Raw genomic sequence first — 57451 nt, forward strand, 5'->3', positions numbered from 1 at the left:
ACGCCGGGGGGAACGGCTGACCCGAGGGCAACCCGGCCGATCTGCGAAAACCGGTCGAGTGAACTGAAGTATTCACATACTTAAGATCATTGACAAGGCCTGGTTTCGCCCGGATTTGCCGATCTTGGCAGGCCACAATGCCGCAACACCCCTGACACGCTGGTGAACAACCACCGTCACACCCGCATGGTTTCGCGCGCACGGTTGTCGATACCTTCCCGGGCACCGGATGCCGGGTGGGTGGGGGCGCCGCGCGTCAGGGCGTACGGCGGCGGGCGCCGGGGCCCGGGCGCGGCACCACATCGCGCGGCTGATCCACGTCGTGCCCCTCGGCGCAGCGCAGGTCCACACGAACCGGAGCGCCACAGTCGCGGTGAGCGACGCTGAGCGGCGGACCTTCCGGGCCAGCGAGGTACCGGTCGCCCCAGCCGAGCACGGCGACCAGCACCGGCCACAGGTCCAGGCCCTTCTCCGTCAGCCGGTACTCGTGGCGCAACCGGCTGCCCGGCTCCCGGTACGGCTCACGACTCAACACGCCCTGTTCGACCAGAGTGGCCAGCCGGTTGGTCAGCACCTGACGCGGGATGCCGGTGCGCACCCGCATGTCGTCGAAGCGGCGTACGCCGGTGAACACCTCGCGGAGCACCACCAGGGTCCACCGCTCACCGAGGATCTCCATCGCGCGGGCGATGGTGCAGTTGTCCACCGACCAGTCCAGTGCCGCGGGTCGCATCCGACCAGGCTAGGTCTCATTGACAGACTCAGCAACCTGCTGCCAGGCTGCGTCCATGACGCAGACGCAGGAACCGGCGCGCAGCCGGACCTTCAGCTGGGCGGACCCGGCGGCCAACGCCGCCCAGATCGGCCGACGCAGCGGCATCGACATGCTGCGGGCGATGATCGCCGGCGAGCTGGCCGCGCCGCCGGTGATGCACCTACTCGACATGAGCCGGATGGAGGCCGACGAGGGCCGGGTCAGCGTCGAGTTGACCCCGCAGGAGTTCCACTACAACCCGCTCGGCACCGTCCACGGTGGCGTTCTCTCGACGCTGCTGGACACCGCCGCCGGGTGCGCCGTGCACACCACCCTGCCCGCTGGCGTCGGCTACACCTCGCTGGACCTGAACGTGAAGTTCCTCCGCCCGGTCACTGTCGACAGCGGCACGCTGCGCTGCGAGGGCACGGTGCTGCAACGTGGCCGGCGTACGGCCCTGGCAGAGGCCCGCATCACCGACGCGGACGCCCGCCTGATAGCCCACGCCACCAGCACCTGCTTGATCCTCCCCCTCCCCTAACCCCACCTTCCCTTGAGTTGATCAAGAGATTTCGGTCAGGAAACGGGCTCACGGTGACCGAAAGCTCTTGATCAACCCGGTGGGGCGGGGGCAGGGGCAGGGGTGGGGGTTTAGCGGAGGGCCAGGCGGGCGGCTCGGGCGTCGCGCTTTTCCTCGAAGCGGCTCGCGGCGCGCTCCAGGTTGTCCAGCTGGCCGGCGAGCTGCTCGCGGGCGGCTTCGCCGTCGGCGTTGAGGCCGGTCACGTTGAAGACGTCCCACTGGCGCAGCACCGGCTGCAGCACATCGTCGCGGTGCTGGCGCAGGTCGTAGATGCCGGCCAGGGCGATCGCCACCGACTTGCGGGCGAAACCGTCGATGCCGCTGCCCGGCATCTGGAAGTCGGCCACCACGTCGGCGACGGCCCGCATGGCCTGACTCGGGGCCAGCTCGAACGCGGCGGCGAGCAGGTTGCGGTAGAACACCATGTGCAGGTTCTCGTCGGCCGCCACCCGGGCCAGCAGCGCCTCGCAGGCGGGGTCGCCGGTGGCCTTGCCGGTGTTGCGGTGCGAGATCCGGGTGGCCAGCTCCTGGAACGAGACGTACGCCAGCGAGTGCAGCACCTCGTCGCCGTGGGCGTTGGTGTAGCCCTCGGACATGTGCGTCATCCGGGCCCGCTCCAACGCCACCGGGTCCACGGCCCGGGTGACGGTCAGGTAGTCGCGGATCGCGACGCCGTGCCGGCCCTCCTCGGCGGTCCACCGGTGCACCCAGGTGCCCCACGCGCCGTCGCGGCCGAACAGGGTGGCGATCTCGTGGTGGTACGAGGGCAGGTTGTCCTCGGTCAGCAGGTTCACGATCAGCGCGGTGCGAGCCACGTCCGGGATGGTCGAGTCGGTCGGCGACCACGCCTCGCCGCCGAGCGGCCCGTCGAAGGTCCGCCCTTCGCTCCACGGCACGTACTCGTGCGGGAACCACTCCTTGGCGAGCGTGAGGTGGCGGTCGAGGTTGCGTGCGACCACCGGCTCCAACTCGACGAGGAGAGCGGTCTGACTGAGTGTGGTGCTGACGGTCACAAGAAACTCCCTACGGTGGCGTAACTTACGCTACCGTAGGTCCCCGCGGCCGTCAGCGCCAGTGGAGAGACTCACCCAACAGTCGGCTTGAGGTCCTCCAGAGGGGGCATCCACTCCTGCGCACCGGCCGTGACCTGCTCACCCGAGCGGATGTCCTTCACCTCGTCCGGCGCTCCGTCGACACCGGGGAACCAGACGTACGGGATGCCGCGTCGCTCGGCGTAGCGGATCTGCTTGCCGAACTTCGCCGCGCTCGGCGACACCTCGGTCGGCACCGCGCGCCGCCGCAGCGCCTCGGCCACCCGGTTGCTGGCCGTCCGCTGCTCCTCGCTGGTCACCGCGACGAGCACGGCGGTCGGCACCTCCCTGGACACCGACAGCTCCCCCGCGCCGAAGAGCAACCCGAGCAGCCGGGTCACCCCGATCGAGATCCCCACCCCGGGGTACGAGACGGCGCCGGCGGTGGCCAGGTTGTCGTACCGGCCGCCGGAGCAGATCGAGCCGAACCGCTCGTAGCCGCGCAGCTGGGTCTCGTAGACGGTGCCGGTGTAGTAATCCAGGCCACGGGCGATGCGCAGGTCCGCCACGCAGAGGCCGGGCGAGTGCTCGGCGGCGGTCTCCACCACCCGGACCAGTTCGTCGATGCCCTCGTCGAGCAGCGGATCGCTCACCCCGAGCGCGCGGACGGCGTCGGCGAACGAGGCGTCCGGGGCGGAGATCTCGGCCAGCGCCAGGCACGCCTTGGCCTGCGCCTCGCTCGCCCCGGCGGTCTGGGCCAGCAGGTCGGCCACCTTCGCCGGGCCGATCTTGTCGAGCTTGTCCACCGCGCGCAGCGCCGCCTCCGGGTCGGTCAGCCCGATGCCCCGGTAGAAGCCCTCGCAGATCTTGCGGTTGTTGACCTGGATCGTCACCGGCGGGATCGGCAACGAGCGCAGCGCGTCGCCGATGACGAGGGGCATCTCCGCCTCGTGGTGCGGGGCCAGGGTGTCCCGGTCAACGATGTCGATGTCGGCCTGCACGAACTCCCGGTAACGGCCCTCCTGCGGCCGCTCACCCCGCCACACCTTCTGGATCTGGTAGCGGCGGAACGGGAACGCCAGCTTGCCGGCGTTCTCCAGCACGTACCGGGCGAACGGCACGGTCAGGTCGAAGTGCAGGCCGAGCTGGTCGTCACCACCGGAACCCTCCGCGTCGGCGTGCAGCCGCCGGATCACGTAGACCTCCTTCGAGGTCTCGCCCTTGCGCAGCAGCTGGTCCAACGGCTCCACCGCGCGGGTCTCCAGCGGCGCGAAGCCGTACAGCTCGAAGGTGGCCCGGATCCGGTCGAGCACGAACTGCTCGATCATCCGCTGACCAGGGGTCCACTCCGGGAAACCGGAGATGGGCGTGGGCTTGCTCATCGGCGTACTCCTTGCGGTGCCGCGCCCGCGGCGCGGTGGTGTCGTGGGTCCGCGCGCGGCGCGGAGAAGGTCTAGAGGCCCCGGGTGGGCGCCGGTCGGCCGCCGCCGACCTGCGCCACCTCGATGAGGTACGGGTTGCTGGCGCGCTCGCGGCCGATGGTGGTGGCGGGGCCGTGGCCGGGCAGCACGACGGTGTCGTCGGCCAGCGGAAGGATCTTGTCGCGCAGGCTGGTGAGCATGGCCGGCATGCTCCCGCCCGGCAGGTCGGTGCGGCCGATCGACCCGGCGAAGAGGACGTCACCGGAGAGGCACAGCTCGTCGGCCTCCCAGTCCGACCCCGCGCCGGGCAGCCGGAACAGCACCGACCCTCCGGTATGGCCCGGGGCATGGTCGACGGCGATCTCCAGGCCGGCGAGCGTGAGGGTGGCGCCGTCGGTCAGCTCCGCCACGTCCTCCGGCTCGGTGTAGCTCAACCGACCGCCGAAGAGCGACGTCAGGTCGGCCGAGAGGCCCTTGGACGGGTCGGCCAGCATCTCCCGGTCGCCCGGGTGCACGTAGGCGGTGACGCCGCGCGCACCACAGACCGGCGCGACCGAGAAGGTGTGGTCGAGGTGGCCGTGGGTGAGCAGCACGGCGGCCGGATGCAGGCGGTGCTCGGCGAGCAGCGCGTCGAGCTGGTCGAGCACCCCGATCCCGGGGTCGACCACCACGCACTGCTCCCCCGGCGCGGTGGCAACCACGTAGCAGTTGGTGCCGAAGGCGTCCGCGGGAAAGCCGGCCACGAGCACAGGCCCTGTCCTTTCCGTCGAGCAGCTGTCGTCCTGCCAGCAGCCTAACGGGCGTGCCGAGCGACTTTGCCGCGTCCGCCCCTCGCGCCCCGTACGGCACAGTGACAACGCCCGATAAGCGCTGCTCGGGATGGGGTGGAACCTCGTACACCACATTCCCAGTCGCTAGCCGTACACTCTGGCGGGCGTGTGGCGCGACACACGTGACGCCCGGACGGGCCGGGACGCCCGGTCGCCGGCGACGACCAGGTAGAGGAAAGGGGAGCACGGGTGGCTTCCAGCAGGGACCGGCAGCGCAAACTGGCGCGGGAAAAGCTCGACCGGCAGTTGGCTCGCCGGGCTGCCGCGACGCGGCGCCGTCGGCAGATCCAGGCCGGTGTCGGTGCCGCCCTGATCCTCGTGTTGGTGGTGGCCGGCTCGGCCTGGGCACTCGGGGCGTTCGACTCCGACTCGAAGCAGAACACGGCCGCGGAGGACACCTGCCTCTGGACGCCGCAGGACGCCACGGCCAACACCAACCTGAAGGACGTCGGCACGCCGGCGACCAAGGATCTGCCCACCGACGGCACCCGGGCGATGACGGTGACGACCAACCAGGGCGCGCCGATCACCGCGGAGCTGAGCCTGACCAACTCACCGTGCGCGGCGGCGAGCATCGCCCACCTGGCGAGCCGGTCGTTCTACGACAACACCAAGTGCCACGAGATCACCACCGAGGGCGCGCTGCACTGCGGCGATCCCAGTGGCACCGGCCTCGGTGGGCCCACCTACTCGTTCTATGACGAGGAGGTGCCGACCGTGCCGTCGGCGTCCCCGTCGGCCAGCCCGGCCCCCGGCCAGCCGCCGACGTACCCGAAGGGCACCGTGGCGATGGTCTCCAACCCGCCGGGCAGCAACGGCAGCCAGTTCCTGATCTTCTTCAAGGACTTCACCACCGCCGACCCGAAGTACCCGGTGATCGGCAGGGTGACCGGCGGGCTGGACGTGGTGGAGAAGATCGGCGCCCTCCCGACCGTGGACAATGGGACCGGGGCCAAGGTCAAGCCCAGCACCGACGTGACGATCCAGAGCCTCACGGTCGGTGAGCCGGTCACCGGCGCCGCACCCTCGGCCTCCGGCGCCCCGGCCAGCAGCCCGAGCGCCGGCTGACCGGGCACCACCACCCACCCCAAGCGGCACTCAGCAGCAGACAGCCCAGGAGGATCCAGGCGTGACGTCCACCAGAGAGCGGCAGCGCGCGGCGGCACGCGCCCGGCTCGAGAAGGAGATGGCCGAGCGGTCGGCCAAGGCCCGCAAGCGCCGGCAGACGCAGGCGATCGTCAGCGCGGCTGCCGCGCTGGTACTCGTGGTCGCCGGCACGGTCTGGCTGGCGATGAGCCTCGGCGACGACGACGACAAGAACGACACCGCCGCGCCCGCGGCCGGGGCGTCCGAGTGCGTGTTCAACGCGCTGCCGGCCGAGCAGCGGCCCCCGCAGATCAAGGACGTCGGGGTGCCGAGCAACGAGCAGTACGCAAAGGGCGTGCAGACCATGACGATCGACACCAACCTCGGCCCGATCACGGCCAAGGTCGACCGGTCGCTGGTGCCGTGCACGGCGGGCAGCTTCACCTACCTGGCGGAGAAGAACTTCTTCGACAACACCAAGTGCCACCGCCTGGTGACCGAGGGCATCAAGGTGTTGCAGTGCGGTGACCCCAGCGCCACCGGCAACGGCTGGCGGGAGACCGACGGTCAGGGTGGCCCGAGCTACCGCCTGCCCGAGGAGAACCTGCCCACCGACAAGCGCCCGCCGTACCCGGAGGGTGTCATCGCGATGGCCAACTCCGGCCAGCCGGGCAGCACCGGCAGCCAGTTCTTCATCGTCTACGGCGACTCGCCGCTGGACCCGGCGTACACGGTGCTGGGCACCATCACCGGTGGCCTGGACATCGTCAAGGACGTGGCCAAGGCCGGCGACGACGGGGCTTTCGCCCAGCAGGCCGGCGGTGGCCACCCGAAGAAGGAGGTCGTCATCAAGGACCTCACCATGAGCAACCCGCAGGGCTGACCCCCGCGCGCACGACGAAGCGCCCGCCGGCTGAGCCGGCGGGCGCTGTCGTGTCCGGGGTACGCGTCAGGCGCCGGAGGTGACCCGGTACGCGTCGAAGACGCCGTCGACCTTGCGGACCGTGGCCAGCAGGTGGCCAAGGTGCTTCGGGTCGGCCATCTCGAAGCTGAACCGGCTCACCGCCACCCGGTCGCGGGTCGTGGTGACGGTGGCGGAGAGGATGTTGACCCGCTCGTCGGAGAGCACCCGGGTGACGTCGGCCAGCAGCTTGTGCCGGTCCAGTGCCTCGACCTGGATCGCGACCAGGAACGTCGAGGCGGAGGTGAGCTTCCAACTCACCTCGACCACGCGCTCGCTCTGCGCCCGCAGGTCCTCGGCGTTGGCGCAGTCGTCGCGGTGCACGCTCACCCCGCCCGAGCGGGTGACGAAGCCGAACACCGAGTCCGGTGGGACCGGGGTGCAGCAGCGGGCCAGCTTGATCCAGACGTCGCTGACGCCCCGCACCACCACACCCGGGTCGCTGCTGCTCTGCCGGCTGCGCGGTGGCCGGGTGGCGACGGCGGTCTCGGCGATGTCCTCCGCCGCGCCCTCCTCGCCGCCGTACGCGGCCATCAGCTTCTGCACCACCGACTGCGCGGAGACCTGGCTGTCGCCGACCGCCGCGTAGAGCGAGGCCACGTCGGCGAGGTGCAGGTCCCGGGCGATCGACATCAGCGCGTCGGAGGTGAGCATCCGCTGCAACGGCATGCCCTGCTTGCGCATCGCCTTGACGATCGCGTCCTTGCCGGCCTCGATCGCCTCCTCGCGCCGTTCCTTGTTGAAGTACTGCCGGATCTTCGTCCGGGCGCGGGGGCTCTTGACGAAGCCCAGCCAGTCCTGCGTGGGGCCGGCCGTCTCGGACTTCGACGTGAAGATCTCGATCACGTCGCCGTTGGACAGCGTCGACTCCAACGGCACCAGCTTGCCGTTGACCCGCGCCCCGATGCACTTGTGCCCGACCTCGGTGTGCACCGCGTACGCGAAGTCCACAGGCGTCGACCCGGTCGGCAGCGGGATGACGTCACCCTTCGGGGTGAAGACGTACACCTCCTGGCTGGACAGGTCGAAGCGCAGCGCGTCCAGGAACTCGCTCGGGTCGGCCGCCTCACGCTGCCAGTCGAGCAGCTGCCGCAGCCAGGTCATCTCGTCGATGTGCGCGGGCGGGCCGACGATCTGGGTGCCCTTGTGCTCCTTGTACTTCCAGTGCGCGGCGATGCCGAACTCCGCGGTGCGGTGCATCGCGTACGTGCGGATCTGCATCTCCACCGGCTTGCCGGTGGGCCCGATGACAGTCGTGTGCAACGACTGGTACATGTTGAACTTGGGCATCGCGATGTAGTCCTTGAAGCGGCCCGGCACCGGCTGCCAGTTGGCGTGGATGACACCCAGCGCCGCGTAGCAGTCCCGAACCGTGTCGACCAGGATCCGCACCCCGACCAGGTCGTAGATGTCGTTGAAGTCCCGACCCCGCACGATCATCTTCTGGTAGATCGAGTAGAGGTGCTTCGGCCGCCCGGTGGTCTCCGCCTTGATCTTGGCGGCCTTCAGGTCGGTGCCGACCTTCTGGGTGACCTGCCGCAGCAGAGTCTCGCGCTGCGGCTGGTGCTCCCCGATCAGCCGGTTGATCTCCTCGTAGCGCTTCGGGAACAACGTGCCGAAGGACAGGTCCTCCAGCTCCCACTTGATCGTGTTCATACCGAGCCGGTGCGCGAGAGGCGCCAGGATCTCCAGCGTCTCCTTGGCCTTCTGCTCCTGCTTGGGGCGGGGCAGGAAGGTCAGGGTGCGCATGTTGTGCAGCCGGTCGGCCAGCTTGATCACCAGCACCCGGGGGTCCTTGGCCATCGCCACGACCATCTTGCGGATCGTCTCGGCCTTGGCCGCGTCACCCAGCTTGACCTTGTCGAGCTTCGTGACGCCGTCGACCAGGAGGGCGACCTCGCCACCGAAGTCGGCGCGCATCTGGTCGAGGGTGTATTCGGTGTCCTCGATGGTGTCGTGCAGCAGGGCGGCGACCAGCGTGGTGGTGTCCATCCCCAGGTTGCCGAGGATGGTCGCCACCGCGAGCGGGTGGGTGATGTACGGGTCGCCGGACTTGCGGTACTGCCCGGAGTGCCACCGCGCGGCCGTGTCGAAGGCGCGCTGGAGCAGCCGGGCGTCGGCCTTGGGGTGGTTGTCCCGGTGGCTCGCGATGAGCGGCTCCAGCACCTCGCTGACCTGCGAGGTCTGCCAGGGCGCGTTGAACCGGGCCAGCCGGGCCCGCACGCGCCGGCCGGTGGGCGCGTTGGACAACCCGAAGCCACCGCTCGGCGACGGGTCAACGCCCGCGTCGGTCGGGAACGGCACCACAACCCCGTCGGCGCCGGGCGCGGCCTCGACGCTCGGCGGGCCGCTGATCGGGCGGACAGTGGTCTCGCCCGCAGCCTTGCCGGAGCCGTTGCCGGTGCCCGTCACCCGGGCCGGCGCGTCGCCTGTCCGGTCAGTCACCGAGCCGTCAGCGTCGCCTGTCGGGTGCACCGTGTCCTCCGCCGGAGGGACGACATCGTGGGACACCGGCCTCCTCACCGCTCGCCGGAAACACACCGACCGAACATCGGCCGGCCTGGTCTCGCCTCGCCGGACGTGTGCGGCCGGCGTCAGCAAAGGGCAATGCTACCCGCACCGGAGGCCCCCTGCCGCTCCGCCGGACGGTCGACGCCGGCAGTGTCCGCCGGATCTGGGATCAAACGGTCAGCCGCGTGTCTAACTGCTCAAACGGTCAGCAGGGCGTGCACCGGACGCTGCGCCAACCGCTCGCGCCCGCCCAGGAACCCGAGCTCCAGCAGGACCGTGAAGCCGGTGACGGTGCCGCCGGCCCGCTCGACCAGGTCCAGCGTCGCCTCGGCGGTGCCGCCCGTGGCCAGCACGTCGTCGACGACCAGGACCCGGTGCCCGGCGGTGAAGGCATCCTCGTGCACCTCCAGGGTGGCCTCGCCGTACTCCAGGGCGTAGGACACCGAGTGCGCCGGGCGGGGCAACTTGCCGGCCTTGCGCACCGGCACCACGCCCACCCCGGCCGCGTAGGCGACGGCCGCCGCGACGACGAAGCCGCGGGCCTCGATGCCGACGACAACGTCGAAGGCGTCCCGCCCGTGGTACGCGACGATCCCGTCGATCACCTCACGGAAGACCTTCCCGTCCGCGAACAGCGGCATCAGGTCCTTGAACAGGACGCCGGGCTTGGGGAAGTCGGGCACGTCCAGCACCCGGCTGGCGACCAGTCGGGCGGCCTCCGGGCCGCTGTCCCCGCGCGCCTCGGTGCTGTGGGTCTCCGTCACGGCTGTTCCGCTCTCCTTCAACGACGACGGCGTCCGGCAGTGCTGCTCACACAGCATGCCGGACGCCGTTCGGGTGTTTCCGTTCGGGTCAGCGCCGCTTGGCGCCACCCGGCCGGTTGCCGCCGCCACCCGGGCGACCGCCCCGGGCGCCGGTCGGCCGCTTGCCCGCCGGCCGGGCGCCCACCTTGGGGGCGGCACCCGCCAGCGCGGCGGCGTCCGGGTCGAGCGGCTCGTCGGTCGCGTCGGCCTGGGCCGGGCTCGCGGCCCCCTTCGGGGTGACCTCGCCGCGGGCGAGGGCGCCCCGCCGGGTCAGGACGCGCTTGTTGTGCGCCTGGATCCGCGGGTCGTAGTTCTTCAGCAGCGCCAGCAGCGGGGTGGCCACCAGGATGGAGGTCAGGAACGCCACCGCCATACCGACGAACAGCACCAGGCCGAGGTCCTTCAGCGTGCCGGCGCCGAGCAGGCCGGCACCGATGAAGAGCAGACCGCCGACCGGCAGCAGGGCGACCACCGAGGTGTTCAGCGACCGCATCAGGCTCTGGTTGACGGCCAGGTTGGCCGCCTCGGCGTACGTCTGGTTGTTGTTGGCGGTGATGCCCCGCGTGTTCTCCTGCACCTTGTCGAAGACCACCACCACGTCGTAGAGCGCGAAGCCCAGGATCGTGAGGAAGCCGATGATCGTCGACGGGGTGACCTCGAAGCCGACCAGCGAGTAGATGCCGGCGGTGAGGATCAGGTTCGTGATCAGCGAGGCGACCGCGGCGACCGCCATCCGCCACTCGAAGCGCAGGATCAGGTAGACCATGACCAGTGCGATGAAGATGACCAGACCGAGCACGGCCCGCTCGGTCACCTGGCTGCCCCACGCCTCGCTGACCTGGTTGCTGCTGATCTGAGCCGGGTCGATGCCGAGGTCCTCGGCGATCTGGGCCTTGACCGCAGTGGTCTGGTCGGCGTCGAGCTGTGCCGTACGCAGCTCGTAGGTGTCGCCGCCGGTGCCGCCGACCTTCTGCGCGGTGGCCACCGTGACGCCGGTGTTCTCCGTGGCGAGGGCCGAGTTGACCTCCCGCTCGGCGTCCTCCAGGGTGCCGACGCTGGCCGGCACCTGGAACGAGTTGCCACCGGCGAACTCGATGCCGAGGCTGAAGCCACGCAGCCCGAAGCTGAGGAGCGCGATCAGGATCAGGACCCCGGCGACGCCGAACCAGACCTTGCGCTTGCCGACGACGTTGAGACCGGCTTCGCCGTTGTAGAGGCGGCTCGCCAGACCGTTTTCAGCCATCTCAGGCCTCCTTGGCGCGCGGGTTGCGGGGCTGAGTCGGCTGGTTGCGGGCCGGAAGCGCCCGACCCAGACCGCTGACCCGCGGGGACAGGAACGCCCGGGTCCGGGCGAACATGGTCATGATCGGGTGGCGGAAGAGGAAGACCACGACCAGGTCCAGGACCGTGGCCAGGCCGAGGGCGAACGCGAAGCCCTTGACCGTGCCGACCGAGACCACGTAGAGCACCACCGCGGAGAGCAGGGTGATCGCGTTGGCCGAGATGATCGTCCGGCGGGCGCGGATCCAGGCACGGGGCACCGCGCTACGCGGGCTGCGCCCCTCCCGGATCTCGTCCTTCAACCGTTCGAAGTAGATGACGAACGAGTCCGCCGCGACACCCAACGACACGATCATGCCGGCGATGCCGGCGAGGGTGAGCGTGAAGCCGATCTGCCGGCCGAGCACCACCAGCGCGCCGAAGACGAGCAGCGCGGAGAGGATCAGGCTCAGGAAGATCACCGAGCCGAGCAGCCGGTAGTAGAAGAACGCGTAGATGATGACCAGCAGCATGCCGATGCCGGCCGCCAGCAGACCGGCGCGCAGGTGGCTGGCACCCAGCGTCGCGGTGACGTTCTGCGCCTCCTGCTGCTCGAAGGTCACCGGCAGCGCGCCGTAACGCAGCTGACCGGCCAGCGTGCTGGCGTCCTTCTGGTTGAAGTTGCCGGTGATCTGCGAGTTGCCGGTCAGCACGCCCTGGATCTCCGGGGAGGAGACGATCTCGTTGTCCAGCACGACGGCCACCCGGCACTTGCCGTCCTGACCCAGCGCGGTCGCGTCGCAGGCCTGACCCTCGTTGTTGAACGCCTCACGGGTCAGCGCCGTCCACTTGCCCTGGCCGTTGCCGGTGAAGTCGAGGCTGACCACCCAGGCGTTGGTCTGGTCGAGCACCGCGTCGGCGTCGGACACGTCGGTGCCCAGCACCTTGGCCTGGTCGAGCAGGTACTTCGAGGCGCCGTCCTCGCAGGAGACGACCTGCTGCTTCGCGTCCGAGATCGACGCCGGCGGGCGCGCGTCGAGCTGCGCGCAACCGATGGTCGGCACGTTGAACTGCATCTGCGCCGGCAGCACGGCGACCTCTTGCGGCGACAGGGTGCCGAACGGCTTGAGCTTGTCGGCCAGCGAGGGGTCGGACGCCAGGTCGGCGGGGGCCTGCAGACCGTTGGCGGCCTGCCACGACGCCGCGCCCACCTTCTGCTCGACGGCCTTGCGCTGCTGCTCGATGCTGGCCGGCACCGGCTCGGTGCTGGCGCTCGCCGTGGGGGCGGCGGCACTCGGCGAGGCGGACGCGGACGGGGTCGGCGTGGCGCTCGGCGACGCCGGCGCCATCCCGCCCTGACCGCCGCTGGGCGAGGAGGTTGCCTTCGGCGCGCCACTGCCCGACGGGGTCGGGACCGCGCTGCCGGACGGGGTCGGCACGGCGCTGCCGGACGGGGCCGGCGTGGCGGCCGGCGGCGGCACGGCGGCCGTCCCGCTGCCGTCGGCGGCCTTGAGGACCTTGCGGAAGCGCAGCTCGGCCGCTTCGCCGACGTCGTCGAGGTTGCGGTTCTCACCGGGCAGGGAGATGACGATGTTGCGGTTGCCCTCGGTGACCACCTCGGCCTCGGCCACGCCGAACGCGTTGACGCGGCTCTCGATGATCTGGCGGGCCTCCTCGAGGTTCTCCGCCGTCGGAGGCTTGCCGTCGACGCTGTTCGTCGCCTCCAGTGTCACCCGGGTCCCGCCGATGAGGTCCAGACCGAGCCGGGGCTCGAGCCGGTCCTTCAGGCTGCCGCTGGCACCCGAGAAGAACACCAAAAGGTAGAGGACGACGAAGATGAACCCGAGCACGGCGAGCTGCCGCCCGGGGCGCATCTGTCCCTGAGGTGGTGCCACGGCTGTCCTGTCTCCCTGTACGGTCGCGCCGCTGCGCGCAGCGGCGGCGGGTGTCGGGCCGGGGGTCCCGGCCGACGGGTCGGCCCTGGGCCGACGAGGTGCCGGCACGAGGACCGGTCACGCCGGCGTGGGGACGCCGACGGTCACGGGAACGTGCCGACGCCCGGCGTCGACCCAACTATCCAGTTTTCACGTCTCGTCCGCTGCCCCGTCGGGCGCGGCGGCCCGGAAGCCGGTCGACCGGCCGTACGCCGGACTCGCCACCCCCGGGAGGGAGGGTCACTCCTTGACGGTGTCCGCGTCCTCGGTGACCGGCTCGCTCGGCAGCTCCGCGCGGGTGACCACCCGGGCGATGGCCGGTCGGGCGTAGCGGGTCTGCACGCCCGGAGCAACCTCGATCAGGACGGTGTCGTCCTCGATGCCGGTGACCGTGCCGTAGAGCCCACCGATGGTCACGACCTCGTCGCCGGGGCCGAGGTTGGACTGCATCGCCTCTGCCTCTTTGCGGCGCTTCTGCTGGGGCCGGATCATCATGAAGTACATGACACCGAAGAGCAGGGCGATCATCAGGATCGGCGTGAAACCGCCGGCCCCGCCACCCGCTGCTGCCAAATGCACGGTTACTGACCTTCCCATTGGCCACCTGCCCGGCACCGGGGTGCCGGAGCGGAGGCGGATTCTCACGTCCTGTACAGACCGCGGCGAAGTCTAAACCCTGCACCTGAGAACGCCGAATGCGGCACAGATCACGTTCACATCACGGCTGATCGGTATCCAAGGAGAACAGATCGGGCGCGGGCGGACTATCCATACCAAATGTACCATTCGGCGGGGTACGTCCCAGATGCCGCCAAGCTCCCTCAGTCGCCACCCGGCCCCGAGGCGTACGGGCCAGCAGACCGGCACGGACCAGGAACGGCTCGCAGACCTCCTCGACCGTGTCCGGCTGCTCCCCCACCGCCACAGCGAGGGTGGACAGACCCACCGGGCCACCCCGGAACGAGTCGACCAGCGCGGTCAGCACCGCCCGGTCCAGCCGGTCCAGGCCGAGCGCGTCCACGTCGTACACGATCAGGGCCGCCCGGGCGGTGTCGAGATCGACCACCCCGTCGGCCCGCACCTCCGCGTAGTCGCGGACCCGGCGCAGCAGCCGGTTGGCGATCCGGGGCGTGCCCCGGGACCGACCGGCGATCTCGGTCGCGCCCTCCGGGGTGATCGGCACACCGAGAATCCGCGCCGAGCGGTGCAGCAGCGTCTCCAGATCCGCCGGGGCGTAGAAGTCGAGGTGCGCGACGAAACCGAACCGGTCCCGCATCGGCCCGGTCAACAGGCCCGAACGCGTCGTCGCCCCCACCAGGGTGAACGGCTCGACGTCCAGCGGGATCGCCGTCGCCCCCGGACCCTTGCCGACCACCACGTCGACCCGGAAGTCCTCCATCGCGCTGTAGAGCAGTTCCTCCGCCGGCCGCGCGATGCGGTGGATCTCGTCGATGAAGAGCACATCGCCCTCGGCGAGGCTGGTCAGGATGGCCGCCAGATCACCGGAACGCTCGATCGCCGGGCCGCTGGTCACCCGGATGCCCGCGCCCAGCTCGGCGGCGACGATGTTGGCCAGACTCGTCTTGCCCAGCCCCGGTGGGCCGGAGAGCAGGATGTGGTCCGGTGGTGACCCCCGCCGCATCGCGCCCTGCAACAACAGGTCGAGCTGATCGCGCACCCGGTCCTGGGCGATGAACTCGGCCAGCCGCTTCGGCCGTACCGTGGCCTCCGCGTCCCGTTCCGCGTCGCTCACGTACGCCGAGACAAGCCCGTCGATCTCGCTCATCGGGTGCGGCCCAGCAGGCGGATGGCCTGCTTGAGCAGGACCGGCACCGGCGGCGTCGGGCCGTCGATGGTCTCCGCCACGGCGGCCACCGCCTGATCGGCCTGACCGGCGGACCAGCCCAGCCCGACGAGCGCCTGCCGGACCTGGTCGGGCCAGGCACCAGCGGTCACCCCGCCCACGCCGTCGGCGCCGATCGGCACCGGGCCGATCCGGTCGCGCAGCTCCAGCACCAGGCGCTCGGCGCCCTTCTTGCCGATCCCGGGCACCCGGGTCAGCGCCGCCGTGTCGGCGTTGGCGATCGCCTTACGCACCGCGTCCGGGGTGTGCACGGCCAGGACCGCCTGGGCCAGTCGCGGACCCACCCCGCTGGCGGTCTGGAGCAGCTCGAACAGCGACTTGGCGTCGTCGTCGGCGAAGCCGTAGAGGGTCAGCGAGTCTTCCCGCACGATCAGGCTGGTCGCGAGGCGGGCGACCTGACCGACCCGCAGCTCGGCGAGCGTGCCGGGAGCGCAGTGCACGGCGAGACCGACACCGCCGACCTCGATCACGGCCTGGTCCGGACCCGTCGCGGTCACCGTGCCGCGCACGCTGGCGATCATCGTGCTCCTCCTCGTCGTACCCGGTCGGCCGCCGCGGCCAGCTTGGAGCGGGTGCCGCCGCGCCACACGTGGCAGATGGCCAGGGCCAGCGCGTCGGCGGCGTCGGCCGGCTTCGGTGGCTCGGCCAGCCGCAACAGCCGGGTCACCATGGCGGTCATCTGCGCCTTGTCGGCCTGACCGGACCCGGTCACGGCCGCCTTCACCTCGCTCGGCGTGTACGTCTGCACCGGCAGCCCTGCACGCGCCCCCGCCAGCACGGCGATGCCGCTGGCCTGCGCGGTGCCCATCACCGTGCGCACGTTGTGCTGGCTGAACACCCGCTCGACGGCGACGCTCTCCGGCTGGTGCTCGGCGACCAGCTTGGTCAGCGACTGATCCAGGTGCAGCAGGCGCAGCGACAGATCGTCGGCCGGGTCGGTGTAGACCACGTAGTAGGCGATGAGAGTGCAGGGCCGGCCCGGCACACCCTCGACCACGCCCACCCCACACCGGGTCAACCCCGGGTCCACACCGAGCACGCGCACGCCGCCCCCTTTCCAGCCGTCAGCAGTACGTGTGTTCGACACCCTAACCGGCGCCCTTCCCAGGAGCCCCACGGGACACGCCCTCCCCCGCCCGGCACCCCGGCACCCCGGCACCCCGGCACCCCGGCACCCCGGCACCCCGGCACCAAGATCTGCGCAACTTCCCGGATGTTGCTGTCTCCGACGCGCCGGGACACAGCAACATCCCTGATAGTGCGCGGATCTTGCCGAGCACGTCGACCCCGACGGACCGGGAGCGGGAGTGCCGGCGGCCGTCAAGATCATGCTCGAACCAGGATGCGGTGGTCGCGAAGGGCAACGAAGCCACGACATCCATGTTCGAGCGTGAGCCTGCCGCTCCCCGGGGCCACCCCGCCCCCTTTGCTCTGCACCTCAATACGCACCGATAGCGGAGAGTCACCGTCGCCGTCGTGGGTGCAAAGCAAAGGAGTTGACCGGGGTGGCCGGGAGGACACCGCAAGCACAACCGCAAGGGCGGCCGGGAGAGGCGTCCGCGAGGGCAGCCGCAAGGACAACCGCGAGGGCGGCAGTGACGGCAGGGGCCCCGGGGCCACACAGCTTTGCGCCGGAGTATGTGTCGCTGGCCCATGTGCCGGGGAGCACACAGCTCGTAACTTCTTGCGCCATGACGGCAGAACCCGTGGCGGTCCCCCACGTCGTACAGGTCGACCTCGCCGGTCGGACCGCCCTGGTCACCGGGGGCGGCAGCGGCATCGGGCGGGCGTGCGCCCTGCGGCTGGGCGCGGCCGGCGCCAAGGTGCTCGTGGTGGACCGCAACCTGGAGGCGGCCAAGGCGGTCGCGGCCGAGGCTGGCGGCCGGGCCGAGGGCGTGGACCTGTCCGACGCCGCGGCGGTGGACCGCCTCGACGTGGACGTGGACATCGTGGTCAACAACGCCGGGCTCCAGCACGTCGCGCCGGTGCAGGACTTTCCCGTCGAGCGCTTCGAGTACATCCAGCGGGTGATGGTGGAGGCGCCGTTCCTGCTGATCCGCCGGGCGCTGCCGCACATGTACGCCCGGGGCTGGGGTCGCATCGTCAACATCTCCTCCGTGCACGGGCTGCGCGCGTCGCCGTACAAGGCGGCCTACGTCTCGGCCAAGCACGCCCTGGAAGGGCTGTCGAAGGTGGTCGCGCTGGAGGGCGCCGCGCACGGGGTGACCGCCAACTGCATCAACCCGGCGTACGTCCGCACGGCGCTGGTGGAGAGCCAGATCGCCGACCAGGCGGCCAGCCACGGCATCGACGAGACCGAGGTGATCGAGAAGATCATGCTGGCCCGGGCCGCGATCAAGCGACTGATCGAACCGGAGGAGGTGGCCGAGCTGCTGGCGTACCTCTGCTCGCCGCCGGCGGCCTTCATCACCGGCGCGTCGATCGCCCTCGACGGGGGCTGGACGGCCAACTAGTGGGCCCGAGCACAATGTCGACCATGTCTTCGCCGGTGGAGTTCCTGGAACTGCTCGCGCGGGAGGCCGCCGCTGTCGAGTTCGAGGGACCGTTGGTGGCCGCGCGTGCTGCCGGGCTGCCGGCCGACAAGCTGGCCGAGCTGGAGCAGGCCAAGTCGGTGGCGTTGCGGGTCCGCGCGCTGTTGGAGCGCCGGCGCCGGCGCGAGACCGAGCTGTCCGGCCTGTACGACACGGTCAGTGACCTGGCCGGGCTACGCGACCTGGACGACGTGTTGCGGGCGATCGTGCACCGAGCCCGCAACCTGCTCGGCGCGGACGTGGCCTACATGACGCTCAACGACGACGAACGCGGCGACACCTACATGCGGGTGACCGACGGGTCGGTTTCGGCCCGTTTCCAGCGGCTGCGCCTGCCGATGGGTGCCGGCCTCGGTGGGCTGGTGGCCCAGTCCGGGGCCCCGTACGTCACAGCGAACTACGGCGAGGACGCGCGCTTCCACCACACCGGTGAGATCGACGCCGGTGTCGGGGAGGAAGGGCTGGTGGCGATCCTCGGGGTGCCGCTGCGGCTCGGCTCCACCTCGATCGGCGTGCTCTACGCGGCCAACCGTTCGGCCCGGCCGTTCGTCCGGGAGGAGGTGGCGCTGCTGGTCTCGCTCGCCGCGCACGCCGCGGTGGCGATCGACACCGCCCGGCTGCTGACCGAGACGCGCTCGGCGCTGGGCGAGCTGTCGGCGGCGAACACCACCATCCGGGCCCACAGCAGCTCGGTGGAGCGGGCCGCGGCGGCGCACGACCGGATGACGGCGCTGGTGCTGCGCGGCGGCGGTGTGGAGGACGTGGCGGCGGCGGTGACCGAGGTGCTGGGCGGTGCGCTGCTGGCGCTGGACGCCGAGGGCCGCCTGCTGGCCCGGGTGGGTGAGATCGACGAGCCGGACCGGGCGGACATCGTGGAGGCGGTCGCGGCCTCGCGCACCGAGGGGCGCAGCGTGCGCCGCAGCCCGCTCTGGTACGCGGCGGTGGTGGCCGGCGCGGAGAACCTGGGCGCCCTGGTGCTGCGTCCGGACGACGAGTTGGTCGACGCCGACCAGCGGATCCTGGAGCGGGCCGCGCTGGTGACCGCGCTGCTGCTGTTGTTCCGCCGTACGGTCGCCGAGGCGGAGGGGCGGGTCCGGGGCGAGCTGCTGGACGACCTGATCGCCCGCCCGTTGCGGGACACCGACGCGTTGCGCAGTCGGGCCCGCCGGCTCGGGGTCGACCTGGACGCGCCGCACGTGCTGGTGGCGGTGGGCGACGACGCGATCGCCGCGACCGGCTCGGCGAGGCAGCGGGTGCTCTCCTGGGCCACCACGTACGCCTCGGCGCGCAGCGGACTGGCCGCGGCGCGGGACGGCCGGGTGGTGCTGATGCTGCCAGGGCTGGACGCCGGTGGCAGCGCTCGCGCGGTCGCGCGGGACCTGTCCCGGGTGACCGGCCGGCCGGTGACCGCCGGGGCGAGTGGTCCGTCGAACGGGCCGGCGGCGCTGGCCGCCACGTTCCACGAGGCGGATCGGTGCCTGACGGCGTTGGGCGCTCTGGGTCGCGACGGGCAGGGTGCGAGCACCGCGGAGTTGGGCTTCGTCGGGTTGCTGCTGGGCACTGTCGGCGATCGGGGTGAGAAGGACGTGACCCAGTTCCTCGCCACGACCGTCGGGCCGGTGGTCGACTACGACGCCCGGCGGGGCACGGCTCTGGTGAAGACGCTGGAGGCGTACTTCGGGGTGGGTGGCAGCCTGGCCCGGGCCGCCGAGCAGTTGCACGTGCACGTCAACACGGTGACCCAGCGGTTGGAGCGGGTCGGGCAACTGCTCGGCGCCGACTGGCAGCGGCCCGAGCGGGCGTTGGAGGTGCAGCTCGCGCTGCGCCTGCACCGGCTGCGCGCACCGGCCGGCTGACCAGGACCGGCCGGCGGGCGGACTCGCGGCCGGCTCAGCGGACCTGAATGCCCTCCAGCACGGCGTCGACGACCCGCTCGGGCAGGGTCTGCTCGTCCAGGTCCGGGTTCCACTGGAGCACCCGTTGGATCAGCATCGGCCCGGTGAGCAGCGCCATCGTCACCTCGACGTCGATGTCGGCCCGGAGCACCCCCTCGGCGATGCCGCGCCGCAGGACCTCGCGCATGAGCTGCCGCCGGGGCCCGATGATGTTCTGGTAGAGCTGGAACTGGTCCGCGCTGCGGTTCACCGCGGGCACCAGACAGGGCATGATCTTCGCCGCGCGGGGGTCGACGTTCTTGCCGATCGCGCCGACCAGCAGCACCAGGTCGTCGCGGACGGAGTGCCCGGCCGGCTGCGCCATGACGCCCTTGAGTCGCCGCAGCGCGTCCAGCAGGAGGGCGTCCTTGCCGGCCCAGCGGCGGTAGATGGTGGCCTTGCCGACCCCGGCCCGCGCGGCGATCGCCTCGATCGACAGCGCCTCGATGGTGCTGCCCTCGGCGAGCAGGTCGAGGGTCGCTTCGATGATCGCCTCGTCGGCGCGGACGCTCCGCGGTCGCCCGGGCGACCGCGGAGCATCGGCAGTGGACATCATGTCCGACATTCTTCCCGCACCTACGCCGTGCCGGCCAACTCGGGCTCGGCGACCGGCGCCACAGGGGCGACGCTGGAGTCCTCCCGACCCGGCATCCAGCGCAGCACCACGATGACCCCCAGTGCGGCGATCACCGCGGAGAGCCCGGCCGCCCAGTGCATGGCGGTGACGAAGGCGTCGTTGGCCGCCGAGATCAGCGCCGGCGCGTCCGGGCCGAGCTGGCCCGCCGCCGCGTACGCCCCGGAGATCGACTCGTTGGCCGTGTCGCGGGCCTGCGTGGGCAGGCCGGTCAGCGCGTCACCGATGTCGCTGCGGTAGACGGCGGAGAGCACCGAGCCGAGGATCGCCACGCCGAGCGCACCGGCGACCTGGCGGACGGTGTTGCTGACCGCCGAGCCCACACCGGCCTTCTCCCGGGGCAGCGCCGACATGATCGACTCGGTGGCGGGAGGCATGATGTTGGCCATCCCGGCGCCCTGGATGAGGAAGGCGACCAGCACGATCCAGATCGGGGTGGAGGCGCCGATGAACACGAACGCGGCGAGTGACACCACGGTCAGCGCCAACCCGACGGTGGCGACGGCCCGGCCGCCGTAGCGGCGGACCATCGCGGCGCTGCGCGGTGCGAAGACCAGCTGGGCGGCGGCGAAGGGCAGGAAGAGCAGACCGGTCTGCAGCGGGCTGTAGCCCCGCACCAGTTGCAGGTAGAACGAGCCGAAGAACAGCGAGCCCATCGCGGCGAAGAACACCAGGCCGACGATGGCGACCGGCGCGGCGAAGCGGGGCACCTTGAACAGCCGGACGTCCAGCGACGGGTGGTCGCTGCGCCGCTCGTGCTGCACGAACCAGGCCAGCACCGCGATGCCGACCAGGATCGAGCCCCAGACCACCGGGCGGCCGAAGCCGTGCTCGCCGCCGTCGATGATGCCGTAGGAGAGGGCGACCAGGCCCACCACGGAGAGCAGCACACCGAGCACGTCGACCCGGCCCGGCCGCGGGTCACGCGACTCGGGGACCAGCAGCGCCACCAGGATCACGCCGGCGACGACCACCGGCACGTTGATCAGGAAGACCGAACCCCACCAGAAGTGCTCCAGCAGCGCGCCGCCGAGGATCGGGCCGATGGCCACGGCGAGACCGACCGCTCCGGCCCAGACACCGATGGCCCGACCACGCTCACGCGGGTCGAAGACGTTGGAGATGATCGACAGCGTGACCGGCATGATGGCCGCGCCACCGACCCCCATCAGGGCGCGGGCCGCGATGAGCTGGCCGGGGCTCTGGGCGTACGCGGAGAGCAGCGACGCCAGGCCGAACAGCACCAGACCGATCATCAGGAAGCGCTTACGGCCGGCGCGGTCACCGAGCACCCCGAAGGTGAACAGCAGCCCGGCGAAGACCAGCGTGTAGGAGTTGATGGACCACTCCAGCTCGCCCTGGGTGGCGCCGAGGCCGTGCACCGGGTCGGCCAGCGTGCGCAGGGCGACGTTGAGGATCGTGTTGTCGAGGACGACCACGAGGAGGCTGATCACCAGCACCCCGAGGATCGCCCACCTCCTCGGGTGGCCCGTGTTGTTGTGCAGCTCCATGCCTGATTTCCCCCCATGCTTTCCCCGCGACGCAATACGATACGGGTCAGACTCGTAACGCGGGTCAGCCTACGACGCGCATTAACGATACGGCACCGATCCGTATCGTATGTGGTGGGCGTCACGTCCGGGAACGCCCGCGAGGCAGGCGGTGACGGCCCTCGGCAGCGAGTCGAGATGCGCCACCGGCGCGGTGAGCGGCTCGATCCAACCCGGCCCCGCGCCGTACACCCGCAGGCGTGCGAACTCCCGGGCGAAGCGGACCAGACGGTACGCGCGGCCGGTGACCGGCGTCTGCGACCAGAGCACGACGGTGTGCGGCCGTGCCCGGTACACCGCGCTGGTCAGCGCCGACCAGGGCAGCGCCGGGCCGAGATTCAGACACCCACGGCCCTGCTCGCGCAGCGCGGCGGCCAGCGCCTGGAGGCCGAGACTGTGCGCCTCCTTCTCGGCGCCGGCCAGCAGCACGCCACCGGTCGGCAGCGACCGGCCCGGCTCCCGGCGGTAGACGTCCAGCCCGACCCGGACGCCCTCGCTGAGGGCGTGCTCGACGACCACCTCGGCGGCGGTACGCCCCGACAGCCCGGCCAGCAACGGACGACAGACCTGCTCCCAGAGCGCCGGCACGCCCCAGGCCTCGGCCAACTCCAGCACCAGCGTCGCGACGGCGTTGCCGTCCAGGTCCTCGGCAGCCAGCGACACCTGCTTGTGCGCGATCTCCACGGCCTCGGCCGGCATCGGCTCGATCAGCACCAGACGCACCCCCGGGTAGACGTTCCCTACCCGGGGGTTCGCTGAAACGGCGCGCGGCGGATGCGCCGTCGTGAGATTTACCGGCGACGGGCCGCCAGCCGGTGAGCCAACTCGGCGGCGCTTGACCAGGCCTCCCAGGTTGACGACGAACAGACCGCCAACGTCAAGGCGTTCCAGAAGGGTCTGAAGCAGCTCAAAGAGCGGACCCCGATGTCAGCGAGTGGTCCGCAGTTGGCGCATCGAGTCGTTGAGCTGCCGCTTCATCCAGCGAGCGGCGGGCCGTTCGACGAAGCGGTGGATCAGCCAGGCGGCGATGAGCAGGCCGGCGATCAGCGTAGTGATCAGCAACCACGGCGACAGGTGGTCCTGGAGCCGGTCGATGACGGCGAGCCCGACCGTCTGGTGAATGAGGTACAGCGGGTAGGTCATGGCACCGGCCGTCGCGACCCAGCCCCACTTCACCCAGGAGAAGAAGTTGAGAGCGACCGCCGCCATCACCACGACGAAGGCCGTCACGATGACGGCCGTCGGCGCGAAGGCGACGTCGCGGGCCTGGGCCAGGCTGGGCAGCCGGGTGATCGCGATCAGCCAGGAGAGGCCGATGATCGACCACAGCAGCAGGTTCGGGCCGAAGCGGTAGATGAGATAGAGGGCGATGCCCGCGATGAAGTAGCTGGAGTAGCCGGCCGCCACGACGGCGCTGAACCATGGGCTGCCGAACTTGGGCACGACCAGCGAGGCGACGGTCCAGATGGCGCAGAAGGCGACCACACCGCGGTAGGTCAGGCCGCGCGCCACGAGGATGGCGAAAAGGAGGTAGAAGACCAACTCGACGGTGAGCGTCCAGTACGACAGGTCGAGGTGCCGGATGCCGAGGAACTCCTGCATCATCGTCAGGTTGCCCACCACTTCGCGGAGCTTGAGGTCGACGCCCCTCGGCACGGCCACGAGCACGGCGGCGGACACCAGGACCGCGAACCAGTAGGCGGGGTAGAGCCGGACGACGCGGGAGACGAAGAAGTCACCGACGGAGCGTCCCCAGGCGCTCATGCAGATGACGAAGCCGCTGATGATGAAGAAGAGCTGCACGCCGAGGAAGCCGTACTGGGAGACGGAGTGCAGCAGCCCGAAATGGGACGCGGCGGAGGGCTGCCAAACACCGATCTTGTCACCGACGAGGTGGTACGCGACGACCATGAGCGCAGCGCCAAGGCGCAGTCCGTCGAGGACCAGCAGGCGCGGCCGCCGCCCGCCCGCTGCCCGCTCGACGGCCGGCGCCTCCACGCCGTCCTGCCGGGGCAGGTCCGCGCGTTGGCCGGCCTGCATCGGCTCGGTGGTCTGCGCTGCGACCGCGTGCTCGTCCATCGCCTGCGTCATCGACGTCTCCTGGTGTTCGCGGCGGTTCCGAGCCGCTGTCGCCGTAGGGAATTGATCACGGGTTTGCGGTGCCGACGGCCGGCAGGACCGTCCGTTCCGCACGGGACCGCCAGTACAGCCACAACGCGGCGAGCGCGAAGAGCACCAGCATCGTCGACACGTAGGGATCAACCGCGAGCCGCTGGGCCGGCCCGTCAAACCGGTTAGCCTGCCAGATCAGGCCGCGCGGGATGACTTCGCCACGATAGGGGGCCGGCCACATGAGAAACGGCACGATCGCGGCTACCGCGACGACGCCGGCGATCAGACGTGCCGTGCCGCGTGAGCGACGCGCTACGTCGATCAACACCACCGCCATCGGGCCGATCCAGAGCCAGTAGTGCGACCAACTGACGGGCGAGATGAGCAGCATGGTGAAGCCGACGACGACCATCGCCATCGCTTCCTCGCCGTGCCGCTGGAGCGCGGTGGCCAGGGCGAGGCCGCCGACCAGCACGACGGCGACGGAGAGCATCCACCAGATGGTGTTCTGCTGGTCGGTCCCGAGCAGTCGGGCGGTGAAGCCCTGCAGGGACTGGTTGCCCCCGTAACGCGGGCCGGAGGACATCAGCACCCGGTGCGAGTCGAACGCCCGCCCGGTCAGCCAGTAGTCGTACGAGCCGCCCGGCTGGATGATGGCGCCCAGCAGCGTGAGCCCGACGAAGGTGCCGGTCGCGACGATGGCGGCCCGGATTCGCCGGGTGAGCAGCAGGTAGACCACGAAGAGTCCGGGCAGCAGCTTGGTCGCGGTCGCGACGCCGATGCCGACGCCCTTGAACCGGCTCCGGCCGGGCAGGGCGAGGTCCGCCACGATCAGCAGCATCACGAAGATGTTGATCTGGCCGAGGTCGAGGTTGCGCTGCAGCGGCTCGGTCCAGACCAGCACCGCGCCGACGGCGGCGACGAGACCGAGCCGGCCCCGCGTGCCCTCGTAGCCGAGCATCTTGGTGGTGAACCACAGGGCGAGGAGCATTGCCGCGATACCCACGATGTTCATGACGGTGAGCGCGGTCCGTGGATCGAGCAGCGTCAGCGGCGTCAGGAACGGCAGGGTGATCGGCGGATAGGTGTACGGAAGGGCCAGCGTGGTGTACCCGAGCTGGTAGACGGGCTGCCCATCGAGGAAGGCGTGGGCGGCCCCGAGGTACATGTTGAAGTCCGTCCCGCGGAACGGCCGGTCGCGCACGAACGCGCCGTACGCCGTGAGCGAGATGACCAGCAGGGCCAGGCCCGGGACGAGGAGCCAGTTCGGCAGGGGGGTCCGCGGGCGCGCGGCGTGATCGGCCGGTACGTCGGTGGCGAGCCGGCGGATGCGCTGTATGAGCATAGTGGGCTGGATCCTAGTCGGGTCGCCACCCCCGTGGGAGACGGCCCCCACACCTTCGGCGACTTGCCGTAGCCGGACAGTTACGACCGGTTGCATCGATGGCCGAGAGGGCTGGCGAACTCCCTGGTAATAGCGCGTAACCGGCCTGGCGGCGACGAGGCCGAGCCGGTGACCCGGGCTCGTCGCCCAGGCCACCGACGCACGCCAGAGTTATCTGCGGCGGGTGACGGCCCAGCGCCGGGCCAGGTCGGCCACGGTCCCCCAGATGCCGCACCGGAACAGCACCACGACCAGGACGAAGATGCCGCCGGTGACCAGGCCGATCGCCTCGAACCCGGAGAACGACAGCCAGTCCTCCAGCCGCACCACGATCCCGGCGCCGAGCACCCCACCCCAGAGGGTGCCGATGCCACCGAGCACCACCACGATGACCGCCTTGCCGGAGGTGGTCCAGTGCAGCACGTCCAGCGAGACGAACCGGTGGCCGACAGCGAACAGCCCGCCGCCGAGGCCGGCGATGAACCCGGAGAGCACGAACGCGGTGAGCTTGTAGCGGTGCACCGGGTAGCCCAGTGCCCGCGCCCGGGCCGGGTTGTCCCGGATGCCGACCAGCACCCGACCGAACGGCGAGTGCACGATCCGCCAGGCGGCGGCCAGCCCGAGCAGCACGATCGGCAGGATCGCGTAGTAGAAGAAGTAGTCGTCGGTCAGATCCAGGCCGAAGAACGAACGGGGCACCCCCTGGAGACCGTTCTCACCCTGCGTGACCGAGCGCCACTCGTTGGCCACGTAGTAGACCATCTGCGCGAACGCCAGGGTCACCATCGCGAAGTAGATGCCGGTCCGCTTGACCGCGAGGTATCCGATCGGCACCGCCAGAACGGCCGCGGCGAGCGCGCCGGCCAGCACCGCGAGCGGGAACGGCAGGCCCACGTGGATGGCCACCAGGCCGGTGACGTACGCCGAGGTGCCCCAGAACGCGGCGTGACCGAAGGACATCAGCCCGGTGAAGCCGAGCAGCAGGTCCACCGCGACGGCGAACAGCGCCCAGCAGAGGATGTCCACCGCGACCGCCGGGTAGAGGCCGTTGGGCAACCACGCCGCGACGGCCAGCCCGACGGCGAGCAGCGCGTACCGCACCCAGCCGGGAGCCCGGGCCACGGCGATCAGCCCGGACGGCGGCGTCGAGCGGGACGCGTCGGCGGCGGCAGTGTCCACGGTGCTGGTCATGCGGGAGCCTCCTCACGACCGAACAAGCCGGCCGGGCGCCAGAGCAGCACTCCGGCCATCACGACGAAGACGATGGTCTGCGAGACGATCGGGAAGGCCGACAGGTACGCCTCACCCCACGCCTGCACGAGACCGATGCCGAAGCCGGCGGCGACCGAACCGAAGATCGAGCCCAGCCCGCCGATCACGACCACCGCGAACACCACGATGATCAGGTCGGCCCCCATCAGCGGGTTGACCGCGCGCATCGGTGCGGCCAGCACGCCGGCGAGACCAGCCAGCCCGATCCCGAAGCCGAAGACCGGTGTCACCCACCGCCCGACGTCGATGCCGAAGGCGCGGGTCAGGTCGGGCCGCTCGGTGGACGCCCGGACCACCATCCCGATCCGGGTACGGGTGAGCACCCACCACACCGCGACGCAGAGCAGCACCGCGAAACCGAGGATGAACACCCGGTACGTCGGGAAGTCGAAGAGCCCGAAGTTGACCGACCCGCTCAACAGCGACGGGGTCTCGTACGGGCTGGACTGCACGCCGTAGCGCAGCTTCACCAGATCCTGGAGGATCAGCGTCAGGCCGAAGGTGAGCAGGAAGTTGTAGAGCGGGTCGAGCCTGGTCAGCCGCTGGATCACGGCGCGTTCCAACGCCATGCCGAGCAGTCCCAGCCCCACCGGCATGATCACCAGGGCCGTCCAGAACGGCACTCCAGCCTCGGTGAGCAGCACGTACGCCCCGAACGCGCCGAGCATGTAGAACGCGCCGTGCGCGAAGTTGACCACCCGCAGCATGCCGAAGATGACGGCGAGCCCGAGGGCGAGCAGGGCGTAGAACGCCCCGCTCACCAACCCGTTGAACGTGTTCTGCGCGAAGCCGCTCACAGCGAGCCGCTCACAGCGATGCATTCGTTTCGCGACTGCGGGGCTCGCAACACCGGCTCACTCCTCGCGCTCACAGCGATGCAGTCGTTTCGCGACTGCGGGGCTCGCAAAACCGGCTCACTCCTCGCACTCACAGCTTGCAGTCCGCAGAGGGCGCGCGGAACGCCTCCGCGGCGGGGATCGTCTTGAGCACCTTCACGTAGTCCCACGGCTCGGTCACCTCGGCCTGAGGCTTCACCTGGGCCAGGTACGCGTCGTGCACCACCCGGTGGTCCTCGGCGCGGATCTTGCCGTTGCGCAGGAAGACGTCCTCGACCGTCTTGCCCTCCAGCCCCTTGACCACGGCGTCCGCGTCGTCGGTGCCGGCGGCCTGCACCGCCTCCAGATACTGCAACGCCGCCGAGTAGTTGGCCGCGTGCGCGAACGTCGGCCGGGTGCCGGCCTTCTGCTGGAAGCGGTCGGCGAACTCCCGGTTCTTCGCGTCGAAGTTCCAGTACCAGGCGTCGGTGTACGTGGTGCCGGCCAGCGCGGCCGGGGTGAGCGAGTGGATGTCGGTGAGGAACATCAGCCCCACCGCGAGGCCGACGCCCTTGTCGCGCAGCTTGAACTCGTTGTACTGCTTCACCACGTTGACCAGCTCGGCACCGGCCTGCATGGTGCCCAGCACGTTCGGCTTCGGGTTCAGGTTCGGCGCCTTGAGCAGGAAGGTGGAGAAGTCACCGCTGGTGTTCGGGAACGGCGCCCCGTCCTTGCCGACCACCGTGCCGCCGGCCGCCGTGATCGCGGTGGAGAAACTCTTCTCCATGTCCTGACCGAAGGCGTAGTTCGGATACAGGATGTACCAGTTCTTGCCGATCTGCTCGGTGGTGGTCTTCCCGGTGCCATTGGCCAGCATGTACGTGTCGTACGCGTAGTGGAACGTGTACTTGTTGCAGCTCTTGCCGGTCAGGTCGGTGGTCGCCGCGCCGATGTTGAAATAGAGCTTCTTCTTCTCCTTCGCCACGTCGGCGACCTTCAGCGCCGCGGACGACGTGGGCACGTCCAGGATCAGGTCGACGCCCTTGCGGTCGTACATCTCCTGGGCCTTGGAGTTGGCCACGTCCGGCTTGTTCTGGTGGTCGGCGGTCTCCACCGTGATGTTTCTGGTCACCGCCTTGTCGCCGTACTTCGCGGTGAAGTCGGCGATGGCCAGCTCGACCGCCGCCACCGAGTTCTTCCCGGACAGCTCCGAGTACGCCCCGGACTGGTCGTTGAGCACGCCCAGCACGATCTTGTCGCCGGTCAGTTTCTGGTCGCCACCCGACTGGGGGCCACCGCCGCCGCAACCGGCGACCAGCACCACCGCGGCTGACGCCACGGCCACACCCACCGTCCTGCGCATGCCCACTCCATCCATCCGGCGCGTCGTCGCGCGGGTCGTCGTTGAGAGAATTCAGATGCCGAGGTACGCGAGCAGTTCGCGTTCGCGCGAGCGCACCTCGGAGTTGTCCATCGCCTCGGCGACACGCCCCTCGGCCAGCAGGTAGTGCCGGTCGGCGACACCCGTGGCGAAGTGCAGGTTCTGTTCGACCAGCAGCACGGTCACCCCGTGCCGCTTGGCCTCGCGCAGCAGCTCACCGACCTGCTGCACCAGCAGCGGCGACAGCCCTTCGGTGGGCTCGTCGCAGAGCAGCAGCCGGGCACCCATCCGCAGCACCCGGGCCAGCGCGAGCATCTGCTGCTCGCCGCCGGAGAGCATGGTGGCCACGGAGTCCCGCCGGGTGTGGAGGGCGGGAAACGCCTCGTACACCCGCTCCAGCGGCCACGGGTCGGGGCCCACAGTGGGCGGCAGGGTGAGGTTCTCGGTGACGGTCAGGGTGGCGTAGCTGCCCCGGTCGTCCGGCACCCAGCCCAGCCCCAGGCGGGCCCGTTTGTGCGCCGGCAGCCGGGAGATGTCGCGGCCGTCCAGCTCGACAGTGCCGCGCTGACCGGGGTGCAGCCCCATGACGCAGCGCAGCAGGGTGGACTTGCCGGCGCCGTTGCGCCCGACCAGGGTGACCACCTCGCCGGCGGCGACGTCGAGGCTGACGTCGCGGAGCACCTGCGCCTCGCCGTAGAAGGCGGAGAGGTTCTCAATGCGCAGCATCAGCGGCTCCCAGGTAGGCGGTGATCACGCGCTCGTCGGCCCGGACCTGCTCGTACGGGCCCTCGACGAGGACCTTGCCGGCCTGCAGGACGGTGACGGTGTCGGCGAGTCGGCCGACCACGCTCATGTTGTGCTCGACCATCACGACGGTCCGGCCCTGGCGGACGGTGCTGATCAGCTCGACGGTGCGGTCGACGTCCTCCATGCCCATCCCGGCGGTCGGCTCGTCGAGCAGCAGCACCTTCGGGTCCAACGCCAGGGCGATGGCCAGTTCCAGGGCCCGCTTGCGCCCGTACGCCAACGACTCGGACGGTGCCTGCGCCAGGTCGACCAGCCCCACCATGGCCAGCAGCTCGTCGGCCCGCGCGGTGTAGCGACCCATCAGCTTCGCCGACCGCCAGAACCGCCAGCCCAGCCCGCTGGGCGACTGGAGGGCCAGCGCGACGTGCTCCCGGGCGGAGAGCTGCGGAAAGAGGCTGGTGATCTGGAACGAGCGGGCGACACCGAGCCGGGCCACCTGCTCCGGGGGCAGGCCGGTGACGTCCCGGCCGTCCAGCTCGATCCGCCCGGCGCTGGGGCGCAGAAATCCGGTGAGCAGGTTGAACAGGGTGGTCTTGCCCGCGCCGTTCGGGCCGACCAGCGCGTGCACACTCTCCGGCGCGACGTCGAGGTCGACGTCGTCGACCGCCCGGAAGCCCCGGAAGTCGCGGGTCAGCCCACGGGCCGACAGGAGCGCTTGCCCGGCCATCGCCTCATCCTCCGCACCGTCGCCGCGACGGTCGGTTCGGTGACCGTGGTCACAGGCCCGTCGCGTGGACGAAACCTACGGCGGGCCGCACGAGTCGAGCCATGTCGATGGGATCCATATTCGCCCCGCAATTGACGTGCGCGAACTCCACCTCCCCGTGCCGTCGATTTGACAGGACCCCCTAGGTTGATGATCCACACAGCCCACCGGAAGGTCTCCACCCCATGCCCGTCGGCTTCACCATGGCGATCGTCTTCGCCGTCGCCCTGGCGGTCACCGCCGTCGTCGCGCTCGTCGCCCCCGCACGGTCGCTGAAGCGGATGGCCGCCCTCGCGGCGCTCGGCTTTCTCGCCCTCACCTTGGTGGTCGGCATCGCCTCCAGCGCCCACTCGGTGCCCATCCGCTCGGTGGGCATCGTCACCAGCTTCGGCAAGCCCACCGGCGAGGTGACCGGTTCCGGCCTCAAGTGGGTGGCGCCGTGGCAGAAGGTCGGCGAGTGGGACGCCGGGCGGCAGAAGTACGACCACATCGGCGGCAACAACTGCGTACGGGTGCGCACCGGCACTCTCGCCGACGCCTGTGTCGAGGTGCTCATCGAGTGGCAGGTCAAGCCGGAGAACGCGCCGAAGCAGTTCATGGACTACAAGGGCGACTTCGTCAGCTTCCGGGGCCAGCGGGTGGGTGTGCAGCTCGACAGCGCTGTCAACGACGCGTTCGCCGCGTACAACCCGCTGGAGAAGATCGACGCCCAGACCGGTGACCTCAACGTCGACCTCAAGCCGTTCGCCGCGAACATCAAGACCAGCGCGGAAACCCGGCTCGCCGCCGACGTGGACATCCTCTCGGTGACCATCACCCGGGTGAACCACGACGACAAGACCGAGGGCAACATCAAGGCGTTCCAGGACAAGCTGGCGCAGACCCGCAACCTGGAGCAGGACCGCAAGAACGCCGAGATCTCCAAGCAGATCACCGAGACCAACGCGAAGGTCGACAAGGTGACCCGCTGCCTGGAGATCGCCGAGAAGAACGGCGCCAACCCGGGGCTCTGCATCAACCCGGGCATCGTCACCGGCAAGTGATGGAGAAGCCGGCCCACCGTGGCGGGTGGGCCGGCTTCCGCGTCGCGTCGGTGGCGCCGACTAGGCGTAGCTGAACAACGGTGGAAAGACGAGGACCACGATCCACGCCCACGCGGCGTACACCGGCAGATAGCCGGTCTGCCACCGTTCCAGCGCCGCGAACGGTGTGCGCCGCCGGATGAAGGCCAGCAGGAGCCACGCCGACCACGCGAGGTTGACCAGCAGGATGACGTTCTCGCCGAGCGCTGCCGCCCGGTTGGGTGTTCCGCCGTACTCGTCGGTGATGCGTCCGGTGATCTCCAACAGCACCAGCACGTCGATGGCCAGGGCGCTGACCACGAGCGCGAGCTGGAGCTTGTCGAACGGGCCGGGCGGGGCCAGCGGATCGCGGGCCGAGAGCGAGTAGAGCAGCAGCCCCAGCACCACGACGAGCAGCAGGTCGAACAGGATCAGAGCTTCGCGCTCGACCTCGATGCCGTGGCTGGTCCAGACGACAGCGACGAGGAAGGCGAGCAGGGCGGCCGTGAAGAGCGGGGTGAACAGCCGGGTGAGGACCGGCGCGATGTTCTCGACGACACTCTGCTTGGCCTCGACCAACCACCCGGCCACGACGACCGCGGCCGCGGCGCCGCAGGGCAGCAGCCACTGCGAGATGAACGCCTCCGGGACGATTCCGATGGCCGCGAAGGTGTTGAACAGGAACGCGGCGAGCACGCCGCCGCCGAGGGCCATCAGTACGAAGTAGATGAACCACTCGCCGGTGAAGCGGATGAAGTCCATGCGTCGACGAGACGAGCGCCAGTCGTCGGCGACGTAGGCCAGACCGACCACGAGCCACAGGGCGATGGGGAGATGGACGCTGCTGACGACCACGGACTGCGAGTCGTCCGCCAGGGGATAGGCGTTTGCCGCCACCACGCCGAGGGCGAACAGCGCCACCAGCACTGCGATCATCACCGGTCGGGCCTGCCGGCGCCAGGCCAGGAACGCCGCCAGCCAGGGCAGCGCGAACAGGGTGGCGTTCCGCGCGTAGAACGAGCCGTCGTCGTCGAAGCTCAGCCCGAACAGCGCTGGCGCCTTGACGGACACCACCGCACCCGCCGCGCAGCCGAACATGACCCACAGGTCCCGCCGAGAGCGCGCGCCGGCAATCGGACTGCCGGAGTCGCCGGTCAGCACCAACTGCTTCCACAGGCGCTCCGAATGCTCCCGGGCGAACTCGCGGGAGATGTCGTCGAGGCTGCCCATCCGCTTCACCGCGACCAGGAACGCCTCATCCGGGCTCAGGCCCGCCGCGACCAACTCGTCGACGGAGCCGCGAAGGTGGTCTTCGAGCTCGTCGGCGTCCGACGGTTGCAACTCCCTGCGACGCAGCACGTACTGGCGCCACTGCGCGAACTGCGCTTCCACCTGCTCCGGCCCGTCGTGTGCCGTCATGCGAGGCCCTCCAGCGGGTTCACCGTCAGCGGTGCACGGTCATGCCAGATCTCCTTGAGCGCGCCCACGACGGTGTCCCACTGCCGGCGCTGCTCGGCCAGCTCGGCCAGACCCTTGTCGGTGATGCGGTAGTACTTGCGTTTCCGCTCGCCGACGGCCGACTGCCAGCTCGCCTCCACATAGGCGAGGCGCTCAAGCCGGTGCAGCAACGGGTACAGCAGCCCCTCGGTCCAGTCCAGCTCGCCGCCGGACAGCTCGTTGATCCGCCGGAGGATGGCGTAGCCGTAGCTCTCACCCTCGGCCAGGATGCCGAGCACCATCGGTGTCGCCGAGGCGGCCACCAGATCCTTAGCGACCTTCACGAGACCTCACCACGCTCCCCCAACCCAAGCCTAGAACCATTATGCATAGTAGTGCTAGGTATCGGAGGGTGCAACGGGCCAATCACCTGGTATCGGCGACGAGGCCGTCCGGAACAGTCCTGCCGCTGAACGGAAACTGCCCAAGATCGCCAGGTGTGGTGGATGAGCGGGGCTGGGTCACGCCGAGTTCGACGGGCACCGGCGCCGAGCAGCCTCGGCTAGTTCAGGGTGACCACCCAGCGAGCGCCCTCGCCCCGGGCCAGCCGGTCGAACGCCGAGGGCGCGTCGTCCAGCGGGAGCGTGCCGCTGACCAGCACACCCAGATCCAGCGCACCGTCGGCGAGCTCGGCTGCCAGCACGGGCACCTCCCGGTCCGGGTCGGATGAGCCGTACACCGAGGAGCGCAGGGTCCGCGCGGAGTGGAAGATGTCCAGCGCGCCGAGGCTGACCATGTCGTCCTTCGCACCCATGCCGACCACGGTCACCGCTCCCCCGCGCCGGGTGAGCCGCCAGGCCGCCCGGATGGTGGCGGCACGACCGACGCACTCGAAGGCGTGGTCGGCGCCCCGGCCCTCGGTGCGCGCCCGCACCTCCTTGGACAGGCGGTCGTCGGAGAGCAGGAAGTCGGTCACCCCAGCGGCGAGCGCCAGATCGCGTTTCGCCTCGGCGACGTCGACGGCCAGGATCGTGGTGGCGCCGGCCCGGCGGGCGGCGGCGAGCACGGCGAGGCCGACCCCGCCGAGACCGATCACCGCGACCGACTCACCGGGTGCGACCTGGGCGGTGTTGCGCACCGCGCCCGTGCCGGTGAGCACCGCGCAGCCCAGCAGGGCGGCCTGCTCCGGGGGCAGCCCGGCGGGGATCGGGATCACGGCGTTGTCGGGCACCACCACCGCCTCGGCGAGCGCGCCGAGGCCGAGGGTCAGGTGCAGCGGGGTGCCGTCGTCGGTCTCGCCACGCGCAACTGTGGGCGCGGTGGTGGCGGCGCACAACCAGGGCTCGCCGTGACGGCACCACCAGCAGGCCCGGCAGGCCGGCGCCCAGTTGAGCACCACCGGTGTGCCGACCGCCAGCCGGCTGCCGGGCCCGGTCTCGGCCACCACCCCGGTCGCCTCGTGCCCGAGCACCAGCGGGAACCTCGCGGCGAGGGTGCCGTTCACCATGGACAGATCGGAGTGGCAGACCCCGGCTGCCCGGATCGTCACCCGCACCTCACCGGGGCCGGGCGCGGGCAGGCGTACCTGCTCGATTCGCAGCTCGGCGCCGGCCCCACGCGCGACCAGGGCGCGGACGGTGACCGGCGCGCCCGCCGGCTCGCCGCCGGCGCCCGGCGCGGCCGGGGACGACTCGGGGGCGCTCATCGCTGGATCGCCTTCAGCTCGCAGAACTCGGCGAGCCCGTGCACGCCCAGCTCCCGGCCCAGGCCCGACTGCTTGTAGCCGCCGAACGGGGCGAGCGGGTTGAACGAGGCGCCGTTGATGTCGACCGCCCCGGTGCGCAGCCGGCGGGCCACCGCGAGCGCCGCGTCGGTGTCGGCGGACCAGACAGCGCCGGCCAGCCCGTACTTCGAGTTGTTGGCGATGGCGACCGCCTCGTCGGTGTCGGCGAACGGGAGGACGGCAAGCACCGGACCGAAGACCTCCTCCTGGGCGAGCGCGCTGTCCGGGTGCACGTCGGCGAAGACGGTAGGGGCCACGAAGTGCCCCGCCGACGGCACCGGGGCGTCGGGGCCACCGGCGACCAGTCGGGCGCCGTCGGCCATGGCCCGGTCGATGTGACCGCGGACCCGCTCGGCCTGGGCGGCGGAGACCAGCGGGCCGAGGCGGGTGGCCGGATCGAACGGGTCGCCCAACCGGTAGCCGGCCACCGCCTTGGCGACCAGGTCGAGTGCTTCGTCGTACCGGTCGCGGTGCACGAGCATCCGGGTCCACGCGGTGCAGGTCTGCCCGGAGTTGAGCAGGGCGTTGCCGACGCCCACCTTGACCGCGGTGGCCAGGTCGGCGTCGGGGAGGATCACGTTGGCGGACTTGCCGCCCAGCTCCAGCGCGACCCGGGCGATCCGGTCGGCTGCGAGCCGCATGATCCGAGCACCGGTGGCGGTGGAGCCGGTGAACGAGACGAGGTCGACGTCGGGATGCCCGGCCAGGGCCTCGCCGACCACCGGCCCGGTGCCGGTCACCAGGTTGAGCACCCCCGGCGGCAGGCCGGCCTCGGTGACCGCGTCGAAGAGCAGGTACGCGGTCAACGGGGTCATCTCGCTGGGCTTGAGCACCACAGTGCAACCGGCGGCCAGCGCGGGCGCCAGCTTCGCCATCACCTGGTGCAGCGGGTAGTTCCACGGGGTGATCGCACCGACCACGCCGATCGGCTCGCGGACGACGAGGGAGTTGCCGATCGTCTCGTCGACCGGTGCGCGGGCGGCGAGCGCGACGTGGTCGCGCAGCACGGTCAACGGCAGTCCGACCTGCACCCGGGTGGCGAGCTTGAGCGGCGAGCCCAGCTCGACGGCGATGGTGCGGGCGAGGTCGTCGGCGCGTGCGGCGAGCGCGGTGTGCAGCCGGTCGAGGTGGGCGGAGCGCTCGGCGGGAGCGGTGGCCGACCAGCCGGGGAAGGCGGCGCGGGCCGCGGCCACGGCGCGGTCCACGTCGGCCGGGGTGCCGGCCGGCACCTGCCCGATCAGCTCGCCGGTGCTCGGGTTCTCCACGTCGATCAGGTCGGTGCCGGCGGGCGACGACCATTCGCCGCCCAGGTGCAGGTGGCGCCGGAGGCGCAGGGCGTCGGACAGCTGCGACGGCGGGGCGGCGAGGTCCATGTCGTCCCTTCGGGGGGTGGTCGATGGGCGATGGCGACGGGGTCGCGATGGGGGATGGCGACGACGTCGCGGCGGGCGATGAAACTAGCGCTGGGAGTTTGGACGCTACCCGTTGGGCCGCCCGGACTCCACAGTGCCGACGGTGCGGGCGTACTCGGCGGCCAGGCCGTACAGCAGGGCGTCGAGGCCCAGCGCAAAGGCGCCCTCGTCCACGCTCTGCTGGTGCTCGGCGAGCCGGTGCGCCTGGCGCAGGTGCGGGTAGTGCGCGGCGTACAGCTCCGGGTCCTCGACGAAACCCCGGGCGAACGAGCCGAGCGCCGACCCGGCCACGAAGTAGCGCAGGGCCGCGCCGATGTGGGTGGCCCGCGCGGGCGGCCAACCGGCGCGGACCAGCCCGCCGTAGACCGCGTCGGCCATGGCCAGCGCCGCCGGTCGGCGGCCCGGCCCCTGCGCCAGGTACGGCACGATGTTCGGGTGCGCGGTGAGCGCCCGCCGGTACGACCAGGCCCAGTCGAGCAGCGCGGCGGCCCAGTCCCGGCTGGCGAAGCCGCTGGTGTCGACGGCGCCGGTGACCGTGTCGGCGACCGCGTCGAGGATCTCGTCCTTGGTGGCGAAGTGGTTGTAGAGCGACGGCCCTCGTACGCCCAGCTCGGCGGCGAGCCGCCGGGTGGAGAAGGCTGGCAGGCCCTCGGCGTCGATGAGCGCGGTGGCTGTCTCGACGATCAGCTGCCGGGTCAGCCGGGGCTGGCGGGGTCGGGGCACTGCGCTCCTCGCGGGTCTCGGCCGTCAGGTCTGGACGCGGCAAAACTTGCACCGCTAGTTTAAGGGTGACCGGCTGCGCCGACGCCAGGAGGACCACGTGGACTTTTCGCTGACCGACGAGGAGCGGGCGGTGCGGGACACCGTCCGATCGTTCATCCGCCGCGAGGTGATGCCCCTGGAGGCGGAGGTGCTCCGCCGGGAGAGGGCGCACCAGCCGGGCCTGGACCACTCCGAGGTGCGTGAGCTGCAACTCAAGGCGCGCAAGTTCGGCTTCTGGGGCCTGGCCACCCCCGAAGAGTACGGCGGGATGAACCTGCCGGCGGTGCTCCAGTCGTTGATCTGGACGGAGCTGGGCCACACCTTCGTGCCGTTCCGCTTCGGCGGCGAGGCGGACAACATCCTGTTCCACGCCACCGAGGAGCAGAAGCAGGAGTTCCTCATCCCGACCATCGAGGGTGAACGGCGCTCCTGCTTCGCGATCACCGAGCCGGGTGCCGGCTCCGACGCCGCGAACATCCGGCTCTCCGCCCGCCGCGACGGCGACGACTGGATCCTGGACGGCGAGAAGACCTTCATCACCGGTGGCCACGACGCCGACTTCGCCATCGTGGTCGCGGTGACCGACCGGGAGAAGGGCGCCCGCAACGGCGGGGCCACCGCGTTTCTGGTGGACCGTTCGATGGGCTGGCGCTCGGAGTTCATCCAGACCATGGGCGAGGGCGGGCCCGCGTCGCTCATCTTCGACGGCGTACGAGTGCCGCACCGCAACATCCTCGGCGAGATCGGGCAGGGCTTCACGCTGGGCATGGAGTGGATCGGCAAGGGCCGTTACACCATCCCGTCGCACGCCATCGGCATCGCCGAACGGGTCCTCCAGATGGCCATCGACTACGCCAACACCCGGGAGACCTTCGGCACGAAGATTGGCACCAACCAGGCCATCCAGTGGATGATCGCCGACTCGGAGACCGAGCTGGAGGCGGCCCGCTGGCTGGTGCTGCGCTCGGCGTGGACGGTCGACCAGGGCCTGGACCCCCGGCACGCGTCGTCGATGGGCAAGCTCTACGGCGCCGGCATGGTCAACCGGGTCGTCGACCGGGTGCTCCAGATCCACGGCGGCATGGGCTACACCCGTGAGCTGCCCATCGAACGCTGGTACCGGCAGGTCCGGCTCTACCGGATCTTCGAGGGCACCGACGAGATGCAGCGACTGATCATCTCCCGGGACCTGCTGCGCGGCTACACGAAGATCGGTGGCCACCTGGCCTGAGCCCGCGTGGGTGGTCTCAGACCACCGGCCGGCCGTGCCCCGCCGCGGGCGCGGCCGGCCTCACCCGACGAGCGCGGTCAGCGCGGCGTCCACGTCGGCCTCTGTGGAGTAGAGGTGGAACGAGGCACGGACCCGCCCGGCGCGCACCGCCGCCCGGATGCCGGCCGCCTCGAGGCGCTGCTCCGCGTCGGGCACGTCGACGCTGACGATGGCGCTGTCCCCCGGCGGCCGGCCCAGCCCGGTCAGGAACCGGTTGGCCAGCGCCACGTTGTGCTCCCGGATCGCCGGGACACCGATCTCGGCGACCAGCTCCAGGGCGGGCGCCGCACCGACCCAGCTGAACCAGGCCGGCGAGATGTCGAACCGGCGGGCGTCGTCGGCCAGCCGCAGCGGCGGACCGTAGTAGGAGGCGTGCGGGTCGCGGCCCGCATACCAACCGGCCGCGTCCGGGCGCAGCCGCTCGCGCAACGCCGGGGCCAGATAGGCGTACGCGGTGCCGCGCGGATTCATCAGCCACTTGTAGCCGCCCACCGCCACCACGTCGGCCCGGCTCCCGTCGAACGGCAGCCAGCCGCACGCCTGGGTCGCGTCCACCACCACCAACGCGTCGTGCGCGCGTGCCGCCGCGACAATTTCGTCGTACGCGGCGACAGCACCGTCGGCCGACTGGACCAGACTGAACGCGACCAGGTCGGTGTCGGCGTCGATCGCGTCGGCCAGCCCGTCCACCGGCACCGTGCGGACCGTGACGCCGCGGCCCTCCTGGACCAGCCAGGGGAACAGATTCGAGGTGAACTCGACGTCCGGCACCACCACCGTGGCACCGGACGGCAGCGCCGCCGCGACCGGCGCGAGGATCTGGGACACGGCGGCACCGACCGCCACGTCGCTGTCCGGCACGTTGATCAGACCTGCGACCGCGGTACGGGAGCGCTGCACCGACTCGCCCCACCCCTCCCACGAGGTGCTGCCGACCCGCCACGCGGCGAGAGCGTCCTGCAACGCCGTCCACGCCGGCTCGGGCGGCAACCCGTAGGAGGCGGTGTTCAGCCAGCCGGGTTCCGGCTGCCACAGCTTCTGTGCCTGCTCGATCTCCATGTGCTCGACGCTAGGCGGCACGGCCCCGAACGGGCACGGCCAATCGGCAACCGGCGGCCTGGGCGGACCGGGTCACGGCTGCCCACGGCGGCCAGCCGAGTCGCCCTGAGCCGGCGGGTGGATCCGGGCGAGGGTGTCGGCGAGACCGGCGAGCCACCGGTCGACCTCCACCAGGTGCCGGACGGACCGGGGGTCGGCCTCGCCGAGGGCCGGACGGATCCGGTCCAGTTCGGCGGCACAGCCGGTCGGGAGGGGTGTCGGACCAGCCGGCCGGTCATTCGCGACCTCGTCGGCGAGGGCCGCGTACGCCGATCGCAGGTGCCCGGCGGAGTCCCGCAGCAGCACCGCAGCGGCCGGCCAGCCGGCCAGGCAGCCGGGCGGGTTGCGCTGCAGCAGCGACTCGGCGCCGGGCACCACGTGGTGCCCGGCGCTCAGGATCGCGGACCAGTTCACCTGCTGACGGTGCGGGTCGTGCCGCTCGAAGTGGTACTGGCAGTACGACGAGTCGATCAGGATCATCCGACGTCGCACCCGGTCGAGGGCGCGGTCCGGGGACGGAGCGTCACCGAGCATCGCCTCGACGGTCTGCTCGACCGCGTCCGCGTTGGCGGCCAGGTAGCGGGTGGCGTTGTGCCGCAGGTCGTGGGCCGCGCCACGTGGCCACATCGCCACGCCGACGAGAACACCGATCACCGCGCCGAGCAGCACGTCGACGAGACGGACCTCGGCGAGCCGCCACCCCTCCGGGCTGAGCTGGGCGAAGACGACCGTCAGCAGCAGGGTGAACAGCGCCTGCTGCCACACCGGCCCGAGCAGCCGGCCGACGCCGAAGGCCAGCATCAGTGTGACCGGCAGCACGACGGCGTACACGACGGGTTGGTCGACGACGACCATCAGCCCGCCGCTGACAGCGGCACCGGCGATCGTGCCCAGCACGGCCGGCCGCAGCGCGGTGCGGGTGTCCGAGGCCGAGGTACGCAGGACCGTGAGGGTGGCCAGCAGCACCCAGAAGCCGTGGGTCAGGTGCAACACCCCGGCGGCGACCCGAGCGAGGGCGAGCGCCACCGCCAGCCGGAGCGAACTGTGCAGGTGGGCCGAGCGGGGTGCCAGGTGGGAGCGGAACTGCCACCAGTACAGCGTCCACGGGCTGTGTCGCGCGTACTCGAAGAGCCCGGAGGTCGCGTCCTCGCCGTGCAGCGGCGCCCCGGTGGCCACCCGGGCGCCGACGGCGAAGACCCGCACCTGGTCGGCGAGGGCCAGCGCCGTCGCGTCCCGGCACAACCGGGGTACGTCCGACGTGTCGCGGCCGTCGCCCTCCCCCACGGGGTACGCCGTCTCGGCTCGCCCGACCGCGGTGTCCAGGCCGTCGATGAGCACTGCCGGGGCACCCGGCGAGAGGCTGCGACCCGCGGCGCGGGTGGTGTCCGCGCACGAGCGCAGCAGACCTGCCGCCGTCAGGTCCCCGGCCGGCTCCGGCGGGGCGTCCGTCACCAGCCGGTCCGCCTCGACGAGCACCTCCCGCAGGGCGGCCGCGCAGATCCGCAGCGCCCGGTCCTGAACGCCCGCCGCGGTGGGGGCCCACTCCGGTGGGTTGCGGCCCAACTCGATGGCGGCCACCACGTCGTACGCCCGCTCGCGCCGCGCGTCCCGATCACCCGGACCGGCGTGCGGGTGGGTCAACCCGTCGGCGGTGGCGTCCAGGAGCGCCGCGACGCCGTCCGCCGCCTGGGTGAGACGCTGCCGGTAGGAGACCGGCACCGGATCGGGCCAGAGAACAACCTCGGCGGCGGCGAGCAGCACGATCGCGAACGTGACCCCGCCGAGTCGCTGCGGCAGGGTGCCCGGCTGGTACGGCGGGAAGGACGCCAGGATGTAGAAGAGCTGGAACGCGCTCGCCAACCCCACCAGGCGCGGGTTGCCAACCCCGGCGAACGCCACGACGAACCCGATGACCAGCATCCCGCCGGCGGCCGCCCACGTGCTCCACGCCAACAGCGATCCCGCGACGATCAGCGCCCAGACCCCCGGCAGCGACAGGACGAGGATCCGCGCCCGTTGCGGCGCGGGACCGGGCAGTTGCGCGAACGACCCGGCCGCGATCGTGCCGAACAGGCCGTACGTGGCGAGCATCGGACTGCCCGCGCCGTACCGGCAGCCGTAGAAGACGACGGACGCGACGATCGTCAGTCGCGCCGCGCGCCGCAGGATGGCGTCCCCCGGGTCACGGCGGCGGAGCCGGCCGAGGAGGCTGGTTGCCAGCACGCCTGCTCCCCCGGCTCGTCGCGGCACCCCTCCCCGGTCCACCATTCTGCTCCGGGGCGTCCCGGCACCGGCGGGTTTCGCGACGAAATCAGCGCCGAGAACCCCGGAACAGGCCGAGCCCAGCTGATCGGCAGCGACCGCCGCTGTCAATCTGCCCACTTCTTCGAGCGGTGCAACTTTCCGGGTGGGCGGGTCCGTTCTACCTCCGTCATGAGGAGGCAGTGGACTTGATAGCCGAAGACGAGCAAGCATTCCGCGAGTTCGTGACGTCAGAAATGGCGTCACTGCGCAAGCTGGCGTACGTGACCTGCGGTGACTGGCACGCGGCGGAGGACGCCGTGGCCAACGCTCTGGTCAAGCTTTACCCCCGCTGGCGGAAGCTGGACCGCCCCGATCTCTACGTCAAGACCATGGTCTACCGGGCCGCGGTCGACGAGACCCGTCGGCCGTGGCGACGCGAGCGGTCGGCCGGTGACGCCATGCCGGACATCGCGCTGCGCGACCCCGCCGGTGCGACCGACGAGCGGATGCGCCTGCGGGCGGCGCTTGACGCGGTGCCACCCCGGCAGCGAGCCGCAGTTGTGCTCCGGCACTACCTGGATCTGAGCCTGGAGGACACCGCCAGCGTCCTGAACTGCACGGTGGGCACGGCCAAGAGTCAGGTCTCCCGTGGCCTGGCGAAGCTGCGCGAGTCACTCGGCGGCGACCGTACCGATCTCATTGAACCGTCGAAAAAGGAGTGGACCCATGCGGTTGCATGATCTCGTGGACACGGTAACGGGCGAAGAGCCGCCGATGTCCCGCACCATCGACGACATCATCACGGCAGGGCGGCGGGCTGAGCGCCGCCGTCGGGCCGGATTCGCGTCAGCTGGCGCGGCGGGCCTCGTCGTGGCCGTGGTCGCCGGTGCGTTCATGGTACCGACCCTAGGTGCCGAGCAGAGCTCCCCGGCCACGCCGGCCGGGGCCGGCGCGGCGGCGTCCAAGCCGGCCGGGGCCGAGTGGCCCGACGCCGCGCCGTTCACCTTCACCTTCACCGGGTACGACGCCGGCACGCTGCATGTGCAGGACCCGATCGTCGCGTCCACCGCGTACCAGATCGCCTCCGTCTACTCCGACGGCCACACCTCGAACGACAAGCCCATGACCCGCCAGGAGGTGGAGGAGCAGGGCGACGAGTTCTTGCGGAACAGGGAAAACGGGAAGCCGGCCCTCTGGGCATACCTGACCGTCTACCGGCCCGGCGCCTTCGACCCCACCAAGATCAAGGACGGCACGAACATCACCGTGGCCGGGCGCAGGGCCGTGCAGGCGACGCTGCCGGTCGGCCTTGACCCGCAGCGCTCGGTGGATGGCGGCAACAAGCTCTTCGCCTGGGAGTACGCCGACAACGCCTGGGCGGCTGTCACGTCGTACTCCGGCGACAAGGCCACGCCGAGCTTCGAGGAGCTGGGCGGCCTGGTCGAAGGCCTGAAGCCCAGCAGGCCGACGCCGGCCCTGGTGCCCTTCAGGGTGGGCTACCTGCCGGACGGTTACGTGCCGTTGCAGATCGGCACCCACACCACGGCGGGCCTCGGCGGCATCGCCACGGCCCGCGCCGGCGACTATGGCGGCGCGACGTACACCAAGTCCGCCGTGCCCACCACTGGACTGACCGCACCGTACGACGCGACCGAGGGTGCCATCACAGACGGGTTCCACATCTCCGTCATCCCGAGTAGCAGCGCGGACCAGACGCCGAAGCCCGGTGTGACGGAGTGCTACGACGTAGCCGACCGGCCCGGGGGGGACGGCCCGCTGCCCGGCAGCTGGTGCCAGTTCTGGAGCGCCGACGGCACAGTCGTCCTCGAGGTCAGCCCCGCTAGGCACGGTAACCAGCTGCCGCGGGCCGAGCTGGAGAAGATCGCCAAGGGGATCACGGTCGCCGACGTCGAGGACGAGTCGACCTGGACTCCGGCCGCGACCGCCCTGCGGCCATGACGGCCAGCACCGGCAGCGACCACCCGACGCAACCGCGGACACCTCAATCCCACTTAACTTCGAAGAGCCGGCTTCATTGAGGTAGACGCGGGTGGCGAGGTAAGCGTCTAGGTATCTGGTCGACCAGGGTGGGCTACGCCACCCGGCGCTCGGCCGTCAACCCAGGTCGTCGCCATCTGTCCTAGCACCGCGAGGGCCTTTGCCACCACGGCGAGGTCCTCGCGCTGTTGTTGGGCTGCCACGAAGGCGACCAGCTCCAGCGTGAGGCTCACGTAACGCCAGCTCCTACAACCGGGACGCAGAGGGGGCCATGCGATCACTCCTCGAACGGTCGGGGAACCACAACATCCACGACGGTAACCATCTCCGGGCCTACCGTCAGCGCGGCAACCAGCTATGAATGTCCGATGAGTGCGAGTGCGACAACCACCCGGCCCCCACGCGTTCCGGTCCACCCGGTGCCCGGGCCGATCGCACGGTGGGGCCTGGTGTGTCTGGCGGCGGCACTGACCGCCTGCACGCCCGCAGGCGACTCGCGGCAACCCAGCGCGCCGCCGTCCAACGGCGCGACGACATCAACGAGCCCGAGCGATGGCGAGCCGCCCTGCACCCCGTCGGTCACGGAGATGTCGGCACCGCCGGCGGGCTACCGGCTGGTTGGAGAGGACGTGGCGGTGCCCAGCGCGGCCGTGCTGTCCGCGGAGGAGTCCGGCGAGGCCGACCCGGCGGCGCGGCTCTTCGCCAAGTGGGGGCTGGTCGTCCGCGCGGACCGGGTCGTGGACCTCCGGATCGCACCGGGATGGGAGGGCAGGGCCCGAGTCGGATGGGGCGCCGCCACCACGCCAGCCGCGACCGCCACCGTGCACGCCTGCGCACCAGAAGGTGGGCAGGCTCGGTGGCTGGCGTTCGTCGGCGGCACCTGGGTCGCGCGGGCGGGCTGCGTACCCCTCATCGTGACCTCGAACGGCCAGGACCACCGCGTCGACCTCGGCATCGGCGTGGCCTGCGCCACGACCACACCGTAGAGCCGGAAGCGCCGCGACGGACGGCGACACGCGTCGATCTTCGGACAACCACCGTGGGCGGCACCATCTACAGTGAATGATCTGTCGAGAGGCCAACGCCATGCTGAATGCCGAGGATCTTCCCCCGTTTCAGCGCGCCGTGTCCCACGAGTCGCAGCGCGGCCAACGAGTGTTCACGACCCTGATCGCACTGCGGTTGTCCCTGCTCCTGCTGGCCGCCGTCGCGGGCGTCGCCACCTGGAAACTCGACAACTTCGCCCTGGGCCCGGCATTGGCGGCGGGCGCCTTCGCCGCCACCTCGATCGTCGAGGTCTTCCTGCTCACCAATCGTCCCAACGAGCGGTGGTACGTCGGCAGGGCCCTCTCCGAATCCGTCAAGTCGCTCACCTGGCGATTCGCGACAGCTTCAGAGCCCTTTCCCCGGTCGCGGAGCGACTCGGACAGCACCGAGGAATTCACCGGCCGGCTGCTGGGCCTCACCAGGGACATGTCCGCGGCCGGGCTGGCGGCGCCCGCGATGACCGGGCAACAGATCACCGAGGGGATGCGGGCTCTTCGCTCATCCTCCCTTGAGGACCGCCGTGCCGCGTACCTGACCGGCCGCCTGGAGAGCCAGCGGGCCTGGTACGCCGAGCGGTCGTTGTCGAACCGCGCCCGGGCGACACGCTGGTCGGTCAGCATGCTCGTCCTGGAGATCGTGGGGGTGACCCTGGCCGTGTCGAGGGCTGCCGGCCTGACCGACGTCGACCTGCTCGGCGTGGCCGCCGCGGCGGTCGCGGCCGGCGCGGCATGGACGCAGACCCGGCAACACAGTGCGGTGGCAACGGCCTACGCCCTGGCGAGTCAGGAGCTTGCCGCCATGGGGTCGCTCGCCACCCGGATCAGGTCGGAATCCGACCTGTCGCAGTTCGTGAACGACACGGAGACGGCGATTTCCAGGGAACACACGATGTGGCGAGCACGCCGACGCTGACCGGACCGAAGGCCGGGCCACCCGATCGGCAGTGCTGCCGTCGCCACGTCAACACATCGACAGGAAACGAGGCAGCCAGTGCTCACCGTAGGCTCGGCGGACACGATCTCGGTGCCCGAGAGTGAACGATTCGGATACTGGCACGACCTGGTGGCACGCGAGTCGGTGCCGATGCGGATCCACAGTGCCCACGCGGCAGACTTCCGCGCCCGCGCCGACGTCATCAGCCTGGGCGAGGTCGTGTTGTCGTCCTGGCAGTACCCATCCCTGGACATGCAGCGGACCAGCACGTTCATCCGCCGCGGAGACCCGGAGATGTACGAGTTCGCGCTGCCGCTGTCCGGGTACGGCGGGCTGGAACAGGAGCGGCGGACGAACCGCTTCGCGCCGGGGCACTTCGCCGTCGTCGACACGTCGCGACCGCATCAGTCGTCCCACCAGGGGCGGTCGCAGCACGAGGATCTGTTGACCACCCTGACGATCCTCGTGCCGCACGATTTCATACCGCTGCATCCCAACAAGGTGGCGCAGCTCCTCGGAACGACCATCCCCGCTTCCGAGGGGATGGGCGTGCTGCTCAACCACTTCGTACGGCAGGTGTTGACCCACCCCGAGCAGTACCAGGAGAGCGACGTTCCGCTCCTGGGCACTGTCGCCCGGGACCTGATCTCCGCGATGCTGGCCCAGCGCCTGGACCTCACGGAGGCTCTACCGACCGAGGTACGCGGACACAGCCTGCGCGTGCGCGTCAAGGCGTTCATCGACGAGCACCTCGGCGACCCGGACCTCTCCCCGGGCACTGTCGCGGCCGCGCACCACGTCTCGCTCCGCAGCCTGCATCGAGCGTTCGAGGCCGAGGACCAGACCGTTGCCGAGATCATCCGGACGAGGCGCCTGGACCGGTGCGCGCGCGACCTGCGCGACCCCCTGCAACGTGGGCGGCCCATCCTCAGCATCTCCGCCCGCTGGGGCTTTCCCTCCCAGGCCCATTTCAGCAGGGTCTTCACCGCTGCCTTCGGCATGTCACCCCGAGCCTTCCGCAGCGATCCCTCGGCACCTCGTCGGCATCGTTGACGAGACCAGTCAGTCGGTTCGAGTGCGCAGGCTGCCTGCCAGGGTGGGGATCATCACCGCCGCAGGCACCAGGTGCAGCCCGAGGAGAGCGGCGATGGTGGCGGTGTTCGCACCGGAGATGAGGGGCGGGACCAACGAGACCGCGGTCAGCGACAGCGCCGCCCACACGAATCGCCTGGCGGGCTGAGCGCTCCACCGGCGAAAAGCGGCGGCGATGACGATGCCCACGACCGAGAAGAACCCGGTCACCACGGCGAAGCCGGACAACGGGATCGTCTCGCCGCCATCGGGGATCTCGAAGTCGACGCCGGCGCCCTGGGCGAGCGCGGCCGCGAGGGTCGTGGCCACCACCGCTGCGAGCGCGGCGACGAGGCCGGTGCCGACGAGCCCGCGGAACCGGCGGGTGTGGGTGGTCCGGGCCGGTGCCGGGCCTGCGACGACTCCGGTGTCATTCGTGCTGCTCATGTCGTTCCTCCATCGGTAACTGGGATACGGGGTGTCTGGGCGCGACGATGCGCACCCTCGCCGTACGACGGCCGGGGTTGTGCAGGGCGCGGACGCCGGTGCCGCGAAGCCAGAACCCGGCGTCACGGCCGAGGACCGGCCCCGGTTCGCCGTCGCGCAACTCCAGCTGCACCCGCCCGTGCGTGACGACGCCAAACGCGTCGCGCCACTGCGCCGGGTCCACGACGACACGCTCACCGCCGCGCAGCGTGAGCGTCCACATCGGGACTACTCCGTGCCGTCCGCCGGCAGTCGCTCCGGCAGCCCGAGCCGCGGAAACTGGTCGTCGTGGAACGTGACGATCTCGGTGATCGCTCCACCGGTGACGCGCAGGACGTCGAGCGTCAGCGGGAGGTACGCGCCCTCCTGCTCCCGCCACAGGTAGAAGGCGACCGCCGGCTGACGGTTCACCGAGGTGGGGATGCCCCGCAGCCCCTTCATGCCGACGAATCCGTCCTGGACCCAGTCGTTCACCACCGCGTCACGGCCGACGTGCAGGCCCGGCGTGGGCGGCATCGAGCAGCGGACGTCGTCCCGCAGCATGCCAGCGAGCACGTCGATGTCGGTGGCCACGCTGGCGTCGGTGAAGCGGCGCACCAGCTCACGTGTCCCGGCGTCCTCTTCACCGCCGGTCCAGTCCTGCCGCTCGGCGGGCAGGTGCTCCCGCATGCCGGCGCGAGCCCGCTGCAACGCGCTGTTCACCGAGTTGACGGAGTCCCCGAGGAGATCCGCGACCTCCTTCGCCGGCCAACCGAGCACATCCCGCAGGATCAGCACCGCCCGCGGACGCGGCGCGAGGTGCTGGACCGCCACCAGGTACGCCAGCTCGATCGTCTCCCGCGCGACGGCGACGGCCTCCGGCTCGTCCGCGTCGCCAGCGGGCAGCTCGTCGAGCAGCCGATCCGGGTAGGGCTGCAACCACAGCACCTCGCCGCCGGTCGCCGGCTCCGGGCGACGCTTGGCGAGCAGGTCCAGGCAGGCGTTGGTGGCGATCCGGTACAACCAGGCCCGGAACGTCGACCGCCCCTCGAAGGTCTCCCGCCGCCGCCAGGCACGAAGGAACGTCTCCTGCACGGCGTCCTCGGCGTCCTCGAACGACCCGAGCATCCGGTAGCAGTGCACGTGCAGCTCCCGCCGGTGCCGCTGCGCCAGCCCCGAGAACGCCGGCTCGTCGACCTCACCCAGATTGCTCACGCCCAGCTCCTTCAGCCGCGTGTCCGCACTCATCGCGTCATCCTTCCGCCTCGTCATGTCCTGTCGTAGGTATGACGGGCGCGGACGCCGGAACTCATCACCCGGGGGTCCGAACGCGGTGATCCAGGCAGGCGCGGTTCACCCCGGCAGGGGGCACTGGCGCATGCCCGCGCACCCTGCCGGGGGTCCATGCCGTAACTCAGGCTGGCGCTCCCGCCGTCGCGGGCTTCTGTTCGTCGGACCGTGCAGCGGCCGTCTCGTCGGCGTCGTCGTGCTCGTCGAGCATCGTGGCCTCGTCGAACGGGTCGTCGCCCCTGAGCACCCCGACCGCCCGGTCCCGGTCGAACTCGCCGGTCCACGTTCCGACCAGCACGGTCGCCACGGCGTTGCCCGCGAAGTTGGTCAGCGCGCGGGCCTCCGACATGAACCGGTCGATGCCCACGATCAGCCCGACACCGTCGACGAGGTCCGGTCGGTGCGACTGGAGCCCACCGGCCAGCGTCGCGATGCCCGCGCCGGTCACGCCCGCCGCACCCTTCGACGCGATGATCATGAACAGCAGCAGCGACACCTGCTCGCCGATGGAGAGCGGGTTGCCCATTGCCTCGGCGATGAACAGCGACGCCATCGTCAGGTAGATCGCCGTGCCGTCCAGGTTGAACGAGTACCCGGTCGGCACCGTGATGCCGACAACCGGCTTGCTCACCCCGAAGTGCTCCATCTTCGCGATCAGCCGCGGCAGGGCCGACTCCGACGACGAGGTCGACAGGATCAGCAGGAACTCCCGGCCGAGGTAACGCAGCAGCGAGAAGATCGAGATCCGGGCCACGAACCAGAGCAGCGCGCCGAGGAACACCAGCACGAAGATCAGACAGGTCGCGTAGAAGCCCAGCATGATCTGGGCGAGACTCTTGAGCGCGTCCACCCCGGTCGCGCCGACCACGGCGGCCATGGCACCGAACGCACCGACCGGCGCGAGCCACATGATCATGGCGAGGACCTTGAAGACGACGCGCTGGATGACGGCGATCGCGCCGAGCACCGGCTCGCCGCGCCGGCCCATTGCCTGGACGGCGAAACCGACCAGCAGGGCCACCAGCAGCGTCTGGAGGACCTCGCCCTCGGTGAGCGCGGACAGCATCGTGGTCGGGATGATCCCGAGCAGGAACTCCGTCGTACTGGCGGCTTCGTCACCGGCGGCGGCCTTGCCCGCGCCCGCGAGGTCCGAGCCCAGGTTCAGGCCGGAGCCGGGGTGGATGAGGTTGCCGACGACCAGGCCGATGGCGAGCGCCACCGTCGACATGGTGAGGAAGTAGCCGAGGGCGAGGCCGCCGACCTTGCCGACCTTCGCGGCCTGCCGGACGGACCCGACGCCGAGCACGATGGTGCAGAAGATGACCGGGCTGATCATCATCTTGATCAGGTTGACGAAGCCGGTGCCGATCGGCTTGAGTTCCTTGCCGAAATCGGGGGCCACCAGGCCAACCACGATGCCGGCGAGCACGGCCACGATGACAGCGATGTACAGGTAACGGGTACGGTCCCGGCGGGCCGGGGGCACCGGTGAGGTGGTGGATGCGGTGGTGTCCATGTCGACAATGTGAAGCGTGTCTCACCCGTTGACAGCCTTGCGGTCATTCTGTTCACCGCTGAGGAGACAACGGCAGCGGCGCAATGAGGAGGTGGTGGAGGTGGCCCGACGCCAGTGGAGCATCGCGGCGCAGCTCTTCGCCCTCCAGGCGGTGGTGGTGACGCTGCTCGTGCTGGCCGGCGCGGCGGGCGCCGTCTGGCTGGCCCGCAGCGACTCCCGCCAGGCCGCGCAGGAGGAGGTGCTCGCGGTGGCGCAGACCGTGGCCGGCTCCCCCGACGTCCGCGCGGCCCTCGCGACCGCCGACCCGGCCAGCATCCTCCAGCCGTACGCCGAAGCGACCCGGGAGGCGACGGGCACCGACTTCGTGGTGGTGATGGCCCCCGACCGCACCCGTTTCTCGCACCCCACCCGGGAGCGGATCGGCGAGCCGTTCGTCGGCGACATCGGCCCCGCCCTGGCGGGCCGCGCGTTCACCACCACGAACGTCGGGACGCTCGGCGAGTCGGTGCGGGCAGTGGTTCCGGTGTACGACGAGCAGCGGCGCATCGTCGGTCTGGTCTCGGTGGGCATCACCACCCGCGCCATCAACCGCAAGCTGCTCGGCCAGTTGCCGGTGCTGTTCGGTGTCGCCGCGCCGGCCCTGGCGCTCGCCGCGACCGGCTCCTGGCTGCTCAGTCGCCGACTTCGCCGCCAGACACACGGCCTGGGGCCGGCGCAGATGACCCGCATGTACGAGTACTACGACGCGGTCCTGCACTCCGTCCGCGAAGGTCTCGTCGTGCTGACCACCGACCGGCGGGTGGCACTGGTCAACGACGAGGGACGCCGACTGCTGGGGCTCGACGCGGACACGCCGGTGATCGACCAACCGGTCGCCGGGATCGACCTGCCGCCAGCGGCGGCCGAGTTGCTCGGCTCCGGGCGCGACGCCCGCGACGAGCCGATCGTCGCCGGCGACCGGGTGCTCGTGGCCAACCAGCGGACCACCCGCTTCGAGGGCGCGGTGCTCGGCACCGTGCTGACCCTGCGCGACCAGACCGAGCTGCGCACGCTGGCCAGCGAGCTGGACTCGGTGCGCGCGCTGACCGAGGCGTTGCAGGCGCAGACCCACGAGTCGGCCAACCGGCTGCACACCGTGCTGACCCTTGTCGAGTTGGGACGCGCCGACGAGGCCGTCCGGCTCGGCACCCGGGACCTGGCCCTCGCCCAGCAGCTCACCGACCGGGTGGTCGGCGCCGTGACCGAGCCCGCGTTGGCCGCGCTGCTGCTAGGCAAGTCCGCGCGGGCCGGCGAACGCGGGGTGGACCTGGTCATCGAGCCGGACTGCCGCCTCGACGACAGCCCACTGCCGAGCGGCGACCTGCTCACCGTGGTCGGCAACCTGGTCGACAACGCCCTGGAGGCGGTGGCCGGCACGCCGGCACCACGCCGGGTGCGGGTCTTCGTCGGCGCCGTCGACGAGGAGCTGGTGATCCGGGTCGCGGACAGCGGCCCCGGGCTGGCCCCGGAGCGGGTGGCCGACGCGTTCCGGCGTGGCTGGTCCACCAAGAGCACCGGCCGCGGCCTCGGTCTGGCGCTGGTCGGGCAGGTGGTCCGCCGGCACGGCGGCAGCGCCGAGGTGACTCGCTCGGACGACGGCGGCAGCCTGTTCACCGTCCGCCTGCCCAATGGAGGTGAGCGGTCGTGACCGACATCCGCGTGCTGGTCGTCGAGGACGAGCCGCTGCTCGCCGAGGCCCATTCCGCGTACACCGAACGGGTTCCCGGGTTTGTGGTGGTCGGCGTGGCGCACACCGCGCGGGCGGCGATGGCTGCCCTGCGCGCCAACGACGGCGGCGACGTCGACCTCGTACTCCTGGATTTTCGGCTGCCCGACCTGCACGGCCTGGACGTCTGCCGGGCGCTGCGCGCGGCCGGCAGCAGCGTCGACGTGCTCGCGGTGACCTCCGCGCGGGACCTGGCGGTGGTGCGCACCGCGGTATCCCTCGGGGTGACCCACTACCTGCTCAAACCGTTCACGTTCGCCGCGTTCCGCGACAAGCTGGAGCGGTACGCGGACTACCGCAGGCAGGCGCTCGCCGACGGCGAGGTGGCCGCCCAGCACGACGTGGACCGGATGTTCGCCACCCTGCGCGGCACCGCCGGACACAGCCTGCCCAAGGGGCTCGACGCGCAGACCCTCAATCGGGTACGCGCAGCCCTCACCGACGGGGCCGGCGCCCAGGCGGGGCTGTCCGCGACCGAGGTCAGCGGGCTGACCGGCATCTCCCGGGTGACCGCCCGCCGATACCTGGAATATCTGGTGACCGTCGAGCGGGCGGCCCGCAGCCCCCGCTACGGCACCCCCGGCCGCCCCGAAGTCGAATACCGACCCCGCTGAGCGAACCACCCTCTTCCAGCATCGATCATGGAATTGTGGTGCCTCGCATATGGAGCATCAGGGGGCATTGCTCCCACCACAACTCCATGATCGACGTCTGCTGTCGCCAGCAGTACGCGAGACGCGCTGTCAGGCGATCTGACGGAGGTCATCGCCGTAGTCGAAGATGATCCGCATCCGGGCGCCGAGCGCCCGTGCATAGCGGCTCAACGTCGCGACCTCGTTGGCCTCCAGATCGCCGTTCTCGATCTGGCTGACCCGGCCGGGCGTGACACCCATCAACTCGGCCACCTGCCGTTGGGTCAGGCCCAGCCGCTTCCGCTCTTCGGCAAGATGGAAAGCGCTGATCCACGCCTCGGTACGGGCACGTTCTCCGTCGAGCGCTTCATCGTCCCCGTCGTGCAACTCAGCCCGGATGTCGTTCCAGTCATGGAAGTCGCTCATCAGCCCTCCCTCCGTTTCCTCTCGAAGGCAAGCCAGCCCTCGTACGCGATTTCAGCGACCGGGATCGCTTTCTCGTACCATCGATTCCAGTCGCCTGCCTTGTTACCGGCCACCAGCAGCACGGCCTGAGACCAAGGATCGAAGACGAACAGCACGCGAACGGCGACGTCCCTTCCAGATCTCGGTCGCAGTTCCTTGAGGTTGCTGATGGTCGAACCCCTGAGGGTGTCAACCAGCGGACGCCCCAGGCCCGGACCGGTCTCCGCGAGCATGTCGATCGCCACGTTGACCGACCGGTACGTCGCGGGGTCGGCCTGACGCAGGGATCGCAGCCAGTCGCGGACATCCGTTGTCGTCCTGATCGCCGAGCGACGTGGCGGCTCATGAGACATGGACCAACTATAGCCTGACCTATACACCGAGCGCTGCACCCTATTGCGGTGGCGGGGTGAAGATCCGTTGTTAGACTTGGCGAGTTGGGTTGGTGGCACGACCAGGGAGACCAGACATGGTGGGTGACGACGACATCTCCGGGTGAGACCGGACGTGTTCGGCCATCGGTTCGGCGCGCGTAGGCGCAGCCGCCGAGGCCATGCCGTCGTTCCACCGGTTCCCGTTGTCGTCGGGCGACCTAGGCGCGCCCACCCCACCCTTTGAGGTCACTCTCATGTCTGATGCGTTCATCGTCTGCTCGAACCTGTCCTTCTCCTGGCCGGACGACACCCCGGTCTTCTCGGAGCTGTCCTTCACCGTCCCGGGCGGGCGCACCGGCCTGGTCGCGCCCAACGGCGCCGGCAAGAGCACCCTGCTGCGGCTGATCGCCGGGGAGCTGCGGCCCAGCGGCGGCAGCGTCACCGTCGACGGCCTGCTCGGCTACCTCCCGCAGACCCTGCCACTGGTCGGCGACCTGACCGTGGCGCAGGTCCTCGGCGTCGCCGAGCGGATCGCGGCCCTGCACGCCATCGAGGCCGGCGACGCCAGCGAGGCGCACTTCGCCACGATCGGCGACGACTGGGACATCGAGGAACGCACCCGCGCCGAACTGGACCGGCTCGGCCTCGGTGAGCTGTCACTCGACCGGCGGCTGCACACCCTCAGCGGCGGCCAGGTGGTCTCCCTCGGTCTGGCGGCGCAACTGCTGCGCCGCCCGGACGTGCTGCTGCTCGACGAGCCGACCAACAACCTGGACCTGGAGTCTCGGCACAAGCTCTACGACGTGCTCACCGACTGGTCCGGCTGCCTGCTGCTGGTCAGCCACGACCGGGAACTGCTGGACCGGATGGACCGCATCGCCGAACTGGACCGCGGGGAAATCCGCTGGTACGGGGGCAACTTCACCGCGTACACCGAGGCGGTGCAGGCGGCGCGGGAGGTGGCCGAGAGCAACCTGCGCAACGCCGAGCAGGAGGTCAAACGGGAGAAGCGGGAGATGCAGCAGGCCCGGGAGCGGGCCGACCGGCGGGCCAGCAACGCCTCGAAGAACCTCAAGAACGCCGGCCTGGCGCGGATCGTGGCCGGTGGGCTGAAGCGCAGTGCGCAGGAGTCGGCGGGCCGGGCGCAGGAAACCCACTCCAACCGGGTCGGTTCGGCCCAGGCGCGCCTCGACGAAGCCGGCCGGGCGGTACGCGACGAGGACCGGATCACCGTGGACCTGCCGGACACCACCGTCCCCGGCGGGCGCACGGTCTTCTCCGGCCAGGGGATGCGGGCCCGCTTCGACGACCGGGAACTGTTCGGCGGCGACGGCGCCGACCTGGTGATCCGGGGGCCGGAGCGGATCGCGCTCACCGGGGCGAACGGCGTCGGCAAGTCGACACTGCTGCGCCTCGTCAACGGTGATCTCGAACCGGCCGGCGGCGACATCCGGCGGGCGGACGGGCGGATCGCGTACCTGTCGCAGCGGCTGGACCTGCTGGACCTCGACCGTACGGTGGCGGAGAACTTTGCCGCGTACGCGCCGAGCCTGCCGGACGCGCAGCGGATGAACCTGCTCGCCCGGTTCCTGTTCCGGGGCTCCCGGGTGAACCTGCCCGTCGGGGTGCTCTCCGGCGGTGAGCGGCTGCGCGCGACCCTCGCGTGTGTGCTCTGCGCCGAGCCGGCGCCGCAACTGCTGCTGCTCGACGAGCCGACCAACAACCTGGACCTCGTCAGCGTCGCCCAGTTGGAGAGCGCGCTGTCCGCGTACCAGGGTGCGTTCGTGGTGGTCAGCCACGACGAACGGTTCCTCGCCGAGATCGGCGTGCAGCGCTGGTTGCGGTTGGCCGACGGCCAACTACGGGAGATCAGCGCCCCCGAGCGGGGCTGACCGGCGGCCGTTCGCGGCCCGGCCGGTGTACGCCGGCTGGGCCGCGGCCCGGTCAGCTCACGTTGGCCGGGCCGAGGACGCTCTTCAGGTCACCCATCAGTGCGGTCGTCGCCGCCACCCGGAACGGGCCCAGCCGCAGGGTGGTGGTGCGCCCACCGTTCTGGAGTTTGACGTGCACCTCAGTGTCGCCGGGGTGCAGCACCAGGGTTTCCTTGAGTTTCTCCACCAGCGGCGGTGTGCAGCGGTGCACCGGAATGGTGAGGGTGACCGGCTTGTTGGTGGCGCTGGTGCTGACGTCCGGCATGGACATGTCCATCGCCATGATCCGTGGGGTGTCGTCGCGGCGGTCCACCCGACCCTTGACGACCACGATGGCGTCCTCGGCGATGTACTGCCCGATCACCTCGTAGGTGTTGGGGAAGAACAGCGTCTCGACCCCACCGGCCAGGTCCTCCAGGGTGGCCGAGGCCCAGGCACGGCCCTGCTTGGTGACCCGGCGCTGCACACCGGACAGGATGCCGGCGAGGGTGACCACCGCCCCGTCGGGCACCGCGCCGTCCTCGGCCAGGGAGGCGATGGTGGTGTCGGCCGCCGCGTTGAGGATGTGCTCCAGGCCGAACAGTGGGTGGTCGGAGACGTACAGGCCGAGCATCTCGCGCTCGAAGGCCAGCTTGTCGCGCTTGTCCCACTCGCTGTCGCCGATGACCGGCATCACCGTCGTGCTGCCGGTGTCGGCGTCTCCGAAGCCGGCGCCGAACAGGTCGTACTGGCCGACCGCCTCCTTGCGCTTGACATCGGCGTACGCGTCGATGGCGTCCGCGTGCACCGCGAGCAGACCCTTGCGAGGGTGGTCCAGCGAGTCGAACGCACCAGCCTTGATCAAGGATTCGATGGTCTTCTTGTTGCAGACCACCGCGTCCACCTTGGACAGGAAGTCGTAGAAGTCGGCGTAGTCGCCCTTCTCCTCCCGGCACCGCATGATCGAGGCGACGACGTTCGCGCCGACGTTGCGCACGGCGGCCAGACCGAAGCGGATGTCCTTGCCGACCGGGGTGAACGGCCCGGCCGAGGTGTTCACGTCCGGCGGCAGCACCTGGATGCGCATCCGGCGACACTCGGCCAGGTAGAGCGCCATCTTGTCCTTGTCGTCGCCGACGCTGGTCAGCAGCCCGGCCATGTACTCGGCCGGGTAGTGCGCCTTCAGGTACGCGGTCCAGTAGGAGACCAGGCCGTACGCGGCGGAGTGCGCCTTGTTGAAGGCGTAGCCAGCGAAGGGCACCAGGACGTCCCACACCGCCTGGATCGCCTCGTCGGAGTAGCCGCGCTCGCGGCAGCCGTCCCGGAACGGGATGAACTCCTTGTCGAGGATCTCCTTCTTCTTCTTACCCATGGCCCGGCGCAGCAGGTCCGCCTGGCCGAGGGTGTAGCCGGCGAGGATCTGCGCGGCGCGCTGCACCTGCTCCTGGTAGACGATCAGGCCGTGGGTGGGCTCCAGGATCTCCCGCAGCGGTTCTTCCAGCTCCGGGTGGATCGGCGTGATCTCCTGGAGCTTGTTCTTGCGCAGCGCGTAGTTGGTGTGTGAGTCGACGCCCATCGGACCGGGTCGGTACAGGGCCAGGACGGCGGAGATGTCCTCGAAGTTGTCCGGCTTCATCAGCCGCAGCAGGGACCGCATCGGCCCACCGTCGAGCTGGAACACGCCCAGGGTGTCACCGCGGGCCAGCAGCTCGTACGCGGCCTTGTCGTCCAGCGGCAGGCCCAGCAGGTCGAGCTTCCGACCGTGGTTCAGCTCGATGTTCTTGACCGCGTCGTCGATGATCGTCAGGTTGCGCAGGCCGAGGAAGTCCATCTTCAGCAGCCCGAGCGACTCGCAGGTCGGGTAGTCGAACTGAGTGATGATCGCCCCGTCGGCGTCGCGGCGCGTCAACGGGATGTGCTCGATGATCGGCTCGGCGGACATGATGACGCCGGCGGCGTGCACTCCGGTCTGCCGGATCAGCCCCTCGATGCCCTTGGCCGTGTCGATCACCTTGCGGACGTCCGGGTCGGAGTCGTACAGGCCGCGGATCTCACCCGCCTCGGCGTAGCGGGGGTGTTTGTTGTCGAAGATGCCGGTGAGCGGGATGTCCTTGCCCATCACCGCCGGTGGCATGGCCTTGGTGATCCGGTCGCCGACCGCGTACGGGAAGCCGAGGACCCGGGCCGAGTCCTTGATCGCAGCCTTCGCCTTGATCGTGCCGAAGGTGGCGATCTGGGCGACCTTGTCCTCACCCCACTTGTCGGTGACGTACTTGATCACCTCACCGCGCCGACGCTCGTCGAAGTCGATGTCGACATCCGGCATCGAGACCCGCTCGGGGTTGAGGAACCGCTCGAAGATCAGGCCGTGCTGGATCGGGTCAAGGTCGGTGATGCCCAGCGCGTACGCGACGAGCGACCCGGCGGCGGAACCACGACCCGGGCCCACAGCGATGCCCTGGTTCTTCGCCCACTGGATGAAGTCGGCGACCACGAGGAAGTAGGACGGGAAGCCCATCTGGTTGATGACGCCCAGCTCGTACTCCGCCTGGACGACATGCCCCTCCGGAATGCCGTTCGGGTAGCGGCGGGCCAGACCGGCGAACGTCTCCTTGCGGAACCAGGACTCCTCGGTCTCCCCGTCGGGCACCGGGAACCGCGGCATCAGGTTGTGGAACTCGAACATGCCGGTCGGGTCGACCTTCTCGGCGACCAGCAGGGTGTTGCGGCAGCCCT

At 70.7% G+C, this 57451-nt stretch carries 51 protein-coding genes (1 of these 51 cut by a window edge); 15 read left to right on the forward strand and 36 right to left on the reverse strand.

From position 1 onward, the window contains the following. Window positions 1–256: 256 nt before the first annotated feature. Complete coding sequence (locus tag KBX46_RS15650) at window positions 257–733, reverse strand: helix-turn-helix domain-containing protein (RefSeq protein ID WP_088947423.1); 477 nt, start codon at window positions 731–733, stop codon at window positions 257–259. 55 nt (window positions 734–788) lie between these two features. Here KBX46_RS15650 and KBX46_RS15655 point away from each other — a divergent pair, with 55 nt between their 5' ends. Further along, window positions 789–1295, forward strand: a complete 507-nt coding sequence (locus tag KBX46_RS15655; RefSeq protein ID WP_088947422.1) for a PaaI family thioesterase — start codon at window positions 789–791, stop codon at window positions 1293–1295. A gap of 110 nt (window positions 1296–1405) precedes the next feature. Here the strand turns inward: KBX46_RS15655 and KBX46_RS15660 are convergent, their stop codons facing one another. From KBX46_RS15660 to KBX46_RS15670, 3 genes are all read right to left on the reverse strand, one after another. Then, on the reverse strand, window positions 1406–2347 hold the full coding sequence (locus KBX46_RS15660) for an acyl-ACP desaturase (RefSeq protein WP_088947421.1): 942 nt from the start codon (window positions 2345–2347) through the stop codon (window positions 1406–1408). Between the two features lie 71 nt (window positions 2348–2418). After that, a complete protein-coding gene (hisS, locus tag KBX46_RS15665) occupies window positions 2419–3747 on the reverse strand; it encodes a histidine--tRNA ligase (protein ID WP_210793041.1) in 1329 nt (442 codons plus the stop codon). A gap of 71 nt (window positions 3748–3818) precedes the next feature. Further along, a complete protein-coding gene (locus tag KBX46_RS15670) occupies window positions 3819–4535 on the reverse strand; it encodes an MBL fold metallo-hydrolase (protein ID WP_088947419.1) in 717 nt (238 codons plus the stop codon). A 270-nt stretch (window positions 4536–4805) separates the two neighbouring features. On the opposite strand from KBX46_RS15670, the gene KBX46_RS15675 reads away from it, so the two are divergent. Both KBX46_RS15675 and KBX46_RS15680 read left to right on the forward strand, forming a co-directional pair. Next, the gene (locus KBX46_RS15675; RefSeq protein ID WP_099852223.1) at window positions 4806–5684 is read left to right on the forward strand and encodes a peptidylprolyl isomerase; all 879 of its coding nucleotides are present in this window, start codon (window positions 4806–4808) and stop codon (window positions 5682–5684) included. 61 nt (window positions 5685–5745) lie between these two features. Continuing rightward, the gene (locus tag KBX46_RS15680) at window positions 5746–6585 is read left to right on the forward strand and encodes a peptidylprolyl isomerase (RefSeq protein WP_210793042.1); all 840 of its coding nucleotides are present in this window, start codon (window positions 5746–5748) and stop codon (window positions 6583–6585) included. 66 nt (window positions 6586–6651) lie between these two features. On the opposite strand, the gene KBX46_RS15685 is transcribed toward KBX46_RS15680, so the two are convergent. From KBX46_RS15685 to ruvC, 8 genes are all read right to left on the reverse strand, one after another. Beyond that, window positions 6652–9174, reverse strand: a complete 2523-nt coding sequence (locus KBX46_RS15685) for a bifunctional (p)ppGpp synthetase/guanosine-3',5'-bis(diphosphate) 3'-pyrophosphohydrolase (RefSeq protein ID WP_210793043.1) — start codon at window positions 9172–9174, stop codon at window positions 6652–6654. A 197-nt stretch (window positions 9175–9371) separates the two neighbouring features. Next, window positions 9372–9938, reverse strand: coding sequence for an adenine phosphoribosyltransferase (locus KBX46_RS15690; protein WP_088951624.1), 567 nt, complete (start codon window positions 9936–9938; stop codon window positions 9372–9374). Between the two features lie 88 nt (window positions 9939–10026). Beyond that, entirely contained in the window at window positions 10027–11220 is a 1194-nt protein-coding gene (gene secF, locus KBX46_RS15695; protein ID WP_210793044.1) for a protein translocase subunit SecF, read from the reverse strand. Between the two features lies 1 nt (window position 11221). Continuing rightward, window positions 11222–13132: a protein translocase subunit SecD gene (gene secD, locus KBX46_RS15700; RefSeq protein ID WP_210793045.1), complete on the reverse strand. Its 1911-nt coding sequence runs from the start codon at window positions 13130–13132 to the stop codon at window positions 11222–11224. 279 nt (window positions 13133–13411) lie between these two features. Then, the gene (gene yajC, locus KBX46_RS15705; RefSeq protein ID WP_218906795.1) at window positions 13412–13768 is read right to left on the reverse strand and encodes a preprotein translocase subunit YajC; all 357 of its coding nucleotides are present in this window, start codon (window positions 13766–13768) and stop codon (window positions 13412–13414) included. A gap of 121 nt (window positions 13769–13889) precedes the next feature. Beyond that, complete coding sequence (gene ruvB / locus KBX46_RS15710) at window positions 13890–14957, reverse strand: Holliday junction branch migration DNA helicase RuvB (protein ID WP_141908817.1); 1068 nt, start codon at window positions 14955–14957, stop codon at window positions 13890–13892. Continuing rightward, window positions 14954–15556, reverse strand: coding sequence for a Holliday junction branch migration protein RuvA (ruvA, locus tag KBX46_RS15715; protein ID WP_141908816.1), 603 nt, complete (start codon window positions 15554–15556; stop codon window positions 14954–14956). Before ruvA ends, ruvB begins: the two co-directional genes overlap by 4 nt. Further along, window positions 15553–16080: a crossover junction endodeoxyribonuclease RuvC gene (gene ruvC, locus KBX46_RS15720; protein WP_088947410.1), complete on the reverse strand. Its 528-nt coding sequence runs from the start codon at window positions 16078–16080 to the stop codon at window positions 15553–15555. Before ruvC ends, ruvA begins: the two co-directional genes overlap by 4 nt. Window positions 16081–16726: 646 nt before the next feature. Here ruvC and KBX46_RS15725 point away from each other — a divergent pair. Beyond that, window positions 16727–17509, forward strand: coding sequence for a 3-hydroxybutyrate dehydrogenase (locus tag KBX46_RS15725; RefSeq protein ID WP_088947409.1), 783 nt, complete (start codon window positions 16727–16729; stop codon window positions 17507–17509). A gap of 14 nt (window positions 17510–17523) precedes the next feature. Next, window positions 17524–19443 carry a helix-turn-helix domain-containing protein gene (locus KBX46_RS15730; RefSeq protein ID WP_210793046.1) on the forward strand — a complete coding sequence of 640 codons (1920 nt, stop codon included), beginning with the start codon at window positions 17524–17526 and terminating at the stop codon, window positions 19441–19443. Between the two features lie 34 nt (window positions 19444–19477). On the opposite strand, the gene KBX46_RS15735 is transcribed toward KBX46_RS15730, so the two are convergent. The 10 genes from KBX46_RS15735 to KBX46_RS15780 form a co-directional block, all read right to left on the reverse strand. Continuing rightward, window positions 19478–20086, reverse strand: coding sequence for a TetR/AcrR family transcriptional regulator (locus KBX46_RS15735; RefSeq protein ID WP_141908815.1), 609 nt, complete (start codon window positions 20084–20086; stop codon window positions 19478–19480). An 11-nt stretch (window positions 20087–20097) separates the two neighbouring features. Continuing rightward, on the reverse strand, window positions 20098–21666 hold the full coding sequence (locus KBX46_RS15740) for an MFS transporter (RefSeq protein ID WP_210793047.1): 1569 nt from the start codon (window positions 21664–21666) through the stop codon (window positions 20098–20100). Between the two features lie 81 nt (window positions 21667–21747). Next, entirely contained in the window at window positions 21748–22419 is a 672-nt protein-coding gene (locus tag KBX46_RS15745; protein WP_231927315.1) for a transcriptional regulator, read from the reverse strand. Window positions 22420–22632: 213 nt separating this feature from the next. Beyond that, entirely contained in the window at window positions 22633–23796 is a 1164-nt protein-coding gene (locus tag KBX46_RS15750; protein ID WP_247667592.1) for an acyltransferase, read from the reverse strand. 55 nt (window positions 23797–23851) lie between these two features. Then, window positions 23852–25162, reverse strand: a complete 1311-nt coding sequence (locus tag KBX46_RS15755) for a glycosyltransferase 87 family protein (RefSeq protein ID WP_210793048.1) — start codon at window positions 25160–25162, stop codon at window positions 23852–23854. Between the two features lie 210 nt (window positions 25163–25372). Further along, the gene (locus tag KBX46_RS15760; protein ID WP_210793049.1) at window positions 25373–26392 is read right to left on the reverse strand and encodes a branched-chain amino acid ABC transporter permease; all 1020 of its coding nucleotides are present in this window, start codon (window positions 26390–26392) and stop codon (window positions 25373–25375) included. Beyond that, entirely contained in the window at window positions 26389–27270 is an 882-nt protein-coding gene (locus KBX46_RS15765) for a branched-chain amino acid ABC transporter permease (protein WP_210793050.1), read from the reverse strand. The genes KBX46_RS15760 and KBX46_RS15765 overlap by 4 nt, the downstream gene beginning before the upstream one ends. Window positions 27271–27400: 130 nt before the next feature. Beyond that, window positions 27401–28651, reverse strand: coding sequence for an ABC transporter substrate-binding protein (locus KBX46_RS15770; RefSeq protein ID WP_210793051.1), 1251 nt, complete (start codon window positions 28649–28651; stop codon window positions 27401–27403). 51 nt (window positions 28652–28702) lie between these two features. Continuing rightward, entirely contained in the window at window positions 28703–29395 is a 693-nt protein-coding gene (locus KBX46_RS15775; protein ID WP_210793052.1) for an ABC transporter ATP-binding protein, read from the reverse strand. Then, the gene (locus tag KBX46_RS15780) at window positions 29382–30143 is read right to left on the reverse strand and encodes an ABC transporter ATP-binding protein (RefSeq protein WP_210793053.1); all 762 of its coding nucleotides are present in this window, start codon (window positions 30141–30143) and stop codon (window positions 29382–29384) included. Before KBX46_RS15780 ends, KBX46_RS15775 begins: the two co-directional genes overlap by 14 nt. A gap of 224 nt (window positions 30144–30367) precedes the next feature. Between KBX46_RS15780 and KBX46_RS15785 the strand changes: the two genes are divergently transcribed. Further along, window positions 30368–31225: an SPFH domain-containing protein gene (locus tag KBX46_RS15785; protein ID WP_088947400.1), complete on the forward strand. Its 858-nt coding sequence runs from the start codon at window positions 30368–30370 to the stop codon at window positions 31223–31225. A 60-nt stretch (window positions 31226–31285) separates the two neighbouring features. On the opposite strand, the gene KBX46_RS15790 is transcribed toward KBX46_RS15785, so the two are convergent. The 5 genes from KBX46_RS15790 to KBX46_RS15810 all read right to left on the reverse strand — a co-directional run bounded on the left by KBX46_RS15790 (window position 31286) and on the right by KBX46_RS15810 (window position 36598). After that, on the reverse strand, window positions 31286–32662 hold the full coding sequence (locus tag KBX46_RS15790; RefSeq protein WP_210793054.1) for a permease prefix domain 1-containing protein: 1377 nt from the start codon (window positions 32660–32662) through the stop codon (window positions 31286–31288). Beyond that, window positions 32659–33024 (reverse strand): PadR family transcriptional regulator, encoded by a 366-nt coding sequence (locus KBX46_RS15795; RefSeq protein ID WP_210793055.1) that lies wholly within the window; start codon window positions 33022–33024, stop codon window positions 32659–32661. Before KBX46_RS15795 ends, KBX46_RS15790 begins: the two co-directional genes overlap by 4 nt. A gap of 218 nt (window positions 33025–33242) precedes the next feature. Continuing rightward, entirely contained in the window at window positions 33243–34385 is a 1143-nt protein-coding gene (locus KBX46_RS15800; protein WP_247667593.1) for an alcohol dehydrogenase catalytic domain-containing protein, read from the reverse strand. After that, window positions 34382–35836 carry an aldehyde dehydrogenase family protein gene (locus tag KBX46_RS15805; RefSeq protein WP_210793056.1) on the reverse strand — a complete coding sequence of 485 codons (1455 nt, stop codon included), beginning with the start codon at window positions 35834–35836 and terminating at the stop codon, window positions 34382–34384. The genes KBX46_RS15800 and KBX46_RS15805 overlap by 4 nt, the downstream gene beginning before the upstream one ends. Before the next feature lie 105 nt (window positions 35837–35941). Then, window positions 35942–36598 carry a TetR/AcrR family transcriptional regulator gene (locus tag KBX46_RS15810; protein WP_088947394.1) on the reverse strand — a complete coding sequence of 219 codons (657 nt, stop codon included), beginning with the start codon at window positions 36596–36598 and terminating at the stop codon, window positions 35942–35944. Between the two features lie 97 nt (window positions 36599–36695). Between KBX46_RS15810 and KBX46_RS15815 the strand changes: the two genes are divergently transcribed. Further along, window positions 36696–37868 carry an acyl-CoA dehydrogenase family protein gene (locus tag KBX46_RS15815; RefSeq protein ID WP_088947393.1) on the forward strand — a complete coding sequence of 391 codons (1173 nt, stop codon included), beginning with the start codon at window positions 36696–36698 and terminating at the stop codon, window positions 37866–37868. A 60-nt stretch (window positions 37869–37928) separates the two neighbouring features. Here the strand turns inward: KBX46_RS15815 and KBX46_RS15820 are convergent, their stop codons facing one another. Both KBX46_RS15820 and KBX46_RS15825 read right to left on the reverse strand, forming a co-directional pair. Then, window positions 37929–38966 (reverse strand): aminotransferase class V-fold PLP-dependent enzyme, encoded by a 1038-nt coding sequence (locus tag KBX46_RS15820; protein ID WP_210793057.1) that lies wholly within the window; start codon window positions 38964–38966, stop codon window positions 37929–37931. A 72-nt stretch (window positions 38967–39038) separates the two neighbouring features. Beyond that, entirely contained in the window at window positions 39039–41228 is a 2190-nt protein-coding gene (locus KBX46_RS15825) for an FUSC family protein (RefSeq protein WP_210793058.1), read from the reverse strand. Between the two features lie 227 nt (window positions 41229–41455). Here KBX46_RS15825 and KBX46_RS15830 point away from each other — a divergent pair, with 227 nt between their 5' ends. The 5 genes from KBX46_RS15830 to KBX46_RS15850 all read left to right on the forward strand — a co-directional run bounded on the left by KBX46_RS15830 (window position 41456) and on the right by KBX46_RS15850 (window position 46280). Continuing rightward, complete coding sequence (locus KBX46_RS15830; protein WP_088951621.1) at window positions 41456–41989, forward strand: SigE family RNA polymerase sigma factor; 534 nt, start codon at window positions 41456–41458, stop codon at window positions 41987–41989. After that, entirely contained in the window at window positions 41976–43208 is a 1233-nt protein-coding gene (locus tag KBX46_RS15835; RefSeq protein WP_210793059.1) for a hypothetical protein, read from the forward strand. Before KBX46_RS15830 ends, KBX46_RS15835 begins: the two co-directional genes overlap by 14 nt. A 626-nt stretch (window positions 43209–43834) precedes the next feature. After that, window positions 43835–44233 carry a hypothetical protein gene (locus KBX46_RS15840; protein ID WP_210793060.1) on the forward strand — a complete coding sequence of 133 codons (399 nt, stop codon included), beginning with the start codon at window positions 43835–43837 and terminating at the stop codon, window positions 44231–44233. A 76-nt stretch (window positions 44234–44309) separates the two neighbouring features. After that, window positions 44310–45206 (forward strand): DUF4231 domain-containing protein, encoded by an 897-nt coding sequence (locus tag KBX46_RS15845; protein WP_210793061.1) that lies wholly within the window; start codon window positions 44310–44312, stop codon window positions 45204–45206. A gap of 78 nt (window positions 45207–45284) precedes the next feature. Next, on the forward strand, window positions 45285–46280 hold the full coding sequence (locus KBX46_RS15850) for a helix-turn-helix domain-containing protein (RefSeq protein ID WP_210793062.1): 996 nt from the start codon (window positions 45285–45287) through the stop codon (window positions 46278–46280). Window positions 46281–46289: 9 nt separating this feature from the next. Here KBX46_RS15850 and KBX46_RS15855 read toward each other — a convergent pair whose 3' ends face one another. The 4 genes from KBX46_RS15855 to KBX46_RS15870 form a co-directional block, all read right to left on the reverse strand. Further along, complete coding sequence (locus KBX46_RS15855; protein WP_210793063.1) at window positions 46290–46745, reverse strand: DUF6069 family protein; 456 nt, start codon at window positions 46743–46745, stop codon at window positions 46290–46292. Then, a complete protein-coding gene (locus KBX46_RS15860) occupies window positions 46729–47007 on the reverse strand; it encodes a hypothetical protein (protein ID WP_210793064.1) in 279 nt (92 codons plus the stop codon). Before KBX46_RS15860 ends, KBX46_RS15855 begins: the two co-directional genes overlap by 17 nt. A gap of 5 nt (window positions 47008–47012) precedes the next feature. Beyond that, window positions 47013–48011, reverse strand: coding sequence for an RNA polymerase subunit sigma-70 (locus KBX46_RS15865; protein WP_088947386.1), 999 nt, complete (start codon window positions 48009–48011; stop codon window positions 47013–47015). Window positions 48012–48177: 166 nt separating this feature from the next. After that, complete coding sequence (locus KBX46_RS15870) at window positions 48178–49569, reverse strand: cation:dicarboxylate symporter family transporter (protein WP_210793065.1); 1392 nt, start codon at window positions 49567–49569, stop codon at window positions 48178–48180. Between the two features lie 100 nt (window positions 49570–49669). Between KBX46_RS15870 and KBX46_RS15875 the strand changes: the two genes are divergently transcribed. Together KBX46_RS15875 and KBX46_RS15880 are read left to right on the forward strand one after the other, a co-directional pair. Then, on the forward strand, window positions 49670–51256 hold the full coding sequence (locus KBX46_RS15875; RefSeq protein ID WP_210793066.1) for a sensor histidine kinase: 1587 nt from the start codon (window positions 49670–49672) through the stop codon (window positions 51254–51256). Further along, window positions 51253–51948, forward strand: a complete 696-nt coding sequence (locus KBX46_RS15880) for a response regulator (RefSeq protein WP_210793067.1) — start codon at window positions 51253–51255, stop codon at window positions 51946–51948. Before KBX46_RS15875 ends, KBX46_RS15880 begins: the two co-directional genes overlap by 4 nt. Window positions 51949–52077: 129 nt before the next feature. Here KBX46_RS15880 and KBX46_RS15885 read toward each other — a convergent pair whose 3' ends face one another. Beyond that, window positions 52078–52392, reverse strand: coding sequence for a transcriptional regulator (locus KBX46_RS15885; protein ID WP_141908799.1), 315 nt, complete (start codon window positions 52390–52392; stop codon window positions 52078–52080). Further along, on the reverse strand, window positions 52392–52784 hold the full coding sequence (locus KBX46_RS15890; RefSeq protein ID WP_210793068.1) for a type II toxin-antitoxin system RelE/ParE family toxin: 393 nt from the start codon (window positions 52782–52784) through the stop codon (window positions 52392–52394). Before KBX46_RS15890 ends, KBX46_RS15885 begins: the two co-directional genes overlap by 1 nt. Window positions 52785–53059: 275 nt before the next feature. Here KBX46_RS15890 and abc-f point away from each other — a divergent pair, with 275 nt between their 5' ends. Next, window positions 53060–54697 (forward strand): ribosomal protection-like ABC-F family protein, encoded by a 1638-nt coding sequence (gene abc-f, locus KBX46_RS15895; RefSeq protein ID WP_210793069.1) that lies wholly within the window; start codon window positions 53060–53062, stop codon window positions 54695–54697. 52 nt (window positions 54698–54749) lie between these two features. Here the strand turns inward: abc-f and dnaE are convergent, their stop codons facing one another. Next, on the reverse strand, window positions 54750–57451 hold the 3' portion of the coding sequence (dnaE, locus tag KBX46_RS15900) for a DNA polymerase III subunit alpha (RefSeq protein WP_141908796.1). 829 nt of this gene lie beyond the right edge of the window; the window shows 2702 of its 3531 coding nt (coding positions 830–3531); its start codon lies beyond the right edge, outside the window — the gene reads right to left on this strand; its stop codon occupies window positions 54750–54752.

The sequence above is a fragment of the Micromonospora sp. C81 genome (assembly GCF_018070425.1).
GTDB lineage: Bacteria > Actinomycetota > Actinomycetes > Mycobacteriales > Micromonosporaceae > Micromonospora > Micromonospora zamorensis.

Excerpts from the sequence above, each read along its gene's own strand:
- KBX46_RS15650 (WP_088947423.1), bottom strand. The coding sequence starts at position 733 with ATGCGACCCGCGGCACTGGACTGGTCGGTGGACAACTGCACCATCGCC.
- KBX46_RS15655 (WP_088947422.1), top strand. The coding sequence starts at position 789 with ATGACGCAGACGCAGGAACCGGCGCGCAGCCGGACCTTCAGCTGGGCG.
- hisS (WP_210793041.1), bottom strand. The coding sequence starts at position 3,747 with ATGAGCAAGCCCACGCCCATCTCCGGTTTCCCGGAGTGGACCCCTGGT.
- secF (WP_210793044.1), bottom strand. The coding sequence starts at position 11,220 with ATGGCTGAAAACGGTCTGGCGAGCCGCCTCTACAACGGCGAAGCCGGT.
- yajC (WP_218906795.1), bottom strand. The coding sequence starts at position 13,768 with ATGGGAAGGTCAGTAACCGTGCATTTGGCAGCAGCGGGTGGCGGGGCC.
- ruvB (WP_141908817.1), bottom strand. The coding sequence starts at position 14,957 with ATGAGCGAGATCGACGGGCTTGTCTCGGCGTACGTGAGCGACGCGGAA.
- ruvA (WP_141908816.1), bottom strand. The coding sequence starts at position 15,556 with ATGATCGCCAGCGTGCGCGGCACGGTGACCGCGACGGGTCCGGACCAG.
- KBX46_RS15725 (WP_088947409.1), top strand. The coding sequence starts at position 16,727 with ATGACGGCAGAACCCGTGGCGGTCCCCCACGTCGTACAGGTCGACCTC.
- KBX46_RS15730 (WP_210793046.1), top strand. The coding sequence starts at position 17,524 with ATGTCGACCATGTCTTCGCCGGTGGAGTTCCTGGAACTGCTCGCGCGG.
- KBX46_RS15735 (WP_141908815.1), bottom strand. The coding sequence starts at position 20,086 with ATGTCGGACATGATGTCCACTGCCGATGCTCCGCGGTCGCCCGGGCGA.
- KBX46_RS15740 (WP_210793047.1), bottom strand. The coding sequence starts at position 21,666 with ATGGAGCTGCACAACAACACGGGCCACCCGAGGAGGTGGGCGATCCTC.
- KBX46_RS15750 (WP_247667592.1), bottom strand. The coding sequence starts at position 23,796 with ATGACGCAGGCGATGGACGAGCACGCGGTCGCAGCGCAGACCACCGAG.
- KBX46_RS15755 (WP_210793048.1), bottom strand. The coding sequence starts at position 25,162 with ATGCTCATACAGCGCATCCGCCGGCTCGCCACCGACGTACCGGCCGAT.
- KBX46_RS15760 (WP_210793049.1), bottom strand. The coding sequence starts at position 26,392 with ATGACCAGCACCGTGGACACTGCCGCCGCCGACGCGTCCCGCTCGACG.
- KBX46_RS15770 (WP_210793051.1), bottom strand. The coding sequence starts at position 28,651 with ATGCGCAGGACGGTGGGTGTGGCCGTGGCGTCAGCCGCGGTGGTGCTG.
- KBX46_RS15775 (WP_210793052.1), bottom strand. The coding sequence starts at position 29,395 with ATGCTGCGCATTGAGAACCTCTCCGCCTTCTACGGCGAGGCGCAGGTG.
- KBX46_RS15780 (WP_210793053.1), bottom strand. The coding sequence starts at position 30,143 with ATGGCCGGGCAAGCGCTCCTGTCGGCCCGTGGGCTGACCCGCGACTTC.
- KBX46_RS15785 (WP_088947400.1), top strand. The coding sequence starts at position 30,368 with ATGCCCGTCGGCTTCACCATGGCGATCGTCTTCGCCGTCGCCCTGGCG.
- KBX46_RS15790 (WP_210793054.1), bottom strand. The coding sequence starts at position 32,662 with ATGACGGCACACGACGGGCCGGAGCAGGTGGAAGCGCAGTTCGCGCAG.
- KBX46_RS15800 (WP_247667593.1), bottom strand. The coding sequence starts at position 34,385 with ATGAGCGCCCCCGAGTCGTCCCCGGCCGCGCCGGGCGCCGGCGGCGAG.
- KBX46_RS15805 (WP_210793056.1), bottom strand. The coding sequence starts at position 35,836 with ATGGACCTCGCCGCCCCGCCGTCGCAGCTGTCCGACGCCCTGCGCCTC.
- KBX46_RS15820 (WP_210793057.1), bottom strand. The coding sequence starts at position 38,966 with ATGGAGATCGAGCAGGCACAGAAGCTGTGGCAGCCGGAACCCGGCTGG.
- KBX46_RS15835 (WP_210793059.1), top strand. The coding sequence starts at position 41,976 with ATGCGGTTGCATGATCTCGTGGACACGGTAACGGGCGAAGAGCCGCCG.
- KBX46_RS15840 (WP_210793060.1), top strand. The coding sequence starts at position 43,835 with ATGTCGGCACCGCCGGCGGGCTACCGGCTGGTTGGAGAGGACGTGGCG.
- KBX46_RS15845 (WP_210793061.1), top strand. The coding sequence starts at position 44,310 with ATGATCTGTCGAGAGGCCAACGCCATGCTGAATGCCGAGGATCTTCCC.
- KBX46_RS15855 (WP_210793063.1), bottom strand. The coding sequence starts at position 46,745 with ATGAGCAGCACGAATGACACCGGAGTCGTCGCAGGCCCGGCACCGGCC.
- KBX46_RS15860 (WP_210793064.1), bottom strand. The coding sequence starts at position 47,007 with ATGTGGACGCTCACGCTGCGCGGCGGTGAGCGTGTCGTCGTGGACCCG.
- KBX46_RS15865 (WP_088947386.1), bottom strand. The coding sequence starts at position 48,011 with ATGAGTGCGGACACGCGGCTGAAGGAGCTGGGCGTGAGCAATCTGGGT.
- KBX46_RS15870 (WP_210793065.1), bottom strand. The coding sequence starts at position 49,569 with ATGGACACCACCGCATCCACCACCTCACCGGTGCCCCCGGCCCGCCGG.
- KBX46_RS15885 (WP_141908799.1), bottom strand. The coding sequence starts at position 52,392 with ATGAGCGACTTCCATGACTGGAACGACATCCGGGCTGAGTTGCACGAC.
- KBX46_RS15890 (WP_210793068.1), bottom strand. The coding sequence starts at position 52,784 with ATGTCTCATGAGCCGCCACGTCGCTCGGCGATCAGGACGACAACGGAT.
- abc-f (WP_210793069.1), top strand. The coding sequence starts at position 53,060 with ATGTCTGATGCGTTCATCGTCTGCTCGAACCTGTCCTTCTCCTGGCCG.